This is a genomic window from Pseudomonas sp. GW821-FHT07G06 (assembly GCF_058986625.1).
In genome coordinates this window covers 83,784-139,826 of the sequence record NZ_JBYSVW010000019.1, presented here as the reverse complement: position 1 = coordinate 139,826, position 56,043 = coordinate 83,784, and the positions used below count along the sequence as shown (strand labels likewise).

The window sequence follows — 56,043 nt, the reverse complement described above, 5'->3', positions numbered from 1 at the left end:
CGCCCACAGAGACGCTGGCAATGGCTTGAAGGTCGGGCGCCAGGTCGAGCAGTTCGGCATCCAGCTTCAGGCTGGCCCCGAGCAAACCGTGTGCGCGGGGCAGGGCATTGCGCAGTTTGGCCAGGCCCTCGGCATCAAGGTTTTCGATCAGCGTCACTTCAGCCTGCTCGTGCAAGCGAGCCATCAATAGCGGCGAGAGTTTCTTGTACAGGACGACCTGCTTTTTCATCTTCGGGATCTCAACTTCAATTCAGGAATGTGCCGTGGCGGCGCGCGTTACCGTGGCCGAGGGCCGCTCCCGGTCGCTGGCGCCGGGCTTGAGGAAAATCGTCAGTACCACCGAGAACATCAACGCGCCGCTCATCAACAGGTACGACGCACCCGGGGAGCCGGTGGAGCTGTTCAGGTAACCGACCAGATAGGACCCGCCAAACGAGCCGAGGGCGCCCATGCTGTTGATCAGCGCCATGGCGCCGCCCGCGACGTTGGCCGGGAGGATCTCCGGGATGATCGCGAAGAAGGGGCCGTACGGCGCGTACATGCAGGCGCCGGCAATCACCAGCAGGGTGTAGGACCACCAGAAGTGTTCGGCGCCCAAGGCGTAGGAGCCGTAGAAGGCGATCGAGGCAATCAGCAGTGGCGGCCAGACGAAACGTTTGCGTTTTTGCAGCTTGTCCGAACCCCAGGACACCAGCAGCATGCCGATCACCGCCGCCAGGTACGGCAGCGCCGACAGCCAGCCGGCCTGGACCATGTCCATCTGCGCGCCGGCCTTGAGGATCGACGGCAGCCACAGCACGAAGCCGTACACGCCAATGCTCCAGCAGAAGAACTGCAGGGCCAGGATGATCACTTTGGGAGAACGGAAGGCTTCGGCGTAGTTCTTCACGGCCTTGATGCCGACCTGTTCGGCGGCCAGTGCGCTTTCCAGATCCAGCTTTTCCTGATCGTTGAGCCACTTGGCCTGAGACGGACGATCATCGGCCAGGCGCCACCAGATGAATGCCCACAACACTGCGGGCAAACCTTCGATGATGAACATCCAGCGCCAGCTGTAGTGCTGCACCAGATAGCCCGAGACCACCGACATCCAAAGCATGGTCACCGGGTTGCCGAGGATCAGGAAGGTGTTGGCCCGCGAGCGTTCGGCGCGGGTGAACCAGTGGCACAGGTAGATCAGCATCGCCGGCATCACGGCCGCTTCGACCACGCCGAGCATGAAGCGAATGACGATCAGCCAGTAGGCATTGGAGACAATCCCGGTCAGGGTCGCCAGGCTGCCCCAGAGAATCAGGCTGACGAAAATCAGCTTCTTCACGCTGTGTTTCTGCGCGTAGATCGCGCCGGGTACCTGGAAGAAAAAGTAGCCGAGGAAGAACAGCGCGCCGAGCATCGACGACAGGCCTGGCGTGATCATCAGGTCCGCCGCCATGCCGGACGCGGCGGCGAACCCATAGTTGGCGCGATCCAGATACGCCAGGCTGTAGGTGATGAACACGATGGGCATGATGTACCACCAGCGGCGGGTGGCGAGCGTTGCGGTTTTCATGAGTGGTGCTCCTGAGCTTGTTGTTTTTGTCGCAGCAGGTAACGGTTGGATCTTCAGTGCCTGTACTGGCCTCATCGCGAGCAAGCTCGCTCCCACATTGGATCTACGTTCGACATAAATCCCCTGTGGGAGCGAGCTTGCTCGCGATGGCGGCCTCGAATTCGCTGAGCATTTCGGATCGGGTAGGCAACCCCTCCATATCCCCCCGGCTCTGTACCGCACGGCTGCCAATCCAGTTGGCGCGTTTCACGGCCTCGGCAAAGCTGTGGTTTTCCAGCAGCGCGCTGATCATGCCGACGGCAAAACCATCACCGGCGCCCACCGTATCGACCACCGTCGCCACCGGCACGCCAGCGACGAAACCTTGATCAAGATGGGTGCGGTAGTAAGCGCCGTGGGGCCCAAGCTTGATCGCCACGGCTTCGACGCCCTGGTCGAGGTAGAAGGCGGCAATGTCGGCCGGGTCTTCGAAACCGCTCAGCAAGCGACCTTCGCTCAACCCCGGCAGCACCCAATGGGCGAGGGAGGCGAGGCGGTTGATCTCGGTGATCATTTGTCGTTCGCTGGCCCACAGGCTCGGGCGCAGGTTCGGGTCGAAGGACACGCTGCGCCCGGCCTCGCGCATGCGCGTCATCAACTCGAACGACATCTGCCGCGCCGACTCCGACAGCGCCGGGGGAATGCCGGTGGCGTGCAGGTGTCGGGCCTTGAGCAACTCGGGCACGATCGAGAGCGGCGACAGGTGACTGGCCGCCGAACCACGGCGGAAGTACTCGACCAGCGGATCGCTGCCATCGTCGGTGCGGGACTTGAGTTGAAAACCGGTCGGGTGGGCGGTGTCGATGTCGACGTGGCGGCAATCCAGGCCTTGTTTTTCCAGAGTGTCGACCACGAACCGGCCCAACGAGTCGGCACCGACCCGGCTCAGCCATGCCACGTTGAAGCCAAGCCGGGACAAACCGATCGCCACATTGCTGTCAGCCCCGGCGATGTGTTTGTGGAAAGCGCCAACGCTGGCCAGATCACCCGCCTGCTCGGCGACGAACATCGCCATGGTCTCGCCGAAGGACAGAATATCGATCTCAGACATGAGCACTCTCCCGATGCGACTGGCCGAGGCGGGCGAGGGCCGCCACGTGTTCGCGGGTCAGTTGCACCAGGTCATCGCCTTGCAGCGGATATTCCGCGGCCCGCATCACACCTTGGGCCATGTGCCGCAGCAACTGTTCCCACTGTTGCAAGTCGCTGGCGGTTGGCGGGATGGCGACCAGCTTGTCGTCGGCGCGACGCGTAACCGCTTTGCAGTGCACATAGCCGACGTGGCGTCCGAGAAGGCGCGCGGCGCTGGCGGCGGACTGGTCCTGCCAGTGCCAGTTGCCGATGTCGAAGGTCATTTTGATCGGCAAGTGGTGTTGCTCGACCTCAGTGAAAAAACGCTGGAAGGGTTCGATACGGCCACCGTGCAGGGTCTGGTCGTTTTCCACCAGCAACTGCACGGGGCTGGCATCCAGCAGCCGGGCCAGGGCGTGCAGGTCGCTGTTGTCGGTGAAATAGCCCAGCGACACTTTCAGCCATTTGGCACCGAACGCCTCGGCGCGTTGCAGAGCGGTGATCAGTTCTGGATTGGGCCTGGATTGTCCGGCCAACCAGAGTTCCATTGGCGACGAATACACGCTTTCCAGGCCTCCTGCCTGAGTGGCATTGGCCAGTTGAGTGGGGTCCTCAACGGTCAGCAACTCCTCGCGCCACTCGATGCGCGTGGCGCCGGCGGCGGCCAGTACTTCGATAAAACTGCCTTGGCCGCGCTGGCGCACCAGGTCGGCGCCGTAGCTGGAAAGGCTGATGGAAACGGCGGGTTTGTGCATTGTTTTTATACCTCTGAAACCGGTTTCATTTTTGTTCAAAAAAAATGGCGGTACTGCTTGGGGCCCCTTCGCGAGCAGGCTCGCTCCCACAATGGGCCTGTATTCGCAAATCGACTGTGGGAGCGAGCCTGCTCGCGAAGAGGTCGGAACATTCACCGAGAATTTCCAAGAGTCGACCCCCTGACAATCAACCGCGCCGAAAAATCCAGCGTCCGCACCGCCCCGTCATCCCCCCGCAGACGCTTGAGCAAACACTCGAACGCACTGGCGCCAATCTCGGTAGTCGGCTGGGCCAGCGCGGTTATCCCGCTACCCACCAACGGATACCAATCCAGGTCATCCAGAGCAATCAGGCCCACATCCTCGAACAGATTGCACTCGAGTTCACGCAACGCATGGGTGCAGGCCAGCGCCGCAATCCCGTTCGCGCAAAACAGCGCTTTCGGGCCGGGGCCAGGCGTGTCGAGGAAGGATTTCAGCTGTGCAGTCAGTTCGCCGCCGGTTTCGATGAGGCTGCCATGGAGGGCCGGGCGCAGGGCAATTTGTGCCTTGAAACTGGCGACCCGTTCGATCCGTGAACTGGTGCCATCGAAGGGTTCGGTCACCATCAACACATCGCGGTAACCGCGTTCTTCAAGGTGGACGATGGCCATCTCGACGGCGGCCGGGTTATTTAGCCCGACCATGTCGCTTTCCAGGTCCTCCACCTTGCGGTCCACCAGCACCAGAGGCATTTCCCGGTGCAGTTCGTGCAATTCGTCACGGTGATGACCGAGGGTGTTCACGATCAGGCCTTCGATGTTGTACGAGCGCAGCAGGGCCAGGTGCTGGCGTTCTTGCTCGTCGTCGCGGTCGGTGTTGCACACCACCAGGCTATAGCCGTGCTGACGGCAAGCAGTTTCCACCCCGTGCATCACGGCAATTGAATACGGGTTGCGGATATCGGCCACCAGCATGCCGATCAGGCGGGTGCGCCCGCGCTTGAGGCCGCGGGCCATCTGGTTCGGACGATAGCCCAGTTCCGCAATCGCCTGCTCGATGCGCTGGGCAATGGCATCGGAGAGCAGGGCGCGGTCTTCGCCGATGAACCGCGAAACGCTGGCCTTGGAGACCTTGGCGTGTTCGGCCACGTCGAGCATGGTCACGCGGCTGCGTTGGGCGGCGGAGAAATCGTTCACGGTCTGAAACCTTCTTATTGGAGTTATAAGGCCAAGCGCTTCGTGAGACAGCACTGAAACCGGTTTCAGAAGACACCAAAAGCCAATTCGCCGTCAAGCCCGGATTGTCGATTGTCGAACAAACACCGACGGCTGGTGTTCAGGCCAGCACGCTCAGCCACGCTGAACCCAGCAGTACCAGCCCCATGCAGCGATTGAAACGCTGCATGGCCCGGGGCGATCGCAACCAGCGACTCGAGCCGGCACCGAGCAGCGCCCAGACACCCAGGCAGGGCAAGGAAACCAGGAAAAACACCCCTGAAAGATTGATCACATGGACGAGCCGATCTTCGCCCGCTCCAGCGAAGACACTGACCACCGCCAGCGCCATCATCCAGGTTTTCGGGTTGATCCATTGCAGGCTGGCGGCGCCCATCCATCCCAGTCGATCCTCGGTTTTCATGCTGATGGCTTCGGCCGGGGCGCGGAAAATCTGCCAGGCCAGATAACTCAGCCACGCCACTCCGACCCATTGCATGAGGCTTTGCAAAGCGGGCCAGGCCGTCAGTGAAGAGCCAACGCCCGTGCCCACCAGCAACACCAGCGTCGCGGCACTGGCGCAGGCGCCGAAGATGATCGGCAGGGCGGCGCCCAAGCCGTATCGGGCACTGTTGCTGAGCACCAGAATGTTGGTCGGGCCGGGTGTGATCGACGCCACGAAGGCAAAGAGCAGGAAGGGCAGTAACGTCGGGAAAGAAGAGAGCATTGCGGGCGAACTCCGGTAAAGATCAGTGAAACCGATCTTCACAATCCCCGGCGTTACTTGTCTGGAAGATTTGAGCAGCGCTTGCGATACAGCGCCGGTGTCAGGCCGTAGGCGCGCACGAACCAGCGGCCCAGATGGCTCTGGTCGGCAAAGCCCAGCGCCATCGCCACCGCCGCCGGTTGTTCGCCACGGGCCAGCATTCGCCGGGCGGTTGCCAGGCGCAATTGCACCAGATACGCGTGGGGCGCCATGCCGTAAGCGGCCTTGAACGCACGGGTCAGACGGAAGCGGTCGACGCCTGTGACGGCCGCCAGTTGATCGAGGCCGATGTCGTATTGCGCGTTGGCATGCAGGTAGTCCCGGGCCTTCTGCGCCACGCGCGGCAGACGCGGGTCCTGGCCATCGTGGGCGCGCCAATGCAAGTGGCTGGTCAGGCGCTCGAGCAACGCGTCGAGGGCGGTCTGGCGGACGATCTTCAGCTCACCGCGATGCAGGGTTTCAAACGCCAGGCTGGTGGCCTGGGCCAGGCGCGCATCGCAGGCCAAGGTGGCGGCGAAACTCAGTTGGCTGTTGTCGGGGGCATGATCGAACACAGCGCCGAGTTCGCGCTGCAACCACTGCGGATCGAGGTACAGCATGCGGTAGGTAAAACCGTCGGCGGTCGGTGCGTCACCGTCATGGATGTCACCGGGCTCTAGCAAAAACACCTTGCCCGGCGTGCTCTGGTGCCTGGCCCGTCGGCAATTGAATTGCTGCACCCCTTGCTCGGTCACGCCCACCAGATAGCTGTCATGCCAGTGCGGGTCGTAGGCGTGACCTTCGAAATGCGCGCGCAGGGTCTCGATGCCGGTGTCGGCGTCCTGAGCCAGGTCGATCCAGTTGTGAGCGTTCATGTTGCACCTGCGGGGCGGACTGCCGAGCCATTAAACGCCTGCTGGCAGGGCGATGACTAGAACGTTTGTGCAGGCATCAGTTGAACAGGCCCGCCGCAATATTGATCGAGAACCCAAGGATGGCGGTGTTGAACAGAAAACCGATCAACGACTGCGCCAGCACGATCTTGCGCAAATCGCGGGTCGCCACGCCGACATCCGAGGTCTGCACCGCCACGCCGACGGTGAACGAGAAGTACAGGAAGTCCCAGTAATTGGGCGTCGTCAGGCCTTCAGCAAAGCGCAGCGCCGGCTCTTTGCCTTCCCAGGTGTAAAACAGGCGCGCGTAGTGCACGCTGAAAATCACCCCGATCAGCAGCCAGGAACCGATCACCGTCAGCGCGGTGAAGCCGTAGTGCAGGAGTCTGCGCGTGGTTTCCAGGTCTTTGCTGCCGGCCAGTTCGAAGGTGATGGTCGCCAGGCTGGCCAAAGCCGCGATGCACACCACCAACAGCACCAGCCCGGCGTTTTCGTCTTCGATTTCGGCGATGCGTTTTACGTCGGTCGCTTTTGAACGCACGGTGAGCCAGAGCATCAGCAGCAGGTAGATCCAGACGCCGGAATTCCAGCCGATGAGTATTTTGCTGATGACCGAATCGGCCGGAATCAAGATGCCCGCCGCGATACCGAGCATCGTGGCGGCGGACAGGCGAGGGTGGCTGTGAGTGAGGTAGGACATGAAGGCTCGATGGGTTGGGGCTTTGCAACCACCTTAGCTCAGGTGAGCACAATCTTGAAAACACTCCGCTCCCCTGTGGGAGCGAGCTTGCTCGCGAAGAGGCCATCACATCCAACATCTCTGTTGAATGACACTCCGCCTTCGCGAGCAGGCTCGCTCCCACAGTTGATGAGTATTGGGTCAGATATTCTTGTGGCGTTTGCGCACCAGCTTCATCACCACCACAAAAAATACCGGCACGAACACCACGGCCAGCGTCGCCGTGATCATCCCGCCGATCACCCCGGTGCCGATGGCCTGCTGGCTCGCCGAACTGGCGCCTGTGGCAATCGCCAGGGGCACCACGCCGAGGATGAACGCCAGCGAAGTCATGACAATCGGCCGCAACCGCAGGCGTGCCGCTGTCAGGGTGGCGTCGATCAGGTCGTGGCCTTCGTCGTACAGACTCTTGGCGAACTCGATGATCAGGATCGCGTTCTTCGCCGACAGGCCGATGATGGTGATCAACCCGACCTTGAAGAACACGTCGTTGGGCATGCCGCGCAAGGTCACGGCCAGCACCGCGCCGAGCACGCCCAGCGGCACCACCAGCAGTACCGAGGTCGGGATCGACCAGCTCTCGTACAACGCCGCCAGGCACAGGAACACGATCAACAGCGACAGCCCGAGCAGGATCGGCGCCTGGCTGCCGGACAGGCGTTCCTGCAACGACAACCCGGTCCATTCCTGGCCCAGGCCCGCCGGGCCTTGCGCCACCAACCGCTCGATCTCGGCCATGGCCTCGCCGGTGCTGTGGCCCGGTGTCGGTTCACCGGAAATGCTGATCGCCGGGTAGCCGTTGTAGCGGGTCAACTGCGCCGGGCCCTGGGTCCATTTGGCCTGTACGAAGGCCGACAAGGGCACCATTTTTCCGTGGGTGTTGCGCACGTGAATCTTCAGCAGGTCTTCCACCTGGCTGCGCTGGTCGCCCTCGGCCTGCACCACGACGCGCTGCATCCGCCCCTGGTTGGGGAAGTCGTTGATGTACGCCGAGCCCACGGCCGTGGACAGCACGTTGCCGACGTCGGCAAAGGACACCCCCAGCGCGTTGGCCTGCTTGCGGTCGACCACCAGTTGCACCTGCGGCGCCTCGGCCAGGGCGCTTTCGCGCACGTTCATCAGGATCGGGCTTTTTTCGGCGGCCGCGAGCAAGTCAGTGCGCGCTTGCATCAGCTTCTCATGGCCGAGACCACCGCGGTCCTGCAGGCGGAACTCGAATCCGCTGGACGTACCCAGGCCATCCACGGGCGGCGGCAGCACGGCAAAGGTCACTGCGTCCTTGATCTGGCTGAGGGCGACGTTGGCCCGGTCGGCAATCGAGCTGGCCGAATCGTCGCTGCCGCGCTCGGACCAGTCTTCGAGCGTGCTGAACGCCAGCGCCGCATTCTGCCCGCTGCCGGAGAAGCTGAATCCGAGAATCACCACGCTGTCGCGAATGCCCGGCTCGCCGGCGTTGTGCGCTTCCACCTGCTCGGCCACCTGCACCGTGCGGTTCTTGCTCGCGCCCGGTGGCAACTGGATGTCGGTGATGGTGTAACCCTGGTCTTCCACCGGCAGGAACGAGGAGGGCAGGCGACTGAAGGCCAGGCCCAGACCGATCAGCAGCACGCCGTAGATCAGCAGGTAGCGCCCGGTGCGTTTCAACGCGTAGGCGACCCAGCCTTGATAGCGCTCGGTCAGTTGCTCGAAGCGGCGGTTGAACCAGCCAAAGAATCCGCTCCTTTCGTGGTGCTCGCCTTTGGCAATCGGCTTGAGCAGCGTCGCGCACAGGGCCGGGGTCAAGGTCAGGGCGAGGAAGGCCGAGAACAGGATCGAGGTGGCCATCGACAACGAGAACTGCTGGTAAATCACCCCGACCGAGCCCTGCATGAACGCCATCGGAATGAACACTGCAACCAGCACCAGTGTGATACCGATGATGGCCCCGGTGATCTGTTGCATGGCCTTGCGCGTGGCTTCCTTGGGCGACAGGCCCTCGGTGGCCATGATGCGCTCGACGTTCTCCACCACCACGATGGCGTCGTCCACCAGAATGCCGATGGCCAGCACCATGCCGAACATGGTCAGCACGTTGATCGAAAACCCCAGCGCCAGCATCGTCGCAAAGGTGCCCATCAACGCCACCGGCACCACCAGTGTCGGAATCAGCGTGTAGCGGATGTTCTGCAGGAACAGGAACATCACCGCAAACACCAGCAGCATGGCTTCGCCCAGGGTGTACACCACCTTGGTGATCGAGACCTTGACGAAGGGGGAGGTGTCGTACGGGATCGAGTACTCGACGTTTGCCGGGAAGTAGCGCTTGAGTTCATCCATCTTCGCCCGCACCAGGGTCGCGGTGTTCAGGGCATTGGCGCCAGGCGACAACTGCACGGCGACGGCGGTTGACGGCTTGCCGTTCAGGCGCGTGGAAAACTGGTATTCCTGGCTACCGATCTCGACCCGCGCCACATCGCTGACGCGCACGGTCGAACCGTCCGGGTTGGCCTTGAGGACGATGTCGGCAAACTCTTCGGGGGTCGACAACTGACCCTTGACCAGGATGGTCGCGGTGATTTCCTGGGTGGTGCGGGTCGGCAGATCGCCGATGCTGCCGGCCGACACCTGGGCGTTTTGCGCGACGATGGCGGCGTTGACGTCCGCTGGCGTCAGGTTGAAGGCGAGCAGTTTCTGCGGGTCGATCCAGATCCGCATCGCCCGCTCGGCGCCGTACAGCTGCGCCTTGCCGACGCCATCCAGGCGCTTGATCTCGTTCATCACGTTGCGCGCCAGGTAATCGCTGAGCGCCACGTCGTCGAGCTTGCCGTCGCTGGACGTCAGGGTGATCAACAGCAGGAAACCGGAGGAGACTTTTTCCACCTGCAAACCTTGCTGGATCACCGCTTGCGGCAGGCGTGACTCCACGGCCTTGAGGCGGTTCTGCACATCCACCTGGGCCAGTTCCGGGTTGGTGCCCGGTTGGAAAGTGGCCTTGATGGTCGCGCTGCCGAGGCTGCTCTGGGATTCGAAATACAACAGATGATCGGCGCCGTTGAGTTCTTCCTCGATCAGGCTGACCACGCTTTCGTCCACGGTTTGCGCCGAAGCGCCCGGGTACACGGCATAGATTTCGATCTGCGGCGGCGCGACGTCGGGGTACTGCGCCACCGGCAACTGCGGAATGGCCAGGGCACCGGCCAGCAGGATGAACAACGCGACCACCCAGGCGAACACCGGGCGGTCGATAAAGAACTGCGGCATAAAAAAGCGTCCTGCTTACTGACCAGTCACCTGGGCAAGTGGAAGAGGGGAGTCGTCGATCTGCACTTTCTCGCCGGGGCGGGCGTGCTGCAGGCCCTCGATGACGATGCGGTCGCCCGCTTTCAGGCCGCCGGTGACGATCCAGCGATCGTTCTGCACGGCGCCCAGTTCGACCGGTTGCTGGCCGACGCGCTGTTCGGCGTCGAGCAGCAGGACCTGGGCGATGCCGGCGCTGTCGCGCTGGATGGCCCGTTGCGGCACGCTGATGCCCTGGCGGTTGACCGCTTGTTCCAGGCGCACGCGCACGAAACTGCCGGGCAGCAGGTCGAGGTCGGGGTTGGGGAACTCGCTGCGCAGGATGATCTGGCCGGTGCCCGGGTCGACGGTGATGTCGCTGAACAGCATTTTTCCCGGCAGCGGGTAGAGGCTGCCGTCATCCTGAATCAGCGTGGCCTTGGCCTGGTCCTGGCCGACTTGTTGCAACTGGCCGGAACGGAAGGCGCGGCGCAGTTCGTTGAGCTCACGGGTGGACTGGGTCAGGTCGGCATGAATCGGATTGAGTTGCTGGATCAGCGCCAGCGGCGTGGTTTCGTTCTGCCCGACCAGCGCGCCTTCGGTGACCAGCGCACGCCCGATGCGCCCGGAAATCGGCGCGGTGACGGTGGCGTAGCCGAGGTTGAGTTTCGCCCGCTCCACCGCAGCCTTGCTGGCCGCAACGTCGGCGGCGGTCTGCCGTGCGTTGGCCCGGGCGTTGTCGTAGTCCTGACCGCTGATGGCCTTGTCGTCGATCAACTGGGCATAGCGCTGTTCCTGCAACCGGGCCTGGAACGCGTTGGCCTCGGCCTTGCGCAGCGCTGCTTCGGCGCTGTCCAGGTCGGCCTTGAGCGGCGCCGGGTCGATGCGGAACAGGACATCGCCCTGTTTCACGTCACTGCCTTCACGGAAGGTCCGCTGCAGGACCACGCCGGCCACGCGGGCACGCACCTCGGCCATGCGCGGTGCGGCAATCCGTCCGCTCAGTTCGCTGCTGATGGTCAGCGGTTGCGCTTCGATGGTTTCGATGCGAACCGTGGCCAGCGGCGCCTGTTCCTCGGCGTTCGAGGCCTTCTCGCACGCGCCCAGTGTCAACGCCAGAGCAATCAGACTGAGCCTGGCAAGCAGATTCTTCGACATGTAATACCCCAATAATGACTCCCGGCATCCTACTGGGCGCAGGCGAGGGTAGCGGTGAAGCTTTGTTGGTGCTGTGTGAAATTGTGTAAGGGTTTTACTCAGAGACGAGTGAGGGCGTATATCCTTCAGTCCTTGAATTTTATTGCGTCTGACAGGCCGCCTTCGCGAGCAGGCTCGCTCCCACAGTTGAAATGCGGTCCCCTGTGGGAGCGAGCCTGCTCGCGAAGAGGCCAATGCAGACGCCACGGCTCTTTCTGGAAACACCCCATGCCCAACATCCTCCTGGTCGAAGACGACACCGCCCTCGCCGAACTGATTGCCAGCTACCTGGAACGCAACGGTTATTCCGTCAGCGTGATCGGTCGCGGTGATCATGTGCGCGAACGTGCGCGGCTCAACCCGCCGGACCTGGTGATCCTCGACCTGATGCTGCCCGGCCTCGACGGCTTGCAAGTCTGTCGCCTGCTGCGCGCCGATTCGGCGACCTTGCCGATCCTGATGCTCACCGCCCGCGACGACAGCCACGACCAGGTGCTGGGCCTGGAAATGGGGGCCGACGACTACGTGACCAAACCTTGCGAGCCGCGGGTGCTGCTGGCGCGGGTGCGGACCCTGTTGCGTCGCAGCAGCCTCAGCGAGCCGCAGACCGCCAACGACCGCATTCTGATGGGCAACCTGTGCATCGACCTGTCCGAACGCACCGTGACCTGGCGCGAGCAATTGGTGGACTTGTCCAGCGGTGAGTACAACCTGCTGGTGGTGCTGGCCCGGCATGCCGGGGAGGTGCTTAGCCGCGACCAGATCCTGCAACGCCTGCGCGGCATCGAATTCAACGGCACCGACCGTTCGGTGGACGTGGCGATTTCCAAGTTGCGGCGCAAGTTCGACGACCACGCCGGCGAGGCGCGCAAGATCAAGACCGTGTGGGGCAAGGGCTATCTGTTCAGCCGTTCCGAGTGGGAATGCTGAGCCGATGTTCAGAATCCTCTTTCGTTTGTACCTGGTGACCATCGTCTCGTTCAGCGCGGCGATTTATCTGGTGCCGGACCTGGTGGTCAAGGTGTTCCACGAGCGCTTTGTCACCTACAACCTCGATTACTCCCGTGGCCTGCAAACGCTGATCGTCAAACAGTTTCACGCGGCCCCGGCCGAACAGTGGCCGGCCCTTGCGGCTGAAATGGACAAGGACTTCGAGCCACTGCACATCGTGCTCAGCGGTAACGACGACAGCAGCCTGACGCCTGAAGAGCAGCAGCGCTTGCAGCGGGGCGAGAACGTTGTGCGCGTGGGTAACTGGGGCTGGCGCACGCTGGCGGTTGCGCCGCTGAACGAGCGCACCGTGGTGCAAATGGTGGTGCCGCCGGACCCGCTGGACGTCAACCTGTTGTACTGGAGCATCAACGTACTGATCGGCGCGACCATGCTCGCGTGCCTGTTGCTGTGGCTGCGCCCGCACTGGCGTGACCTGGAGCGTCTCAAGGGCGCGGCCGAGCGCTTTGGCAAGGGCCACCTGGGCGAGCGCACGCAAATTTCCCCGAGCTCCAACATCGGCAGCCTGGCCAGCGTGTTCGACACCATGGCCGGCGACATCGAGAACCTGCTCAACCAGCAGCGCGACTTGCTCAATGCGGTGTCCCATGAGTTGCGCACGCCGCTGACGCGCCTGGATTTCGGCCTGGCGCTGGCGCTCTCCGACGACTTGCCGGCGGCCAGCCGCGAGCGCCTGCAAAGCCTGGTGGCGCACATCCGGGAACTCGATGAGCTTGTGCTTGAGTTGCTGTCCTACAGTCGCCTGCAAAACCCGGCGCGGCTACCGGAGCGGGTCGAAGTGTCGCTGGATGAGTTCATCGACAGCATCCTTGGCAGTGTCGACGAGGAGCTGGAGTCCCCGGAGATCGTCATCGACGTGCTGCTGCACGGCCAGCTCGAACGCTTCAGCCTCGACCCGCGCCTGACCGCCCGCGCCTTGCAAAACCTGCTGCGCAATGCCATGCGCTACTGCGAAAAGCGTATCCAGATCGGTGTGCAGGTCTGTGACGGCGGCTGTGAAATCTGGGTCGACGATGACGGTATCGGCATTCCGGATGACGAGCGCGAGCGGATTTTCGAACCCTTCTACCGTCTCGACCGCAGTCGAGACCGCGCAACGGGTGGTTTCGGACTGGGATTGGCCATCAGCCGCCGCGCCCTGGAAGCCCAAGGTGGCACGCTGACAGTGCAAGCCTCGCCGCTGGGCGGGGCGCGGTTTCGCTTGTGGTTGCAGACTTCGGCCTGACGCGCGGCCGGGATAACGCGGCTCAGGCACTCAGCCGACCACGTAAGACCTTGGCCATCTCTTCCAGATCCGTCATTGGCTGGCGCCCGATCAACATCCAGGCGTGTTCCATGTCCGCCCAATACACGATGTTCAGCTCGCGCCGCTGTTCCCGGGCGAAATGGCGGCTGCCGCTGTTGGAGCGGGTCACGCACAGCGCCATGGGGCCGTGCGCCGGATCGAGGTAGGTGATCTGGGCGATGGGGGCGCCGTCGTACTCGAGGATTTGCGCCCGCTTGAACTCGGCGCGGGGCAGGCTCAGTTTTGCCGGCGCGAGGTCGAGCCCCAGGCGCGCATCGATGGTCCGCAGTTGGGCCCGCTGAGAGGCTTCATCAGCGGGCAGGTGATCCAGGGTTTCCGGCACGTAGAGCGCCATGTAATCGGCCACCAGACCGCGCCAGCTGTGAGTCTGCTGACTCGCTCGCCAGCCGAGGAACAAACGGTCCGCCAGCACGCCACCAGCCAGCAGCCCGGCTGCGGCGGCCAGGAACCAGCGTCGGCTGAGCCCGGGGCGGGCGGGTGAAGGCAGCGTGGCGAGCATGGCTTGCAGGCGATCCACCGGTGCCTGCCGGGCCAGTTCATCGTAGGCGTCCTTGAACGGCAGGCTGCTGCGATCCAGCCATTGCAGGCGCAGGCCGAGCATCGGGTCGGCGCTGATGGCCGCGTCGATGCGCGAGCGCTGTTCGGCATCGAGTTGGTTGTCGAGATAAGCCACCAGTTGTTCGTCCGAGGGTTTCGCGTTCATCAATGTTCTCCTCGGCAAGGGTGGGGTACCGTGTGCAACGGTGGATATTCGGCCAGTTTCGCCCGGGCGGCGGCCAGGCGACTCATGACCGTGCCGATGGGCACTTGCAGCACGTCGGCGACTTCGCGGTAGGACAACCCTTCGACGTAGGCGAGAAATACCGTTTCACGCTGGGCCTCGGGCAATGCATCGACGCGGCGGATGACCTGTGCCGCCAACACGTGGGTCTGGGCCACGGACTCTCCATCGAACGACAAGACCTGGTCGGCATCCACCTGGCCCTGACCTTGCCGCACCCGCTGGGCACGGACTTCATTGAGCCAGATCGAATGCAGGATGCTCATCAGCCAGCGGTCCATGCGCGTCCCCGGCTCATATTGCCCGGCTCGCTCCAGCGCCCGCACGCAGGTGGCCTGCACCAGGTCATCGGCGATATGCCGTTGCCGGGACAACAGCAGGCCGTAGCGCCATAAACGCGCCAGATGCTGGTTCAGTTCCGTTCGTATTGCCTGATCGCTGGCGATGGCGACCTCCGTCCGCTCGGGTTGTCAGGTTTTCGATGATCCGTTGATGGCTTCGGCCAGGTCCTGGTACTCCTCGCACTGGGTATTGCCGCAGATGGATTTGATCTGCTGCAGTTGCTCCTGCGCAAGGTCCAGCCGGCCCTTGACCACATAGGCCTCGCCCAGGTATTCGCGGACTTGCGCGTATTGCGGGTCGAGTTTTACCGATTGCAGGTAATAACCGATGCCTTCGTCGGTGCGTCCCAGTTTACGCGTGGCGTAGCCGCGATAGTTCAGCGCTTTTGCGGTATTTGGCTGTTTCAGCGTGTCGAGCAGGGCCAGGGCCTCTTCATAACGTCCGTCCTTGGCCAGTTGATAGGCATAGTTGGTGCGGTCTTCGTCAGGCACCAGGTTGCTGGTCTGCTTGACGCACCGCTGCGATCGGGTATCGAGCACCTGTCCTTTCGGGCAGTTGGGTCTGGCGGGCGGCTCGTCATCGCCGCCACCGCCGTTGGCCAGGGCGAGGGAACCGGACAACGCAACGGTCAGCAACAACGGACTCATCAGAACTGCAAAACGACTATTCATGGGCTTTGCTCCACAGGTTCATGGGTTTCAGATCAGGTCGCGCCCGGCCAGGCGCAGTGCAAGGTTGATGTGATGAGAACACCGCAGCATGAACAATTATTCGTTGTGGGAGCGAGCCTGCTCGCGAAGGCGGAGTCTCAGGCAGCATTAATGTTGATTGACCAACCGCTTTCGCGAGCAGGCTCGCTCCCACATGGGGTTTTCGTTCAACCCAGCAGACGAATCGGAGCCCCTGCCGCCCAGGCCTGGATGTCCTCGATCATTTGCGAGAAAAACAGCCGGTAGTTCTGTTGGCTCACGTACCCGACATGGGGCGTGGCCAATACATTGTCCAGGGTCCGGAACGGATGGTGGACGGGCAGCGGCTCCTGCTCGAAGACGTCCAGGGCCGCACCGGCCAGGCGTTGCTTCTGCAACGCCTTGATCAGCGCCGCCTCATCGACAATCGGTCCGCGGGCGGTGTTTACCAGCAGTGCCGTGGGCTTCATCCAGCCCAGGGCTTGTGCGTCCACCAGGCCCCGACTGCGGTCGCTGAGCACCAGGTGCACCGACAGCACGTCGGCCTGTTCGAACAATTCCTGCTTGCTGACACGGGTCACACCGGCTTGCGCCGCACGTTCGGCGGTGAGGTTTTCGCTCCAGGCGATGACGCGCATGCCGAACACCTGGCCGAATTGCGCGACGCGCTGGCCGATGCTGCCAAGGCCGAGGATCGCCAACGTCTTGCCGTGCAGGTCGCCGCCCAGGCCTTGTTGCCACTGGCCGGCACGCAAGGCATTGGCTTCGGCCACCAGGTTGCGGGTGGCGGCCATGATCAGCGCCCAGGTCAGCTCCGGCGCGGCGTGTTTGTAGCTGTCGGTGCCGCTGACCTGGATGCCCAGCGCGGCGGCAGCTTTCAGGTCCAGGGCGGCGTTGCGCATGCCGCCGGTCACCAGCAGTTTGAGCCTGGGCAGGCGGCGCAGCAGCTCTTCGTCGAAGCGCGTGCGCTCGCGCATGACGCAGATCACCTCGAACCCGGCCAGGCGCTCGGCCAGCGTCTGGTTGTCGGCGGGGTAGTCATGGAGAAAACTCACCTGGCCGACGCTGTCCAGCGCCGACCAGTCCACCACGTCCCGCGCCACATCCTGCCAATCATCAAGCACTGCAATCTGCACAGGCATCAGCCTTTCCTCTTCAACGCACGGGGTTGGTCTTGTTCAGCCAGGCGAGCAGGGCCTGGTGAAATTGTGCCGGTTCTTCCATCTGTGGCGCGTGGCCCATGCCAGGGAATTCGACCAGCGTGGACCGGGGAATCAACTTCGCCACGTGTTTGCCGAGGACGTCGTAGTGCCCGATCTTCGCCTTGACCTCGGGCGGGGCGATGTCACTGCCGATGGCGGTGGTATCGGAGGTCCCGATCAACAGCAGGGTCGGCATCTTCAGGTTCTGGAATTCGTAGTACACCGGTTGAGTGAAGATCATGTCGTAGATCAGCGCCGAGTTCCACGCGACTTGCGTATGCCCCGGGCCTTTGTTCAGGCCGGCGAGCATATCGACCCAGCGCTCGAATTCCGGCTTCCAGCGGCCGCCGTAGTAGGTGCTGCGTTCATAGTTGCGGATACCGTCGGCGCTGAGCTTGAGTTCGCGTTCATACCATTGGTCTACCGTGCGATAGGGCACGCCGAGGGCTTTCCAGTCTTCCAGGCCGATGGGGTTGACCAGTGCCAGTTGCTCGACCTGTTCGGGGTATTGCAAGGCATAGCGAGTGGCGAGCATGCCGCCGGTGGAGTGTCCCAGCAGGGTGGCTTTCTGAATGCCCAACGCCTTGAGCAATTGCTGGGTGTTCGTCGCCAGTTGCTGGAACGTGTACTGATAGTGCGCCGGTTTGCTGGAGCTGCAGAAGCCGATCTGATCCGGGGCGATGACCCGATAGCCGGCGTCGCTGAGGGCTTTGATCGAGCTGTCCCAGGTGGCGCCGCAGAAATTCTTGCCATGCATCAGCACCACGCTGCGGCCATTGGCCTTGCCGTGGGCGGCGACGTCCATATAGCCCATTTGCAGGGACTGGCCCTGGGATTCAAAGGCGAAGTGCTTGAGCGTGTAGGGATAGTCGAAACCTTGCAGCTCAGGGCCGTATTCAGGTGCTTCGGCGTGGGCGATAGCGGGCAGGGCGGCGGTCAACAACAGGCCGGGCAACCAGCGGGGGAAGGGGCGCGACATGGGAGAGCTCCAAAGAAAATCCGCCGATGCTGGATCGGCTCGATTAGGGCGGCATTAAACACAGGCAATTGCCGCCTTCGATGGTTCAACCCATCCAGCCCAGCGTCGCCACGGCCAACGCGCCGTAACGGGCGCCTTTGGCCAGGGTGACGATCAGCAGGAAGCGCCCCAATGGCTCGCGCATGACGCCGGCGACCAGTGTCAGCGGATCACCGATCACCGGTAGCCAACTGAGCAGCAATGACCAGTGGCCGTAGCGCTGGTAATGCAGCCGGGCTTTTTCCAGGTGCCCGGGGCTTACCGGAAACCAGCGCCGGTCGCGGAACCGTTCGATCCCGCGCCCCAGCCACCAGTTGAGCAGCGACCCCAGCACGTTGCCGAGCGTCGCCACCGCCAGCAGTGCCCAGAGCCAGTAGCGATCGCTGAGCAGCAGGCCCACCAGCACGGCTTCGGATTGCAACGGCAGCAGCGTGGCGGCACCGAATGCCGCAAAAAACAGCCCGAGGTACGCGCCTGGCATCAATGGGCGGGGTAGTCCGCGACCACCAGGTCAGTGCCGTCCTTTTTCAGGCCGATGACCTGATAGGCATCGCTCATGCCGTCCATTTCCATGCCGGGCGAGCCCATGGGCATGCCGGGCGCCGCGACGCCCAACAGATCGTCGCGCTTGCTCAAGGCCAGGACCTGGTCGGCCGGGACGTGACCTTCGACGAACTTGCCGTTGATCAGCGCGGTGTGGCACGACGCCAGGCGTGGCGGCACGCCGTGCTGTTGCTTGAACTCGCTCATGTTGGCTTCGACGTGGTCTTCGACCTTGAAACCATTGGCTTCAAGATGGCTGATCCATTTTTTGCAGCAACCACAATTGGCGTCGCGATGAACCTCGATCGGAATGAGGTCGGCGGCCTGGGCCAGGGAGGACATGAACAGGGCGCTCAGGGCGATCAGACGCAGAGGGTTTCGCATGGGATTCGTCTCGGCTAACGGGCAAAAAAACGCATTCTGACCCTTTTTTCCGGTCAGGCATTCAAGGAGTGTTTCGAAGTACTACAAAGATCGGCTGCTCGATAATGGTAGATCAGTGCTGTCAGGCAGATGAGGGGGACATTACAAAGTCGTCAGGTTGAAATGCTGCAGGCGCGTGGTTGCTCGCGATGGAGGTCAACGATGATGCGGGGAGCCTGACACCCCGCGGTGCTCTCAGGTTTTTCGCGAGCAGGCTCGCTCCTACAGGGCCCGCCGCGCTCGACCTCGTTGTTTGGTGGTGCAGGCGTTCCCCCTGTAGGAGCTGCCGAAGGCTGCGATCTTTTGATCTTGATCTTCAGCAATCTCCAGATCGCAAAAGCAAGATCAAAGGATCGCAGCCTTCGGCAGCTCCTACAGATATTTCGTTATCTCAGCGGTCGAGCAGTTTCATCACTTCCTCCGGATAACGCAGGCCTGCAGTGGCATTCGCCGCAAAGACCGACTCCAGCGCCTGCAGTTCATCGGCGTTCAGTCTCACCTGCAGAGCGGCCACGTTTTCTTCCAGGTATTTGCGTTGCTTGGTGCCCGGAATCGGAATCAGGTAGTCACCCTGGGCCAGCACCCACGCCAGCGCCAGTTGGCCCGCCGTCACGCCTTTCTCTGCCGCGAGCGCCTGGACTTGCTGCACCAGCAGCAGGTTTTTCGCAAAATTTTCGCCCTGGAAACGCGGGCTGAAACGCCGATAATCGTCTGCCGCGAAATCATCCGGGCTTTTCAATGCGCCGGTCAGAAAGCCTCGGCCCAGCGGGCTGTAAGGCACAAAGGCGACGCCCAGGCGCCGGCAGGCCGCCAGGCAACCGTTTTCTTCCTGATCACGGCTCCACAACGAGTACTCACTCTGCAACGCACTGATCGGATGAACCTTGTGCGCCCGCTCCAGGGTCGCCACCGAGGCCTCGCTCAACCCCAGGTATCGGACTTTGCCGGCACTGACCAGTTCGGCCATGGCACCGACGGTTTCTTCGATGGCCACCTGCGGGTCGATACGGTGCTGGTAATACAGGTCTAGGGTGTCCACGCCCAGGCGTTTCAAGCTGCCGTCGATGGACTGGCGAATGTATTCCGGCCGACCGTTGACGCCCCGGGCACCGGGGTTCGCCGGGTCGCGGACGATACCGAACTTGCTGGCCAGGAACACCTGGTCGCGCTTGCCGGCGATGGCCTTGCCGATCAGCTCTTCATTGCTGTGCGGGCCGTACATATCGGCGGTATCGAGCAGGTTGACACCCAGTTCCAGCGCGCGATGCAGGGTCGCCGTGGCTTCGCGGGTATCCGTGCCGGTGGTGTAGAAGTCGGTCATGCCCATGCAGCCAAGGCCGATGGCCGACACCTGCGGACCGTTTTTTCCCAATTGACGTGTGTGCATGAAATCAGCTCCCTGTGAGGTGAGTGGCCATTGTTCGCCTCGACAGAAACAAGATAAACCGGCTAAAACGGCTATCACTATTCGTAAAATCTAAATAATCCGTCGGTGGAACCAGCAATGGACCGTTTCAACGCCATGCGCGTCTTTACCCGAATCGTCGAGCTGGGTGGCTTTGCCAAGGCCGCCGACAGCCTGCAACTGCCCCGGGCCTCGGTGACCATTGTGATCAAGCAACTGGAGGCGCATCTGGGGGTGCAACTGCTGCAACGCACCACACGGCAGATCAGCCTGACGCTCGACGGTGCGGCCTATTACCCGCGTTGCGTGCGCTTGCTGGCGGATCTGGATGAGACCGAAGCGGTGTTCAGTGCCGCACGCCACAATCCCAAGGGGCTGTTGCGCGTGGACATGCCGGCGGGCGTGGGGCGTCTGGTGGTGATTCCGGCGCTGCCGCAGTTCACCGCCCGCTATCCGTTGATCGAACTGGAAATCGGCTTGAATGACCGGCCGGTCGACCTGATTCGCGAAGGGGTCGATTGTGTGTTGCGCGGAGGCTCGCCGCTGGACGATTCGCTGGTGGCGCGGCCGCTGGTGATGATGGATCAGGTGACCTGTGCCAGCCCCGACTATCTGCAGCGGCACGGAACGCCCCAGGCCCTGGATGACCTGCGCGGGCATCAGGTGGTCGAGTACTTCTCCAGCAGCAGCGGCAAACGCTATGGGCTGGAGTTTGTCGTGGATGGCCAGGTGCAATTGGTCGACCTGCCCAAGCAGGTGGCGGTCAACAGTGCCGATGGTTATCTGGCGGCGTGCGAGGCCGGTTATGGACTGGTGCAGACGCCGTACTATCACGTGGCCCGGCAACTGCAGGAGGGGCGTTTGTGTGAGGTGCTGAGGGAAGTGCCGCCACCGGGCATGCCGATGACGGCGCTTTATCCGCCGCACCGCCAGTTATCCCGGCGGGTGCGCGTGTTTGTCGACTGGCTGGTGGAACTCTGTGCCCAGCCTGGCAATGACTTTTACAGGAAGGATTCAGGGCGTTGAACAGCGGTTAACGATGTGGGTAGTAACCCGGTGCGCCATGGTCGTAGTAGTGATCGTGATGCCAGCCCCCATGGGGGAAAACAACGCAACCGCTCAGGGTCAGGATGGCCAGCAGGGGAATCAGCAATGTGATTCGACGCAACATTTGAAAGTCCTCATGGTTATCGCCGCAATGAAGCTAAAACTCTTCATCGGCTGTAACATGTGACCCCGCTTGTGGCCGCTTATCCCGGAAACAGGGTAAGTGCCTGGCAAGCGTCTTGATACAAACCGGATACATTTTCAGATTCAGGAACCTGCAATGACACAGTCGCAACGTTTGAAATACTCGATTCTGATCTCCCTGGTGGTGCTGGGGATCATGTTTGGCCTTTCCTGGTTGCAGAACACCGGCGTCATCAGCGAAAAAATGTTCCAGTACATCGCCATTGGCGTGGCGGTGATTGTGGTAGTCATCAATGGCGTGATGCGCCGCAAGGTCAAGCCCTGATCATTCGCTCACTGGTTGCGCAGGATGGCGGCAGCCTGTGGATGCAGGCTGTAGCTTTTATCGGGGTTTAGGACAATCACGCCTTCACTGCACAAGCGCTTGAGCACTTCGCGCACGCTGAGAAAGGACAGGGGAATGTCCAGGTCCAGCAATTGGCTGTGCACGCCACGCACGCCAAGACTGCGGTCGTTTTCGGCGGCCGTCAGCAGGGCATCGATGACTTTCAGGCGGATCAGGCTGGTCCGCAGGCCATAGCTCTTGAGCAGGATCCGGATCCGCTCGTTACCGTGGCGATCGGTACGCGGCTCGAATACGCCGACTCCCATGGAAGTACCCTTTGGCGCGTTGCTACCGTCCGTTGGCAGTTGCGAGTTGTACATTGCAAAACTCCTTTTCAGAGCCTGATCAGGAAAAATTGGGCGCTCTTATAAGACTAGACGTATGAGCTGCCCAAATCATGAAGGCTCGAATGTAGAAATTTTGTCGACGTCGTGTGATCAGCCTGTCAGTTCGCACGCCAATGTGCGGCAAAACCCTAAATTATTGATCTGAGCTTCGTCCCTACAGGGAGGCACTGCGCGCGTGGGTGCGCGCAACAGCGGCCATCGTTTTTTCGATCAGGAGCGAGCGTGATTATTTCCAGCCAGTTAACCAGGTTGAGCCTGGCGGGTGTGACTCTGGGGTTGAGCGTGGGGCTGAGCCTTGCGGCGAGCGCAAGCGATACGTCTGCGCCAACCAGCGCGGACATCCGCCGGACCAGTTTCGGCGTGCCGCACATCCGCGCCGACAACGAGCGCGGGCTGGGCTACGGCATCGGCTATGCCTACGCCCAGGACAACCTGTGCCTGCTGGCGAACGAGATCACGACGGTGAACGGCGAGCGTTCGCGCTATTTCGGACCGGATCAGTTCACCGTCGAGGCGCGTGAGAACCTGGTCAGCGATCTGTTCTTCACCTGGCTCAACACCCCGCAAGCCGTCGCCGGTTTCTGGCAGGCCCAGACTCCGCCGGTGCGTGAGTTGATTGAAGGCTATGTGGCAGGGTTCAACCGTTCCCTGAGCGAACGTCGCGCCCAAGGTCTGCCGCAACAGTGCCAGGGCGATTGGGTGCGGGACATCACAGCAATGGATCTGGTCAAGCTGACCCGGCGCCTGTTGGTCGAAGGGGGTGTCGGCCAGTTCGCCGAAGCCCTGGCCGGTGCCACGCCGCCCCAAGCCGTGGCCAGGGCGTCGAACGCCCAGGCAGCGTTCCAGGTGGCCGCCAGGCGCATGCAACGGTTTGCCCTGGACCGCGGCAGCAACGCGGTCGCGATCGGCAGCGAACGTTCCTTTAACGGACGCGGCATGTTGCTGGCCAATCCGCACTTCCCGTGGGTGGGCGGCATGCGTTTTTATCAGATGCACCTGACCATTCCCGGCAAACTGGACGTGATGGGCGCGGCGTTGCCCGGCCTGCCGCTGATCAACATCGGTTTCAATCAACATCTGGCCTGGACCCACACCGTGGATTCGTCCAGGCATTTCACGCTGTATCGCCTGCAACTCGATCCCAAGGATTCGACCCGTTACCTGCTCGACGGCCAGTCCTTGCCGATGGACAAGCAGACCGTGACCGTCAACGTCAGGCAGGCGGACGGGCAGGTCCAGGCGATTTCCCGCGTGGTCTACAGCTCGAAGTTCGGTCCGGTGGTGCAATGGCCAGGAAAACTGGATTGGGATCATCAGTACGCCTTCAGCCTGCGCGACGCCAACCTGGATAACGATCGCGTCCTGCAGCAGTGGTACGCGATGAACCGCGCCGAAAACCTCAAGGATTTCCAGGCCTCGGTGCACAGGATCCAGGGCATTCCGTGGGTCAACACCCTGGCGGCGGACGATCAGGGGCAGACGCTGTACATGAACCTCTCGGTGGTGCCCAACGTCAGCGTCGACAAGCTGGCGCAATGCAGCGATCCGCGGATCGGCCTGCAGATGATCATTCTTGACGGTTCCAACAGTGCCTGTGCCTGGGACATCGACCCGCAGGCGCCACAACAGGGTATCTATGCGGCGGACAAGTTGCCGCAGCTGCTGCGCAAGGATTTTGTCCAGCATTCCAACGATTCGGCGTGGATGGCCAATCCGGCGCAACCGCTGACCGGCTATTCGCCGCTGATCAGCCAGGATGGCCAGCCATTGGGGCTACGCTCGCGCTTTGCCCTGGACCGTTTGAGCACGCTGACCGGGGCCGGCAAGGTCGCGGTGGCGGACTTGCAGCACATGGTCATGGATGATCAGGTCTATCAGGCGGCTCAAGTGATGCCGGACCTGCTGCAATTCTGTGGGGCGGATCTCGGTGCCGATGCCAAAACCCTCGCGCCACTGTGCGCCAGCCTCAAGGCCTGGGACCGCAAGGCCAACCTGGGCAGCGGTCTGGGCTTTGTGCACTTCCAGAATGTCATGGAGGCATTGGAGCCGGTACCGGACGTATGGCGCGTGGCGTTCGATCCGCAGGACCCGCAGCATACCCCGAGTGGACTCGCCGTCGATCACCCGCCAGTGGCCAAGGCGCTACGCACAGCGATGCTGACTTCGGCTGAGCTGGTCAAGGCGTCAGGCCTCAAACCGGACACTCGCTGGGGCGACATCCAGGTGGTCAGCAGTGGCGGGCAACAGACGCCGATCCATGGCGGGCCGGGTACGCTGGGGGTCTACAACGCGATCCAGAGCGTGCCGCGCAGCGACGGCAAGCGCGAGGTGGTCAGTGGCACAAGTTACCTGCAAGTGGTGACCTTCGACGAAAACGGACCACAAGCCAAGGGGCTGCTGGCGTTCTCGTTGTCGAGTGACCCTGCTTCGAAATTTTCACGGGATCAGACGCAGGCCTTTTCGCAGAAGCAATGGAGCGTGCTGCCGTTCACCGAGCAGCAGATCACGTCCGATCCGCAGTATCAGGTACAGACGATCCGCCAGGAGGATGCCAAGGTCGCCGCGCATTGAGGTAGTGGGTTTTTCTGAAACGCTGAAGGCCGCTCCCCGCAAGGGTGGCGGCCTTTTCAGCTTTTCGGGGTCTTTTGCGGGATCGCGTTGACCACCAGATTGCCGTTGTCATTGCGGGTCAGGTAGACCGGAAGGACCCGCGGCAGGGACTTCACCAGGCCGTTGATCTCTTTGATGTTGTAGATGCCACCGATATGGATCGAACCGGTGCTGTTGTCGGCGACCATCAACGGTTTGTCCAGGTAGCGATTGATCAATGGCAGTGCATCGTTCAGTGCCAGATCGTCGAGCACCAGCTTGCCCTGGCGCCAGGCCAGCGAACTGTCATTGTCATAGGTCTGGCTGATGCGGGGAGTGAAGTCGCCGCGGCGATAACTGGCCTGCATCGCCGGGTCGAGGCGCAAACCGTCTCCGGTCAGGTTGTCATTGCTGCTGACCAGTACCGAACCCTCGATCAGATTGACCTTGACCTGGTCTTCATACATCCAGACGTTGAATTGGGTGCCGGTCACGCGAATCCGGCCTTCGGCGGCCTTGACCACAAACGGGTGACGGGTGTCATGGCTGACCCTGAAGAACGCTTCGCCTTTTTCCAGCGTGACCTGCCGCTGATCCTTGTAGTTGCTGTACGTCAGCTCGCTGCCCAGGTTCAGTTCCACCTGGCTGCCATCTTTCAGGGTGACCGTACGAACATTGTCCGTGGTTTCGAAATGCTGGTACGCATTCGGTACCCAACCCAGGTGCCAGCCGCCATAACCGGCCAAAGGCAGTGCCAGGGCACAGACTGCCGCGGCAATGGCCAGGCGGCGCCACGGGGCTTCGGGTTGGGGGCGAACCAGCGGCTGGACGGGCGCGGGGCGGGGCAGGTCGCCGGCGACATCCCATATTTCCAGCATCGCTTCGTACTCGAAGGCATGGAGCGGATGCGCATTACGCCATTGTTCGAACGCGTGGCGCTCCTGCTCTGTGCAGTCATTGGCGTGCAGACGCATGCACCAATGCGCAGCGGCATCGGTGATAGCGTCGTAGTCGGCTTCCGAGAGCGTGTGTTCGGTCATTGGCTCATCCTGATTTCGTGCATTCTAACCTTGGGGGCTGTCTGCGAGAACATCAGTCATGGCATTTAACTATCAATGTGTAACTTTTTTTCAACGCTTTGCCTCTGGATAGCTTGTTGTCGGCTTGCAGTATCCATAGGGCGCGTGAAAAAAAGATCAAAAAAATCATCACAATGCCATCGCGGCCGATGTGCTGCGCAGATCCGGGGATCTGCGCTTTGTGATGTCAGGATCAGGTTCCGGAGGCTTATGTGACGGGCACCGGGTCCAGTTGCCGGCCCATTTCGCAGATCAGGAACGCGAGCGAATCGGCATTGTGCAAAATGACGTCTGTCCTGAAGTTCGCATTTTGCCCGTCCAGGAATGCATCCCTTGCCCTCTCCATGGTCCTGCTGCCCGTTAACCTCAGAATGGCCTTTCCGATGTGGTAGGCCTCCGGGATCGAATCCAGGCTGATCCACGATTGCAGGCTGCTGTTCCAACGTGCGAACAGTTCCTCCTTCGGCGTGTCCAGCGACAAGGCTTCTCGCTGGAAGTCCAGTTGGGTCTGTTTCATGGCGGCACCGTAGGCCGTGATCGGTGCTACCAGATCGCTGAAGGGGCGCCGGGCTTCAAGGGATGCAATGTCCACGGCTGCGGAAAACAGGTGAGCGAACTCGTGAATCAGCGTGGCGGCCTGGCTGTGGCCGTCGACGTTGAAGGGCTCAGACAGACAGGATTTGTACCAGTCGAGCTGTTGATCGAAGAACCTTTCGGTGAAATGCACGTGGCGCTTGAGATCCTTGTCCAGGACAAACGCGATGAGGTTGTCCTGCGGGTCCCGGTTTGAACCCACGATAAAACGATGGGAGTTCATCCAGTCTTCATCGGGGTCGACCAGCGCGTTGCAGATGGGGAGGATGGCGTCCTTGATCTTGTCGAGCAGCGCTGCGTTGACCTGGCCGACACCAAAGAAGCCTTTGAGGAAGGTGTCCAGCCGGGTGCCGGGGACGAATCTGCGCAGTTGCGCCATGTTGTGCAAACTGTTGAACGCGTAATAGCGCGCCATGTCGATGGCCTGCACGATCATTCGGGCTTTCTCGGGATGTCTGGCGCGAATGTCTTCCATCCCCCGGGCCTCGATGTTCAGCACGTCCCTGGCGACATGGGCATGGGCCAACTGATTGTGCATTTTCGACATGGCCTTGCCAAAGTGCACCGTGTGGATGTCCGGGTCGATCACCAGTCGCTTGTCTGGCGCAGTCAGCAGTACGGGGCCTTGTTCCTGGTTCTTGATCATTCGCCAGGCCGGCCCGGTCTTGTCTACGCCGTACACCTTGCCGGCGATGGGGGCGTAGGTTTTTTTGCTCGTCGCATCGAGGTAGGTGCCGTCAGCGTTGTTTTTCGTCAGGTTCTTGAGTTCGACCGTGGTTTCGAAAGGTTGCAGCCGTGTGCGAAGCGGTGCCGTCGAGTCGATCTCGGACCACTTTGCTGCGATGGCTGGTGTGGCAACCGGTGCGGCAAGGGTTTCCTGGGTTGCCTGGGCCGTGTCGGTCCATCCATCGAGCGACAGCCTGCCCAATGAGATGAGTTGCGCCGCTCCGGATATAAAGTCCTCCAGCGCAACTTTCCAGTGATGATCCTGCAGGGCTTCTGCGGAGTTGAGGGCGTCCTTGTAGGCGTTCCAGAGAAACTGCACATAAGCGAGTTTGCCCGGCAACAGGCCGAGGATGCGCTGGATGCCGGCGCCGAACAGGTGTTTGACCGCTTCCCAGTCCGTTTGGCTTGCGGCGTGTGACTGGCTGCCAAGCATCTGCGACAGCAGTCGGGTGTTGTCGTGGTACAGCTGGGTGAGCAAATTGCCGTCGATGGGGCTGGACCCGAGGGTGATCTCACTCAATTGCCCAACGGTCGAGCTGAACAGGTTGCGGAAGGCGGACTGCTCGCTGTCCGGCAGGCGTCGTAGCAACATGTCCTGCAAGGGCCCCGGGGTGTTCAGCGCCGAGACAAGGCTGGCCTCAGTGTCGAACTCGATAAAAGGCGAGCCGCCAGGGTGGTAAGGGGCATAGAGGATCTGCGGCCCGGCCTTTGCGTTGCCGGGGCTCACCAGGTACAGGCCCAACGCTTTGACGGCGGCGGCGCCGGTGGTCTTGATCAGCTCCAGTGGCCGGGCAATCGCGTGTGCTCCCTGCACGGCTGCCCGGGCGGTGGCGTCCGGCATGTCGAGCACCTGTCGCAGCAAATCGAACGCGCTGCCGGACAGCCTTTGCAACAGCTTCAGTTGGTGGGCGTGTTGCAGCAGTTGCCAGGGCAGTTGTTTGACGAAGCGCTGCATCCGGCTTTCGGCGTCGGCCGTTGCACCGGACAACGTCTGCGTTACCTGTGCGGCGTAGCTTTGCACAACGTTCAATGACTGCAGCAGTTGACGGACCGCCGTCTGGTCCAGCCCCTCGGGCAGCGCCTGGGTGGTTGTCGAGGAAACCTGGAATCCGGAGCCTTGCGCGACATTGACATGGTTCAGGGCGAGCTCGGTAAGGCTCCGTGCGGGACCGGTCAGGTTGAGGTCGGGGATGATTTGAATATCGTCGGGGTCCAGCGCAATAGCAGGGAAGCGGTTGCCGAGCAACGTCGTCAGCCGTCCATGCACATACGACCTGAGGGGGGTGATCCCGTGCAAGTAGTCTTTGTCCTCCTCGACGCTGTTGCGGTATTGCTCCAGCAGTTCAACGTGCAGCCGCTGGTCTTCAAACGGGGCCATTCCAAGCCATGTGGGCAGTGACTGTTGCAGGGTGATCGCCCGGGCGATCGAGGTGGCTCTGCGCAAATGGGTGTTGATCCCGGTCGTGGTCAGCGCTTTCAGGGCCTTTTTCCGCTTCGTGCCGTTCAGGTCCAGGCTGCGCGCGTGTTCGCAGCGAGCCAGAAAGTGATCGATGGATGAGCGTGCGACCTGCTCCAGTACTGACCCTTCAATCAGCCGCAGCGCGCCCAGCGAGTAGCGTTGGTGGAAGACGCGTTGGTTCGGAGTGAGGTTTTCCAGTAGCGCCATGCGTTGTTGCGGGTCGAGCAGGCGCTGGTTCAGTTCCTGCCTGGCACGGCTGATGTTGTCAAACACCTCCAGCCCCTCGGCGGGCGTCCACAGGATCGTCCGTCCGGAATGCGACGGGTCGAGTCCACCGCGCTCGGTCAGGAGCAGGCAATGGGCGAGCGGCAGGACATCCCGCAGACCGGAGCACTCAAGGGTCAGTGAATAGGCGTCGGGCCGGAACCCCTTCAAGGAGCGACGGTTATGTCTATCGGCCTGATCCGGGTTGAACACCGTATCGACGATGGCCCGGTCCGCCTCCGCCCATGTCGCGCCGAGTGTGCGCAGGCTTGCCTCGCCGCGGATGCCGACGGAAAGCGCATGGGCCAGGCGCGGCTGCAGGTTTTCCAGGTAGACCCGCTGCAACGCCAGTGAAGCGATCGGTTGTGCGGCGACGTCGGCGTTGATCAGCGTTTCGATGTCGCTGAAGCTCTTGACGAACGCTGCCGCCGTATCGGCCAGCACCATGGACGGATGCTGGTCGCCGGACAACACCGGCCGCGTGCTCCAGCGTCCATCGGACGCCAGCGTCAACAGCCGCTCGTTGATCATCGAACGGATATCCAGTGCCTTGTCGAACAGGGCGCGGATGTCCACGGCGCCGTCACTGTGGCGGAACACCTGCAGGCTGTATTCCGTGTTCTGCAGTTGCTTGGTGACGATGGCGTCGAAGAGCTTGCTGAAGATCGCACCGGAGATCGCTTCCCCGGTCACATTCGGCCGGTCAAAACCAATGAATCGCTGGCGTTCGTCCAGGCTCAGCAGGCCATAGAGTTCGTCCTCGTGACCGGCCGCGCCGAACTTGCTCCGCACGGTATCGCGCAAGTCCCGATAGTCCTTGAGCACCTGCAAACCTTCGGTGGGCGTGTAGAGAAACGCATGACTGGCGCTGACCATCAGTGAGCCGGCCAGTTCGACGTAATTGGCCTGGTACTCCCACAGGCGCACGGTTTCGACCGTCATCGAGGTGTTCGTCCGGCTGGCCGTCGAGATCAACGCGTGCAGGTCCTGGCTTTGCTCCGGGGTGATGATCCCGGCTTCGCGCTTGAGCAGCAGTTGCACGCGCGCCTGATCGGCGATGGCCCGGCCGAAGAGTGCGCGACGCGAGGCGCCATTGGCGCTCGCCGCGTCCCAATAGTGTTCGAGCTGCCCGATCAGCAGGCTGACCAGTTTGCGCGAGACTGTCGTGACCGCCGTTTCCCAGTGCTCCTGGTCAGCGTTGGCCGGGGGCTTTTTCGGGTGGGAAAATTCATGGGTCTGCCCGGAGGGCCAACGCTGATGGCGATAGTGCAGAAGCACGGCGTCGCTCAGCGACAGGGAATTGACCCAAGGTCGCGTCGGACGACTTGCGTCCGCTGCCAGATAGAAATTCACCCGGGTCTGGCTCTGATCCACGCCGGGAAAAGACGCCGTCAGTTGTTCAGCCAGCAATGCGTCGAGCAGCGATGTCAGGGACGGGAGCGCCTTGAGTTCATCGAGCAGGGCCTGGTCGTTGAGTTGCTGATGGTGGGCGAGGGTGGTGCGTTGGTCCTCGAAGACGTCACCTTCAATGGTTTGAAACTCCAGCCCGATATGGTCGGCAGCCACCACGGCCTTGCGATGTGACAGCGCCATGAAGGCCAGCAGTTCATCGTCTTCGTTGACGGCTCTGAGTCGTGCCGCCAGATGTTCGGTCAGGGCCGAGCGGCTGGTGAACTTCTGTATACCGGCATACGGGGTGTAGAGAATCACGCCGTTGTCATCCGGCGTCGCGGTCAGCAAAAAACTGCCGGCCAGCGCCACGGGTTCCTGGCCAGGGATTTTCAGCAGGATTTTTTTTGCCAGCATGGGCGGCGTCTGCTCATCGCGCAGGGCCTGGCTGGCCAGTTCGATATGGCGGAACCATTCGAAATCCTTTTGCGCCAGCCCGTGGGTTTGGCCCAGTTCTCGCCAGAGGCCGGGCATCGTCAGTGCTTCGGGGAAAAACAGCGGAGTCACGGGTGTAGACATCGTCGAGTCTCGTTCAAGGTGCCACTCAAGGGCGCCTGTGGGTTGAGCATCGAGACTAAAAGCCGGTGCGTTGACGCAGGTGGTAAATAGATAACGCACGGGACCTGGGCATTGGTGACACGGATATACCGCGTCGCCCCTGAGCGAAAGGTTGACAGGTCACTCGCCGCGCGTTGTTAATCGGCGGGTCTTTGTACGCTGTTGTTCCCTCCAATAATCATTCTGGAGCTTCAGATGTCTGCGCCACACGATCACGCCTCTACTGCGGTCTCGTCACACCTGTCACTCGAAGCGCTGAGCGCTTTGCTGGAGAAGATTTTTCTGCGTCATGGCACCTCGGCCGAGGTTGCCAGGGTGCTGGCGCAAAACTGCGCCGGCGCCGAGCGCGATGGCGCCCACAGTCACGGGGTGTTCCGGATCCCGGGTTATGTTTCGACGCTGCAAAGCGGCTGGGTCAATGGACAGGCCGTTCCGGTGGTCGAAGATGTGGCTTCGGGATTTGTGCGGGTCGATGCCGATAACGGTTTTGCGCAACCGGCCCTGGCGGCGGCACGCGAATTACTGGTGCAGAAGGCCCGAAGTGCGGGTATTGCGGTACTGGCGATCCGTAATTCGCACCATTTCGCCGCCTTGTGGCCGGATGTCGAACCCTTCGCGTATGAGGGGCTGGTAGCGTTGAGCGTGGTCAACAGCATGACCTGCGTGGTGCCCCACGGCGCCGATCGACCTCTGTTCGGTACCAATCCGATTGCCTTCGCCGCGCCACGGGCTGAGGGCGAACCGATTGTCTTTGACCTCGCCACCAGCGCCATTGCCCATGGCGACGTGCAAATTGCCGCACGCCAGGGCGAACGCTTGCCGCAAGGAATGGGCGTGGACAGCCTCGGCCAGCCGACTACCGACCCGAAAGCGATTCTTGAGGGCGGTGCGTTGCTGCCTTTTGGCGGACACAAGGGCTCGGCGTTGTCGATGATGGTCGAGTTGCTTGCGGCGGCGCTGACCGGCGGCAATTTTTCCTTCGAGTTCGACTGGAAGAACCACCCAGGCGCCAAGACGCCCTGGACGGGCCAATTGCTGATCGTGATTGATCCGGCCAAGGCAGCGGGGCAAAGTTTTGCCGAACGCAGCCAGGAACTGGTGCGGCAAATGCACGGTGTCGGCCTGAAGCGTTTGCCGGGTGACCGGCGTCATCATCAGCGCGCCAGGTCGCTGGCCAATGGCATTGAACTGGATGCCCGGACGCTGGCGGACCTGCGGGAGCTGGCGGGGGAGTGATCCGGGGTATTGGCAAATAATGTCCAATTAACGCAACCCCTGTAGGAGCGAGCTTGCTCGCGATGGACTTGAGGGCACCGCGGGGAATCAGATTTCCCGCGTAATCGTTAACGACCATCGCGGGCAAGCCCGCTCCCACAGGGTTCAGTGTTTGCCAGTGCTCAGCGACGCCCCAGCAGCAACCCCACCACCAGGCCGAACCCGGCGGAAATCGCCACGGTTTGCCATGGATGCCCGCCGATATAGGTTTCAGTGGCCTCGACCGCGGGCAGGGTGCGGTTGCGCACGCTGGTTACCGAATCCCTGGCCTGCTGAAGTTTCAGGGCGATTTGTCCGCGAAGGGTATCCGCTTCTTCCCCGACCAGTGAGGCGCTGCTTTTCAGCAGTTTTTCCGACTCTTCGATCAACGATTGAAGTTCGCTGAACGCTTGATCCTTGATTTGATCTTCGGCAGCTTGCGCGGCGGTTTTGCGGGCCATTGAAGTACTCCTTGCGGGTAAGTGGGCAGTGAACAATGGAGTCTGCGGCCGTCGGAAAAGTTGCAGCTATTTTGCCCGGGAAGGTCATCTTGCTGAAAAACCGGCGCAGGACATTTCGCCCTACAGTGTAAGATGTCGCCAATTTTACGCAGCAGGAAATTCCCATGAGCTTCAATCTGGCCGACAAACCCCTCGCCGAGCGCGCTGCGCTTGAAGACGAGAAATCCCGTCTGTTCGAACTCTGGCAAAACAACCTGGGCAAAGCCAAGGGCGAGGCCGCACGGTTGTTTGGTGAACGGGCCAAGCGCAAAGGCAAGTGGGCCGAATGGGTGCGCGCCGAACTGGACGGCATGTCGCCCCCGGAATACGCCAACATGGTGCGCAGCGAAGTCAATCGCCTGATGGCGGCCAACAAATAACATCGGTTGTCAGGCGAAACTCGCGACAATCGCCTCGCGCACTTTCAAAACGACCGGGTCAAGCTGGGTGCTGGTGCGCCAGCCCAGTTCGATCGGGTAGCGCGGCAAGTCCAGAGGGCAGGGCAGCAGTGCCAGGCCGCTGAGCGTCGCGATGCTTCGGGCGGCATGGGCCGGAATGGTCGCCACGGCCTGGCTGCCCTTGAGCAAATGCGGCAGCGCGGCAAAATGCGTGGTCGAGGCGCACACCCGCCGACTCAGGCCCAGCGCCGCCAATCCTTCGTCGGTAATCCCGATAAAACCGCCGGACGACACCAGAATGTGCTCGCGGGACACAAACGCCTCAAGACTGATGCTCTGCTGGCCCTCGACCAGGCTCGACGGGTCCGCCAGGCACAGATAATCACCCTCTCCCAGCACCTGACGGCTGAGCAGCCGCTCGGCAAACCCGCCCGCGGTGATCGCCAGGTCAATGCTGCGTTCCATCAACGCCTGGGCAACGATCTGGCTATGGGTCTGGCGGAAAATCAGGCGCAACTTCGGCGCGCTCCGGGCGATTTCCTCGATCAGTCGGCGACCGTAGGCAATTTCGAAATCGTCCGACATTCCCACGGTGACCGAGCGACCTTCGTACTGCTGCGCAGCCGGATCGACCATCGCCAGGCTCTGCCGGCATTTGTTCAGGGCCTCGCTGACCACCGGCTTGAGCTGATTGGCCTTGAGCGAGGGCGCCAGGCCGCGTCCGGTGCGCACGAACAGTTGATCGCCATACACCTCGCGTAACCGGCGCAAGGCCGCGCTGACGGCCGACTGCGTCACGCCCAGGCGCAAGGCGGCACGGCTGGCGCTGGATTCTTCGTGCAGCGCTTCGAAGACTTTGAGCAGGTTGAGGTCGATGTTGGTGATATTCATCTGGTTCATATCATTCAGCAGTGAATCGGTCTTTATTGATGATCACGTGGCGCCGGAGAATGAGCAACCCCTGATGCGAATGGAGATTTCGTGATGCCCAAATCAATCGTTGCGGCCTTGCAGATTGGCGCCTTGCCCGGTGGCAAGGCCGACACCCTGGAACAGATCCTGTCCTATGAAACCGCGATCATCGAATCCGGCGCCGCGCTGGTGGTGATGCCGGAAGCGCTGCTGGGTGGTTATCCCAAAGGCGAGGGCTTTGGTACGCAGCTTGGTTTTCGGCTGGCGCAAGGTCGCGAAGCCTTTGCCCGCTATTTTGCCAACGCCATCGACGTGCCAGGCGCGGAAACCGAGGCGCTGGCGGCGCTGTCCGCACGCACCGGGGCGAATCTGGTGATCGGCGTCATCGAACGCGCCGGCAGCACCTTGTACTGCACGGCCTTGTACTTTGATCCGCAGGCCGGGCTGCTGGCCAAACACCGCAAGTTGATGCCCACCGGCACCGAACGGCTGATCTGGGGCAAGGGCGATGGTTCGACGCTGCCGGTGATCGACAGCCAGGTCGGGCGCATCGGTGCGGCGGTGTGCTGGGAAAACATGATGCCGCTGCTGCGCACGGCGATGTACGCCAAAGGCGTGGAGGTGTGGTGCGCGCCGACCGTGGACGAACGGGAAATGTGGCAGGTCAGCATGCGCCATATCGCCCATGAGGGGCGTTGTTTCGTGGTCAGCGCCTGTCAGGTCCAGGCATCGCCCCAGGCCCTGGGACTGGATATCGCCAACTGGCCGGCGGATCGGCCGTTGATCGCCGGCGGCAGCGTGATCGTAGGGCCCATGGGCGACATCCTCGCCGGGCCGTTGCGAGATGGCGCCGGTCTGCTGACCGCGCAGATCGATACTGACGACCTCGTGCGCGCCCGCTACGACTATGACGTGGTCGGTCACTACGCTCGCCCGGATGTGTTCGAGCTGACCGTGGACGAGCGCGCTAAACCGGGGGTGCGCTTCACGTCCTGATGCCTGAGGGCTTTGGCCAAACCAGTCAGGCAACTTGATAACTTTGACCATTGCCCGCCACCCCGAGCAGAGCGAGTATTTCCCTGTTGATTACGGTTCCCCCAACCTAATAAGAAACACAGAGGGATTCTGGCAATGCGCGATTACCTGTCTGCTACAGATCAGTTCAACTATCAGCACACCGTCGACGCCGCACTCGCAGGCGACCTGACGGCCCTCAATGCCTGTGTCGAATGCTGTGACCGGCATGCCTTGCCGGGGCGCATCGCGCTTTTCTTGGAGGGGCGCGACGGCGCCAGTGCGACCTACACCTTCACTGATTTGCAGGACAAGGCCGCGCGTTTCGCCAATTACCTGCTGGCCCAGGGCGTGAAGAAGGGCGACAAGGTCGCAGGCCTGCTGCCACGCAACATCGAATTGCTGATCACCGTGTTTGCCGCCTGGCGCATTGGCGCGGTGTATCAACCGCTGTTCACTGCGTTCGGTCCCAAAGCCATCGAGCACCGCCTGAGCTGCTCTGGCGCCAAAGTAGTGGTGACCGATGGGGTGAACCGGCCGAAACTCGCCGAAGTCGCCGACTGCCCGACCATCGTTACCGTCACTGGCCCCAAAGGGCAGGGCCTGGTGCGTGGCGATTGCAGTTTCTGGGCCGAGCTGTCCAACTATTCCGCCGACTGCGAACCCGTGCTGCTGACCGGGGAAGATCCGTTCCTGCTGATGTTCACCTCGGGCACCACCGGCCCGTCGAAAGCGCTGTCGGTGCCGCTCAAGGCCATCGTTGCGTTCAAGAGCTACATCCGCGACGCGGTGGATCTGCGTCCTGAAGACGCCTTCTGGAACGTCGCCGATCCGGGTTGGGCCTACGGCATTTACTACGGTGTCACCGGGCCCATGTCGATGGGGCATCCGATCACCTTTTACGATGGCCCGTTCACCCTCGAAAGCACCTGCCGGGTGATCAACAAGTACGGGATCACCAACCTCACCGGTTCACCGACGGCCTACCGTTTGCTGATTGCCGGCGGTGATGAGTTCGCCAGATCGATCAAGGGCAAGCTGCGGATCGTCAGCAGCGCCGGCGAGCCGCTGAACCCGGAAGTGATCCGTTGGTTCGCCGACAACCTCGGCGTGGTCATCCACGACCACTACGGCCAGACCGAGCTGGGCATGGTGCTGTGCAACCACCATGGCCTTGAACACCCGATCCACATGGGCGCCGCTGGCTTTACTTCGCCGGGCCACCGCATTGTGGTCCTCGATGACGAATACAAGGAACTGGGTGTTGGCCAGCCCGGCATCCTGGCCATCGACCGCAGCCAGTCGCCGATGTGCTGGTTCGCCGGCTACGAAGGCGGGCCGACCAAGGCCTTTGTCGGTGACTACTACCTGAGTGGCGACACCGTCGAGTGGAACCCGGACGGCAGCATCAGCTTCGTCGGTCGCAGCGATGACGTGATCACCACCTCCGGCTACCGGGTCGGTCCGTTCGACGTGGAAAGTGCGCTGATCGAACACCCGGCCGTGGTGGAGGCCGCCGTGGTCGGTAAACCCGATCCGGAGCGTACCGAACTGGTCAAGGCGTTCGTCGTGCTCAGCCCGCAATACCGCGCAGAACCTGCGTTGGCCGAAGAGCTGCGGCAGCACGTGCGCAAGCGCCTGGCGGCGCACTCGTACCCCCGTGAAATCGAATTTGTCAGCGAGTTGCCGAAAACCCCAAGCGGCAAATTGCAGCGCTTTATCTTGCGCAACCAGGAAATCGCCAAGGCTCAAGAGGCTGCGGCGAAAAACCTTCCAGCTTGAATCCAGGGAAACAATGATGCAGATCGAGAACAAGATTTTTATCGTCACCGGTGGTGCTTCCGGCCTCGGTGCAGCCACCGCCGAGGTGCTGGTCGCCGCAGGCGCGAAAGTGATGCTGGTGGACATGAACGCCGAGGCCGTTGCAGCCCAGGCCCAGCGCCTTGGCGCGCACAGCGTGGTGGCGGACATCAGCAACGAAGCGGCGGCCGAAGCGGCCGTGCAGGCGACGGTCGAAGCCTTTGGCGGCCTCAATGGCCTGGTCAATTGCGCCGGCATCGTGCGTGGCGAGAAGATTCTCGGCAAGAACGGTCCGCACTTGCTGTCCAGTTTCAGCCAGGTGATCAACGTCAACCTGATCGGCAGCTTCAACATGCTGCGCCTTGCGGCAGCGGCGATTGCGCAAACCGAAGCGGATGCCGATGGCGAGCGCGGCGTGATCATCAACACCGCGTCTGCCGCGGCATACGACGGTCAGATCGGTCAGGCGGCGTACTCGGCGTCCAAAGGGGCCATCGTCAGCCTGACGTTGCCGGCGGCCCGTGAACTGGCGCGCTTCGGCATCCGTGTGATGACCATCGCCCCGGGCATTTTCGAGACGCCGATGATGGCCGGCATGACCCAGGAAGTTCGCGACTCCCTGGCCGCTGGCGTGCCATTCCCGCCGCGTTTGGGTAAACCGGGCGAGTATGCCGGGCTGGTGAAGCATATTATTGAAAACAGCATGCTCAACGGCGAGGTGATCCGTCTCGACGGTGCCTTGCGCATGGCCGCCAAATAAGGAGGAATTGTCATGACACTGTCCAACGATCCGATTGTAATCGTCAGCGCCGTCCGCACCCCCATGGGCGGATTCCAGGGCGAACTGAAAAGCCTGACCGCGCCGCAACTGGGTGCGGCCGCGATCAAAGCCGCCGTTGAACGTGCCGGCGTTTCCAGTGGCAGCATCGACGAAGTGCTGTTTGGCTGCGTACTGCCGGCCGGCCTTGGCCAGGCCCCTGCGCGCCAGGCGGCACTGGGTGCCGGGCTGGATAAATCGACCCGCTGCACCACCCTGAACAAGATGTGCGGTTCGGGCATGGAAGCGGCGATCCTGGCCCACGACATGCTGGTGGCCGGCAGTGCCGACGTGGTGGTCGCCGGTGGTATGGAAAGCATGTCCAACGCGCCTTACTTGCTGGACCGCGCCCGTGCCGGCTACCGCATGGGCCATGGCCGGGTGCAGGACTCGATGTTCCTGGACGGCCTCGAAGACGCCTACGACAGGGGCCGCCTGATGGGCACCTTCGCCGAAGACTGCGCCGAAACCAACAGCTTCAGCCGTGAGGCCCAGGACGCGTTCGCCATTGCCTCGACCACCCGCGCACAGCAGGCGATCAAGGACGGCAGCTTCAAGGCCGAAATCGTGCCGCTGACCGTGACGGTCGGCAAAGAGCAGGTGGTGATCAGCAACGACGAGCAGCCGCCAAAAGCCAAACTGGACAAGATCGCTTCGTTGAAACCGGCGTTCCGCGAAGGCGGCACGGTGACGGCGGCCAACTCCAGTTCGATCTCCGACGGTGCGGCGGCATTGGTGCTGATGCGCCAGTCCCAGGCACAGAAACAAGGCCTGAAGCCGCTGGCGGTGATCCATGGCCACGCCGCGTTCGCCGATACACCGGGCCTGTTCCCGGTGGCGCCGATTGGCGCGATCAAGAAACTGATGAAGAAAACCGGCTGGTCGCTCAATGACGTCGATCTGGTGGAAGTCAACGAAGCCTTCGCCGTGGTCGGCATGGCCGCGATGACTCACCTGGAAATCCCCCACGAGAAACTCAACGTGCACGGCGGCGCTTGTGCGTTGGGCCACCCGATCGGGGCGTCCGGTGCGCGGATTCTCGTGACCTTGCTGTCGGCCCTGCGCCAGAAAGGCCTGAAACGCGGCGTCGCGGCGATCTGCATCGGTGGCGGTGAAGCGACGGCCATGGCCGTGGAATGCCTGTACTGAGGCAATGCTTTCCAATGTGGGAGCGAGCCTGCTCGCGAATGCGGTTTGTCATCTGACGATGATCTCGACTGACTCGGCCTCTTCGCGAGCAGGCTCGCTCCCACAGGTTCTTGCATTCGGCACGATTTTTTTAAGGATTCACCATGATCCCCAATGACGACCAACAACAAATCCGCGACATGGCCCGGGATTTTGCCCAGGAACGGCTCAAGCCCTTCGCTGCTGAATGGGACCGCGAACACCGCTTCCCCAAGGAAGCCATCGGCGAGATGGCCGGGTTGGGCTTCTTCGGCATGCTGGTGCCGGAGCAGTGGGGCGGATGCGACACCGGTTACCTGGCCTACGCCATGGCGCTCGAAGAAATCGCCGCCGGCGATGGCGCCTGTTCGACCATCATGAGCGTGCACAACTCCGTGGGGTGTGTGCCGATTCTCCACTACGGCAACGACGAGCAGAAGGAGCGCTTCCTCAAGCCGTTGGCCAGCGGCGCGATCCTCGGCGCTTTCGCCCTGACCGAGCCCCAGGCGGGTTCCGACGCCAGCGGCCTGAAAACCCGTGCGCGTCTGGAAGGCGACCACTACGTGCTCAACGGCTGCAAGCAGTTCATCACCTCCGGGCAGAATGCCGGGGTGGTGATCGTGTTTGCGGTGACCGATCCGAACGCCGGCAAGCGTGGCATCAGCGCGTTTATCGTACCGACCGATTCGCCGGGCTATAAAGTCGCGCGGGTCGAGGACAAGCTCGGCCAGCACGCCTCCGACACCTGTCAGATCCTCTTCGAGGACGTGAAGGTGCCGGTGGCCAACCGTTTGGGCGAGGAGGGCGAAGGCTACAGGATCGCCCTGGCTAATCTGGAAGGCGGCCGCGTCGGCATCGCCTCGCAATCGGTGGGCATGGCCCGCGCCGCGTTTGAAGCGGCCCGCGACTACGCCCGTGAGCGCGAAAGCTTCGGCAAGCCGATCATCGAGCATCAGGCCGTGGCGTTCCGCCTGGCGGACATGGCCACCCAGATCGCCGTGGCGCGGCAAATGGTGCACTACGCTGCCGCCCTGCGCGACAGTGGCAAGCCGGCCCTGGTCGAGGCGTCGATGGCCAAGCTGTTCGCCTCGGAAATGGCCGAGAAGGTATGCTCCTCGGCGCTGCAAACCCTCGGCGGATATGGTTACCTCAACGACTTCCCGCTGGAGCGGATCTACCGCGACGTGCGGGTGTGCCAGATCTATGAAGGCACCAGTGACATTCAGCGCATGGTCATCTCGCGCAACCTATAAAAAACAGCCCCCCGTAGGAGCTGCCGCAGGCTGCGATCTTTTGATCTGGCTTTTTGACGACAAGATCAAAAGATCGCAGCCTGCGGCAGCTCCTACAAGGGATCTGGCCTTATGTGAAACAGGAGTTGTTTATGAGCTACGAAACGATTTTGCTGGAAACCCACGGCCGTGTTGGCCTGATCACCCTCAACCGTCCTCAGGCGTTGAACGCGTTGAACGCGCAGATCGTCAGCGAACTGAACCAGGCCCTCGATGGTTTCGAGGCGGATGCGAACATCGGCTGTATCGTCCTGACCGGTTCGAAAAAGGCGTTTGCCGCGGGTGCCGACATCAAGGAAATGGCCGAGCTGACCTATCCGCAGATCTACATCGACGACCTGTTCAGCGACAGCGACCGCGTCGCCAACCGCCGCAAGCCGATCATCGCGGCGGTCAACGGTTTTGCCCTGGGTGGCGGCTGTGAGCTGGCGTTGATGTGCGATTTCATCCTGGCCGGCGACAACGCCAGATTCGGCCAGCCGGAAATCAACCTCGGCGTGTTGCCGGGCATGGGCGGCACCCAGCGCCTGACCCGCGCCGTGGGCAAGGCCAAGGCCATGGAAATGTGCCTGAGCGGGCGTTTGATCGATGCCGTGGAAGCGGAGCGTTGCGGCATCGTGGCGCGGATCGTGCCAAGCGATGAGCTGCTGGATGAAGCGCTGAAAGTCGCGGCGTTGATCGCCAGGAAGTCGCTGCCGATTGCGATGATGGTCAAGGAAAGCGTCAACCGTGCCTTTGAAGTGAGCCTGGCCGAAGGCGTGCGCTTTGAGCGTCGGGTGTTCCATGCGGCGTTTGCGACGCAGGATCAGAAGGAAGGCATGGCGGCGTTCATTGCCAAGCGTGAGGCGGAGTTCGTCGGTAAGTAATGCGGCGTCTTCGCTGACGCCTTCGCGAGCAGGCTCGCTCCCACATTGGATCTCGGTATACATGAGGTCCCTTGTGGGAGCGAGCCTGCTCGCGAAAAGCCCAAGGGCGCCGAGTTGATTCAGGCGCCCCGCGTCATCGTTGACCACCATCGCGAGCGAGCTCGCTCCTACAGGGCTTCAAACCAGATAGTTCTTCAGTTCACGGGCAATCACCATCCGCTGAATCTCGCTCGAACCTTCGTAGATCTGCGTGATCCGCGCATCCCGGTAGTACTTCTCCACCGGATAATCTTCCAGATACCCGTACCCGCCATGAATCTGAATCGCGGACGAACAGACCTTTTCCGCCATTTCCGACGCAAACAGCTTGGCCTGTGACGCCTCCGACAGGCAGGGCTTGCCGGCCGTGCGCAGGCGCGCAGCGTGCAGGATCATCAACCGTGCGGCGTTCAGTTGCATGTGCATGTCGGCCAGCAGGTTGGCGATGCTCTGGTGTTCGTTGATCGTCTTGCCAAACTGCACCCGGTCACGGGAATAGGCCAGCGCCGCTTCGAACGCCGCGCGGGCGATGCCCAGCGCCTGGGCGGCGATGCCGATACGACCGCCTTCGAGGTTGGACAGGGCGATGGCCAGGCCCTTGCCGCGTTCACCCAGCAGATTGGCTTCGGGGATGGTGCAGTTGTTCAGGGTGACGGCGCAGGTGTCGGACGCGCGGATACCCATTTTGTGTTCAGTGCGGTCAACGATAAAACCGGCGGTATCGGTCGGTACCAGGAACGCCGAGATGCCACGCTTGCCCAGGTCCGGATCGGTCACGGCAAATACAATCGCCAGCTTGGCCCGCTTGCCGTTGCTGACGAATTGCTTGGCGCCGTTGATCACCCATTGGCCGTCGCGCAGTTCGGCGCGGGTGCGCAGGTTGTGCGCTTCGGAACCGGCCTGGGGTTCGGTCAGGCAGAAGCAGCCGATGACCTTTCCGCTGGCCAGGTCCGCCAGCCAGGTCTGTTTCTGTTCTTCGCTGCCGTAGTTGAGCACCGGCCCGCAGCCCACGGAGTTGTGGATGCTCATGAAGGCGCCGGTCGCGCCGTCGCCGGCGGAAATCTCTTCTACCGCCAGCGCATAGGCCACGTAGTCGACATAGGTGCCGCCCCATTCCTCGGGGACCACCATGCCCAGCAGGCCCAACTCACCCATCTTCGCCACCAGACCGTCATCGATCCAGCCGGCCTTTTCCCAGGCCTGGGCATGGGGCGCGATTTCGCCACGGGCAAAATCCCGGGCCATGTCGCGGATCATCACTTGCTCTTCGCTCAATTCGATATCGTGCATGGCTCAGCCCTCGTTCCGGTCAAACCCGCTGAAGAAGCTCGCCACGTGTTCGGCGTCCAGCGCCTGGAGGGTGGGCGGGTTCCAGCGTGGTGTCTTGTCTTTGTCGATCAGCAAGGCGCGCACGCCTTCGATCAGGTCACCGCGCTCGAACCACTGGCGGTCCAGGTGCAGCTCAAGGGCGAAACATTGTTCAAGGGGCAGCTCGCGTCCGCGACGGAGCATTTCCAGGGTCACGGCCATGGCCAGCGGTGAGCGGGTTTCCAGCAGGTCGGCGGTGGTGAGGGCCCACTCATGGCTGTCGGCGACCGTTACCTGGCGTAGTTGCTCTACGATACTCGGCACGTCGGGTTGGGCGAAGAAGTGGTCGATGGCCGGACGCAACACACTCAACGGCGCGTCGGGCAGTTGCTGCACGGCGAGTGTTGCCAGCAGGCCCTGCAGGTCCTTGAGCGGCGTGTCATGCCATTCGAGCTGGTCGAGTTTTTCGTCCAGCGTGCCCAGCCTGGCGCTTTCGAGGTACCAGTCGGCCAGGCCGCAATACAGCGCATCGGCGGCGCGAATCTGCACGCCGCTGACGCCCAGGTAAATTCCCAGCTCACCGGGAATGCGCGGCAGGAAGTAACTGCCGCCGACGTCCGGGAAATAGCCGATGCCGACTTCCGGCATGGCCAGGCGGCTTTTCTCGGTGACCACGCGCAGGTCTGCGCCTTGCACCAGGCCCATGCCGCCGCCGAGGACAAAACCGTCCATCAGCGCCAGCACCGGTTTGCGGTAATGGTGGATCGCGAGGTCGAGGGCGTATTCCTCGACGAAGAAATCTTCGTGCAGGGTGTCGCCACTTTTGAAGCTGTCATGCAGCGAACGAATGTCGCCGCCGGCGCAGAAGGCTTTTTCGCCGGCACCGCGCAGGACCACCGCATGCACTTGCGGGTCGTGTGCCCAGGCGTCGAGCTGGCGGTGCAGGTTGCGCACCATGTCCAGGGTCAGGGCATTGAGGCCGGCGGGGCGGTTGAGGGTCAGGTGACCGATGTGGTTGCGAACCTCGGCCAGCACTTCGTTTTGCATGGCATCCATGGACAGCGTCCCCTTCGATGTAACCTGAGCAGTCATCACTAACTCCCTGCTTTTATTGTTCTTTATCGAGATGCTCGCGCGCGAGCGATGGCGGATCGTATCAGTGCAAATTTGCCGTGTACAAGTCGGATAAGTGCAGGTTATCTGTGCATTTTTGCATGTGGATGTCCGGCATTGTTACAGCGTAGACCACGGCGGATTCAGGCAAACGCCGCGAGCAGATCCTCTTCGAAGGCCTTCTGCGCATCACCGGCCACCTGCGCCCGGTGCCGGGCCAGGTGAAACGCGACATCGAAACTCATGTCGCTGCGCCGCACCGACCGCAGCAATCCCTTGTCTTCCCAGGTGCGGGCGAAGTGGCTGGGCAGATAACCGACATGCTTGCCGGACAGGATGAAGGCGAGGGTGCCTTCGACCTGCTCCGAGCGGGCCGAACACCGCTCGCCCTGAAAGGGCTCGTCACTGCGCAGGAAACGGTAGGGGTGACCGACCCGGTCGCTGGCCTGCAGGTCCTGATCGTCCGGGTTTGCGTTGGTGAACAGCGGATGGCCGGGGGCGCAATACAGGTGCTGGGTTTCAATGAACAGTTCGCGGTAGTCAAACGCGCTTTGCACCTGCGAGAAGTAGCCGATGGCCAGGTCCAGCCGCTGTTGCAGCAGCAAGCGCTCCATCTCGCCGGGCATGGCGCTGATCAGCTCGATGCGCACCGACTCGTCCCGTTCACGAAAGCGCCGGATCGCCTCGGCCACCCGCTGCAGCACCGATTGATCCAGCGCCTCGGACAGGCCCAGACGCACTTCGCCGATCAAACGCCCGGCGACGCCGTTGGATTGATGGCGGAAGGCTTCGATGGACTCGAACAAGCCCCGGGTGGCGCTGAGGAGTTGTTCGCCCTTGGGCGTGATCCTGAACCCGCCTTTACCGCGACTGCACAGCCGATAACCGAGGCGGGTTTCCAGCCTGGCCATTTGCTGGCTGATGCTCGACTGGCTCAACCCCAGTTGGCCCTGGGCGGCGCTGAAACCGCCGCACTCCACCACGCTGACAAACAGACGCAACAGGTGCAGGTCCAGATCATGCAGTTGGCCGAGCATCAAACATTACTCCGTCATAAAGTCAGGTTAATTAACTTGATATTTTACCAATGTATCCGACGACGCATCCTGCAACCACTTCCTCTGGTCAGGTGTTCGTCATGGCTCCCATGTTCAAGCTGTGTTTACCCGCGCTGTTCCTTGCCATGGCCGCGGTGGCCCAGGCCGAGGACAAGGTGGTCAATCTGTACAGTTGGGCCGGTTACGTCGCCCCCGAAACCCTGCAACGGTTCGAGCAGGAAACCGGCATCCATGTGCGCTACGACACCTTTGACTCTTCGGAAGTGCTGGAGACCAAATTGCTCACCGGCGGCAGCGGTTATGACGTGGTGGTGCCGTCCTCCAGCGTGCTGGCCCGGGGCCTTGCCGCCGGGGCGTTGAAACCGATTCCCCACGAAGGCCTCAAGGGTTACGCCAACCTCGATCCGGATTTGCTGGAAAAGCTCGCCGTCGTCGATCCCGGCAACCGCTATGGCGTGCCTTACACCTGGGGCACCCTGGGTTTGGGCATGAATGTCGAGGCGCTCAAGCAGCGCTTGCCGGACGTACCGCTCAACAGCCTGGACCTGCTGTTCAAACCCGAGTACGCGAGCAAGCTGAAGGATTGCGGCATCGCCATTCTCGATTCGCCCCAGGAGGTGATCGGACTCGCTCTGCATTACCTGGGTAAAGATCCCTACAGCACCGACAAGAACGATCTGTCAGCCGCCGTGGCGTTGTTGCATCAGCTGCAGCCGAACGTGCTGTACGTCGCCACTGGGCGGCAGATCAGCGACCTGGCCAATGGCAGCGTGTGCCTGGCGTTGACCTACAACGGTGACGCGAGCATGGCTGCCGACCAGGCGCGCAAAGCCAACAAACCCTATGAAATTGCCTACCGGATTCCCCGGGAGGGCACCCTCGTCTGGCAGGACAACCTGGCGATTCCAAAGGACGCGCCGCACCCCGAAGCCGCCCGTGCCTTTATCGAGTTCATGTTGCGCCCCGAGTCCGTGGCGGCACTGACCAACACCCTGTTCTTCGCCACGGCGAACCAGGCCGCCACGCCGCTGGTGGATGAAGCGGTGCGCACCGACCCGGACATCTACCCGTTGGCCGATGTGCGCGAGCGGCTGTACGCCGACCGCAGCATGAACCTCAAGGACCTGCGTCAGCGCACCCGCCTGTGGACCACCTTCCGTAGTCGCCAATAAGAAAAAGGAGCCTTCAATGGACGTCCCGATGCAAAACGATCAAGCCCTTACCCGTGACAGCCTTTACGGCACGGCCGCCGAAAGCACCTACGCCGGTATCACCAGTTTCATGCGTCGCCGCTACAGCCGTGACTTGCGCGGGGTCGACGTGGCGGTCAGCGGTGTGCCGTTCGACACCGCCACCAGCAACCGCCCCGGCGCACGCTTCGGACCACGGGGCATTCGCGCCGCCTCCGCCGGGATCGCCTGGGAACGGCACTGGCCGTGGGCCTTCGATCCGTTCGATCATCTGGCAGTAATCGATTTCGGCGATTGCAAATTCGATTACGGTTCGCCGCAATCGACGCCGGAATGCATCGAGGCCCACGCCGAGCACATCCTCAACGCCGGCACGGCGATGCTGACCTTTGGCGGCGACCACTTCATTACCTATCCGCTGCTCAAGGCCCATGCCCGCAAGCACGGGGCATTGTCGCTGATCCACTTCGATGCTCACAGCGACACCTGGCCGGACGAAGAGGGCAAGCGCATCGACCACGGCACCATGTTCTGGCACGCGGCCAGGGAAGGGCTGGTGGATCCGTCGCGCTCGGTGCAAATCGGCTTGCGCACCACCAATGACGATCACCAGGGCTTTCAGGTACTGGACGCGCGGCAAGTGCATCGCCGTGGCTGCGAAGCGATTGTCGAGGCGATTCGCGAGCGGGTCGGCGATAACCCGGTGTACCTGACCTTCGACATCGACTGCCTCGATCCGGCGTTCGCTCCGGGTACAGGAACGCCGGTGTGCGGCGGCCTGAGCACGGTGCAGGCGCTGGAGATCCTCGGCGGCCTGCGCGGGATCAATCTGGTGGGCATGGACGTGGTGGAAGTGGCGCCGGCCTATGACAGTGCGGAGATCACCTCGCTGGCGGCGGCGACGCTGGCGATGGAGATGCTGTGTCTGTATGCGGCCAGGCATAAGGTCGATCGGTAAAACACAATCCCTCTGTGGGAGCGAGCCTGCTCGCGAAAGCGGTGTGTCAGTGGGTGCAGCGGTAGACTGACACTCCCCATTCGCGAGCAGGCTCGCTCCCACAGTCTGGATTTGTGTCAGGCGACGGGAATGATTGGCAGGTCGAGGACCCTGCCACCACTGAACCGCGCGAACGAACCGGCAATGGATTCGTGCGGCACGCCTTTGGCCACGTCACTGACACCGTCCAGCCGTGCCAGCTGATCAGCGCTCAACTGCACATTCAGCGCGCCCAGCGTGGCGTCCAGTTGCTCACGAGTACGAGAGCCGAGGATTGGAATCAGCGCCGTGGTCGAGCGCCTGGCCTTTTCCCGCAACCAGGCAATGGCCACGTGGGTCGGGCTGGCGTCGAGTTCTGCGGCGACGTCGATCAAGGTGTCGAGCAGGGCGGTTTCGCGGGCGCTTTTTTCAGCATGAATCAGCACGCCGAGCTTGTTTGCGCGATTGTCACCTTCACTGTTGCGATACTTGCCGGTCAGGAAGCCACCACCCAGCGGCGACCACAGCGTCGCGGCCAGGCCAAGGGCTTCGGCCATCGGCAGTTGTTCGCGCTCGGCGCTGCGTTCGGCGAGGCTGTATTCGACCTGGATCGCAGCGATCGGCGCAAAACCTCGGACTTCGGCCAGCAGGTCGGCACGGGCGATACGCCACGCGGGGAAGTTCGACAGCCCGGCATAGTGAATCTTGCCGGCACTGACCAGGTCGTCGAAGCCGCGCAGGATCTCTTCCATGGGGGTGACGCCGTCGCTCATGTGGGCCCAGAACAGGTCGATGTGATCGGTCTTCAGTCGTTTAAGGCTCTCTTCGACGGCGCGCACCATGTTCTTGCGGCTGTTGCCGGTGTGGGAAATACCGGCCGCCGGTGTAGTCCCCAGAGTGTATTTGGTGGCGATGACCAGGCTATCCCGTTCCGCCTGGATGAATTCGCTGAGCATGGCTTCGGACTGTCCGCCCTGATAGCCATTGGCGGTGTCGATGAAGTTGCCGCCGGCTTCAAGGTAGCCATCAAAAATGCGCCTGGCTTCGTCACGCTCGGCACCATGGCCCCAGCCGGTACCGAAATTGCCGGCGCCCAGGGCCAGTTCGGACACTCGCAAGCCGGTTTTACGACCGAAAACTTTGTAATGCATGGGATAACTCCAGAGGGATGACGGCAGGATTTATAAATGATGCGTGACATGTATTAAATATTATGCCGATCATTTAAATCGTCAAGGTGCATTTCTTTCCTGCACAAAACCGCCGATCGCCGGTCACGGCATCAATGCGCAATGGCATACTGCCGCCCATGACTATCGAATCCCCCTTAAGCGCCTGGCAGCACGCGATCGAGCAAAAGGGCTTCGTCCAGGACGAAGCCCAGGAGCATGCCGTATGGGCGTTGCAAAAATGCCACGAAGCGCTGCATGAAGGCCGCTCACCCGTTTCCGGCGTATACCTGTGGGGGCCGGTGGGGCGGGGTAAGACCTGGTTGATGGACCAGTTCTACCAAAGCCTGCGAGTACCGGCGCGGCGCCAGCACTTTCACCACTTCATGGGCTGGGTGCACCAGCGTTCGTTTCAACTGACCGGCACCGCCGACCCGCTCAAGGCGTTGGCCCGTGAGTTGTCCGAAGCAGTGCGCGTGCTGTGTTTCGACGAGTTGTTCGTCAATGACATCGGCGACGCGATCATTCTCGGGCGCCTGTTCCAGGTGATGTTCGAGCAGGGCGTAGTGGTGGTCTGCACCTCCAACCTGCCGCCGGACCAGTTGTACGCCGACGGCTTCAATCGTGACCGTTTCATGCCCGCCATCGCCGCGATCAAGCAACACATGCAGGTGATTGCGGTGGATGGCGGGGAAGACCATCGCCTGCATCCGGGGGCCGCTTCACAGCGCTATTGGGTGGCGGACCCAGGCAAGCCCGGTGCGCTGGGAGAGGTGTTCCAGACGTTGAGCGACGGCCAGTCGGCATCGTGCGAGCCGGTCCCGGTCGGTTACCGCTCGCTGGAAGTGGTCAAGGCCAGCCCGACCGTGCTCTGGACCCGCTACGCCGCGCTGTGCGAGCAACCCTTCGCAGCCATGGATTTCATCGCCCTGTGCGATACCTACGGCGCTATTCTGTTGGGGGACGTACCCAACCTCAGCGCGCAAAAACGTGCCGGGCGCATTGCCCGCGGTACCGAGGACGGTGTCGAGCGGGTGGAAGCGGGGGACCGCGAGCTGCCGCAATTGTCGGTGCATGACGACGGCGTAAGGCGTTTCATCGCGCTGGTGGACGAGTGCTACGACCGCAAGGTGCCGCTGTACCTTGAGGCGCAAGTGCCGATGGCAGCACTTTATACCGAGGGTTATCTGGAATTCCCGTTCCGCCGTACCCTCAGTCGATTGCAGGAAATGCAGTTGCAACGGTTTACCGAAGTCTGATCGGGAGCAGCACACATGAATCAGCCCCTGTCGCACCACCTGCTGACCATGGCTTATCAGAATGCCTGGGCCAACCACCGACTGGCCAAGGCCTGGAGGCAGTTGAGCGCGCAGGAGTTGATCGCCGCACGGGTCAGCTTTTTCCCCAGCATCCGCGCGACCCTCAACCACATCCTCACCTGCGACTGGTTTTATGTGGATGCGCTGGAGCGCGAAATGCGCGGAGACGATCCGCATCCCGATTGCCGGGTGTTTTTCAAGGAAGACGAACCCTGCCTCATCGCGTCGGACCTGGTTCGTGAACAGGCCCATGTCGACCGTCGATTGATCGCTTACTGCGAGCAGCTGCGCGACGCCAGCCTCGGCAAAATCGTGACCATCGCCCGCGACACGCCGCAACACGACAGCCGTCTGCGCCTGCTGTCCCATCTGTTCGAACACCAGATCCATCATCGCGGCCAGGTTCACGCCATGCTCAGCGGCACCTCGGTCAAGCCGCCGCAACTCGACGAGTTTTTCTGCGCCGGCGAGTCGCACTTGCGGGCCGAGGATTTTGCCGAGCTGGGGTGGACGGAAGCATTGATCTGGGGCGTTTGAACGCCAAAGAATTGCGCGGTGGTGATTGTCGATACCCGGGTGCTCGCGCTATGGTCCGCCGGCACTTCAGCGTGAAATACATGCTGGGGGCTACTTCATGTGTGATCGAGGATGGAAATGGACTCCGCAGAAATTCTTGTGCTTCAGGCCAGCTACACCAATCCGGTGCATGCCGAGGCTATTTGTCTGGTGTTGAACCACTACGCCGAGGACCCGATGGGGGGCGGCCAGCCGTTGCCGGCCCATGTACTGGAGCAACTCCCGGCAGAGCTTGCCAGGCGCCCCCACGCTTTCAGTGTGCTGGCCTTTGTCGGGGGCGAACCGGCCGGGTTGGTCAATTGCTTCGAGGGGTTCTCGACCTTTGCCTGCCGGCCGCTGGTCAATGTGCACGACGTGTCGGTGGTAAAAAAATTTCGCGGCCTGGGCCTGAGCCAGAAGATGCTGCAAAAGGTCGAGGACATTGCCCGTCAGCGTGGCTGCTGCAAGCTCACCCTGGAAGTGCTGGAAGGCAATGCCGTGGCGCAGGGAGCTTATGAAAAGGCCGGTTTCGCCGCCGGCATGTTCGACCCGGCCCATGGACGCATGCTGTTCTGGACCAAGAGCCTCTAACTCGACAGAACGTTTTTTTGGGTTTTTCACTTTCCCCGTGGGCGCGGTCCCCTGTAGGAGCTGGCGCAGCCTGCGATCTTTTGATCTTCAAACGTCAAAAGATCGCAGCCTTCGGCAGCTCCTACGGGATTGGTGTAGGCCCTTTGATCACGGGTGTACGCGGTCAATGTAGGAGCTGGCGCAGCCTGCGATCTTTTGATTTTTAAACGTCAAAAGATCGCAGCCTTCGGCAGCTCCTACAGGATTGGCGTACGCCTTTTGATCACGGGTGTACGCGGTCGATGTAGGAGCTGGCGCAGCCTGCGATCTTTTGATTTTTAAACGTCAAAAGATCGCAGCCTTCGGCAGCTCCTACGGGATTGGCCTACGCCCTTTGATCACGGGTGTACGCGGTCGATGTAGGAGCTGGCGCAGCCTGCGATGGTCGTTAACGATGACGCGGGTGAGCGGGATGAACGCGGCGCACTTGGGGCCATCGCCAGCAGGTTGGCTCCTACAGTGTCAGTGTCCCGGGTATGCGTGAGACCCCAAAAAAAGGGCGTCCATCAGGACGCCCAAACGGTCTTCTGCGACTGTAGAGCCGCAATCAAAGGATCATTTCGGTCTGTAGGTTTCTGTCATTTGCGCGGTTTGATCGTCAGGCACCCGTAGTTCGGTGCTTTGGATCGGATGGCCGAGGGCTGCTTGCTGGGCCAGTCGCAGACTTTCGTAGTAATAGCGCATGCGTTCGGCTCCACCTTCGGCGAATGCGCTGGTCGAACCCAGCGCCATCAGGCCGGCGAGGATCACGGCGGTGCGTTTCATGGTATGCCTCCCACTCAAGATGTCGGATGCCTTTCGTCCATGAATCAATGAAGCAGTGTCGAAATGGCATTATCCGCCGATTCGCTTAAATGGGAATTAACTTCATCGCTTGCCTTCCCATGAAAAAGGGGCCGGAACCGGCCCCTGAAAGGATTACTGCTGAACGACCGCGGGTGACGTTTTCGGCTTCATCAGGCTGAAGTCGATCAGCGCGCGCTGCTCACGCTCATAGGGGTTGCCGATCATCAATGGCCGGGCCTTGAAACTGTCGCTGACCACACTCTTGCTGCGGTCGAGTTCGTCGAAGCTCAGGCCTGCCAGATCGGCCCAGGTGTGGATCAGGTGAGAGCTGCTGTAAGGACGCGACAGATCGCCGGCGAGGGTCCAGTCATGGCCTGCCCGCCATTTCGGCGAAGCCCAGGCCATGAACGGAATGGTGTACATCGGCGCCGTCGGCTTATTCTCGTTGCGCCCCAGGGTACTGTGACCCGCGGAATCGAACACGTCTTCGCCATGGTCGGAGAGGTACAGCAGGAAGCCGTTCGGATCGGTTCTGGCGTAGTCCTTGATCAGGCTGGACACCACGAAGTCGTTGTACAGCACGGCATTGTCATAGCTGTTGTATGTCGGCACCTGATCGTCACGTACGCCAGCCGGAACGCCATTGCGGTCCTGGAACCTGTCGAAGGTCGACGGGTAGCGGTACTGGTAGCTCATGTGCGTGCCGAGCAGATGCACGACGATGAGTTTGCGCGGTGCCTCGTCGGCCAGGGCCTTGTTGAACGGCTCTATCACGTCGCCGTCGTACTGCGCGGCGTTCTGGTTGCGGTTGTTGTTCAGGTACACCTGTTCGTCGGCCTGTTCGGAGAAGGTCGTGAGCATGGTGTTGCGCTTGGTCATGGTCTGCTGGTTGGTGATCCAGAAGGTTTTGTAACCGGCCTGTTTCATCATGCTGACCAGCGATGGCGTCGACAGGTACAGGTCCGGGTTTTCTTCGTCGGCGAAGGTCAGGACCTGTTGCAGCGCTTCAATGGTGTAGGGGCGCGGGGTGATGACGTTGTCGAAAACGTCCAGTTGATCCTTGAGCTTGTCCAGTTCCGGCGTGGTTTGCCGTGGGTAACCGTACAGGCTCATGCGCTGACGGTTGGTGGACTCGCCGATCACCAGCACCAGGGTCGCAGGCGTGTTGGCCGTGGCGTCCTTGAGGTTGTGCAGCGGTGCAATCCTGCTGGCGCTGTTGAGCATGTCCTGCATGCCGGCCAGGGTTTCCAGGTAACGGTGATAGGCCACGGCCATCTGCCATGGCACCGCCGGTTCGATGCGGGTTTCGAACTTGTCGAAGCCTTCGGCAAAACTGCCGGTGCGCGCGGTTTGCTTGATCAGCGGATAACCGACCACTGCCACGACAATGGCCACCGCTGCAGTGATCGCCTTGCCACGGGGCAGGTACACCGGGCGCAGGCGAGTCCACAGGAAATAGGCGAATGCTGTGTGGGCCAGGAACGCCGGGATCATCCACCAGGCAAAGTACTGGGTCATGTACTCGCCGGCTTCAGCCACGTTCGACTCGAACATGATGAAGATGACGCTCTGGGAAAACTCCTGCTGGTAAATGAAGAAGTAGCCCAGGCTCGCCATGGAGCACGCCCACAGCACGACGCCGATCACGGCAGCCATGACACGGGTCTGTTTGGGGAACAGCAGCATCGGTGCCAGCCAGATGGCGCTCATGACGAAGGCCTGGCGGAACCCGGTAAACCCGGAGGTGCCCGTCAGCTGGATCAACAGTTGGGTAATGCCGGAAAAGTACCAGAAGAATACAAACAGCCAGACGAATCCGGCCCAATCAAAACCTGCCGCAGTCGTTTTGCTGCGTTCGAACAAAGACATTCAGCGCTCCAGCCGAGAATTCACTACCACCGCCGGGACTTGGAAATCGCGGACGACGAACGAGGGCCGCGCGGAACCGGGCGGCCTGGAACTTGTAATTATCGTGAGACAATTGTGAAAATTTCGTGAGTTGCCGGAGGCGGCAGAGCGTGAGCCGGTGCGGAAGCAGTGCAGACTGCTCCCGCTTGAGACGGGGGAATCAGGCGAGTGGGGCGCGTTGCACCGCAACCAGGGGTTGCGTCTGACCCGTTTGCAGCAGCAGTCGCAACTGCGCCAGCTCCTGTTTCAATTGATCGCGTTCGTCCTTCAACTGACGCAATTCATCGCGACGGATAGTGACGTAAAGGGTTTGTGCTGGCAGTGCGGTATGTACTGTGCCCATTGCTCACCTCGCAAATGGCGTGTCTCAACTGTAGAGCCGCGTCGAAATCAACGGCTGATCTACTATCGGCGCCAATTTTGATTTCTTTTGCTCCGGAAGGGAACTTTTTTATTTTTCATTGTCGTTGTGTCTTCGGCTTGATTCCCGACGTTATCCATCAGGATCGGGCACAATGCCCGGAAACTTCACGCCAACGCTCTGGACTAACCTCATGAGTCGCGTTGGGCTATAACCTTTGACACACATTTTATTTGTAGTAGGGAGCATCAGCACATGCAACTCGGGATTATTGGACTGGGCCGCATGGGCGGCAATATTGCGCGGCGCCTGATGCTCAACGGGCACACCACCGTTGTTTACGACCGCAATACCGCCTTTGTCGAAGCCCTGTCCGCTGAGGGTTCCACCGGCGTCACGGATCTGCCTGCGCTGGTCGCTGGCCTGGCCACGCCGCGCGCGGTGTGGGTCATGCTGCCGGCAGGCGCGCCGACCGAAGAGACCATCGACACCCTGAGCACCTTGCTCGAAGCCGGCGACACCATCATCGACGGCGGCAACACCTTCTATAAGGACGATATCCGCCGCGCCAAAACCCTGGCGGAAAAAGGCCTGCATTACATCGACGTCGGTACATCCGGCGGCGTCTGGGGCCTGGAGCGTGGCTACTGCATGATGATCGGCGGCGATGCCGCGACCGTGACGCGTCTCGACCCGCTGTTCGCAACCCTGGCCCCGGGCATGGGTGACATCCCGCGTACCAAGGACCGCAAGTCCGACGACGATCGTGCCGAGCGTGGCTACATTCACGCCGGTCCCGCCGGTGCCGGGCATTTCGTGAAGATGATCCACAACGGCATCGAATACGGAATGATGCAGGCCTTCGCCGAAGGCTTCGACATCCTGCAAACCAAAAACAGCGAGAGCCTGCCAGCCGACCAGCGTTTCGACCTGAACGTCGCCGACATCGCCGAAGTCTGGCGTCGTGGCAGCGTGGTGTCCTCGTGGTTGCTCGACCTGACGGCCGAAGCCCTGGCCAGTGATCCGAAGCTCGACGGTTTCTCCGGGTCGGTGGCCGACAGCGGTGAAGGTCGCTGGACCATCGAAGCGGCGATGGAGCAAGCGGTGCCGGTGCCGGTGCTGTCGAACTCGCTGTTTTCCCGCTACCGCTCGCGCGGCCAGGGCACCTTTGGCGACAAGGTTCTCTCGGCCCAGCGCTTCGGCTTCGGCGGCCACGTGGAGACCTCGAAAAAATGACCCATGTGATCCGCAGGAAATCCAAGGCTGAGCCTGCACCCGCGACGACGCTGTTTCTTTTTGGCGCCCATGGTGACCTGGTCAAGCGTCTGTTGGTGCCGGCGCTGTATAACCTCAAGCGCAACGGGCTGCTCGGGGATGGACTGCGGATCATCGGCGTTGACCACAACGCCATCAGCGATGAAGGTTTTGCGCAAAAGCTCGAAGACTTCATTCGAAACGAGATGGCTGGCAAGGGTGATCACACCCTTGATCCAGTGGTCTGGTCCAGACTTGCCAAAGGCATCAGCTACGTCCAGGGCGATTTCCTGGACGACAGCACTTATCAAGCGCTGGCGGCGAAAATCGCCGACAGCGGAACCGGCAATGCGGTGTTCTACCTGGCCACCGCGCCGCGTTTCTTCAGTGAGGTGGCGCGCCGACTCGGTGCCGCCGGGTTGCTGGAAGAAACCCCCGAGGCCTTCAGAAGGGTGGTGATCGAAAAGCCCTTCGGCTCCGACCTGCAAACGGCCGAGGCCTTGAATGCCTGCCTGCTCAAGGTGATGACGGAAAAGCAGATCTACCGGATCGATCACTACCTGGGCAAAGAGACCGTGCAGAACATTCTGGTCAGCCGGTTCTCCAACAGCCTGTTCGAAGCGTTCTGGAACAATCACTACATCGACCACGTGCAGATCACCGCCGCTGAAACCGTCGGCGTGGAAACCCGTGGCAGTTTTTATGAGCACACGGGTGCGCTACGGGACATGGTGCCCAATCACCTGTTCCAGTTGCTGGCGATGGTGGCGATGGAACCTCCCGCCGCGTTTGGCGCCGATGCGGTGCGTGGCGAGAAAGCCAAGGTCGTCGGCGCGATCAGGCCCTGGACGGTCGAGGAGGCCCGCGCCAACTCGGTGCGCGGCCAATACGCCGCGGGTGAAATCGACGGCAAGGCGCTGCCGGGCTATCGCCAGGAAGACAAGGTCGCACCCGACAGCAATACCGAAACCTATGTGGCCCTCAAGGTCATGATCGATAACTGGCGCTGGGTCGGGGTGCCGTTCTACCTGCGCACCGGCAAGCGCATGAGCGTGCGTGACACCGAGATCGTCATCTGTTTCAAGCCGGCGCCCTATGCGCAGTTTCGCGATACCGAGGTCGATGAGTTGCAGCCGACTTATTTGCGCATTCAGATCCAGCCGAACGAAGGCATGTGGTTCGACCTGTTGGCCAAGCGTCCCGGTCAGGCCCTGAAAATGGACAACATCGAGCTGGGGTTTGCCTACAAGGATTTCTTCGAGATGCAGCCGTCCACGGGCTACGAAACCCTGATCTACGATTGCCTGACCGGCGATCAGACGTTGTTTCAGCGCGCCGACAACATCGAGAACGGCTGGCGCGCCGTGCAGCCGTTCCTCGATGCCTGGCAGCAGGACGCCAGCGTGCAGAGCTATGCCGCCGGGGAAAACGGCCCGAAGGCCGGCGAAGAATTGCTCACCCGTGACGGTCGCGTCTGGCACCGCCTCGGATAATGTGGGAGCGAGCTTGCTCGCGATAGCGGTCTGTCAGGCACTTGGATGTGAATGTGCCGCCGCC

Annotated in this window: 51 protein-coding genes (1 of these 51 cut by a window edge); 20 read left to right on the top strand and 31 right to left on the bottom strand. The window is 61.8% G+C overall.

Annotation, left to right across the window (positions count from 1 at the left end; all coding sequences use genetic code 11):
• The 10 genes from AC3WJW_RS25990 to AC3WJW_RS25945 all read right to left on the bottom strand — a co-directional run.
• A protein-coding gene (locus AC3WJW_RS25990; protein WP_493727965.1) for a 2-hydroxyacid dehydrogenase crosses the window boundary here: on the bottom strand, nucleotides 1-229 show its 5' end (the start). The gene continues 749 nt to the left of window position 1, outside the view; the window shows 229 of its 978 coding nt (coding positions 1-229); its start codon is at nucleotides 227-229; the stop codon falls past the left edge of the window.
• Between the two features lie 21 nt (nucleotides 230-250).
• Nucleotides 251-1,549, bottom strand: coding sequence for an MFS transporter (locus AC3WJW_RS25985; protein ID WP_493727964.1), 1,299 nt, complete (start codon nucleotides 1,547-1,549; stop codon nucleotides 251-253).
• A gap of 103 nt (nucleotides 1,550-1,652) precedes the next feature.
• Nucleotides 1,653-2,639, bottom strand: a complete 987-nt coding sequence (locus tag AC3WJW_RS25980; RefSeq protein WP_493727963.1) for a sugar kinase — start codon at nucleotides 2,637-2,639, stop codon at nucleotides 1,653-1,655.
• Nucleotides 2,632-3,414 carry a sugar phosphate isomerase/epimerase family protein gene (locus AC3WJW_RS25975; RefSeq protein ID WP_493727962.1) on the bottom strand — a complete coding sequence of 261 codons (783 nt, stop codon included), beginning with the start codon at nucleotides 3,412-3,414 and terminating at the stop codon, nucleotides 2,632-2,634. Before AC3WJW_RS25975 ends, AC3WJW_RS25980 begins: the two co-directional genes overlap by 8 nt.
• Before the next feature lie 152 nt (nucleotides 3,415-3,566).
• On the bottom strand, nucleotides 3,567-4,592 hold the full coding sequence (locus AC3WJW_RS25970) for a LacI family DNA-binding transcriptional regulator (protein WP_493727961.1): 1,026 nt from the start codon (nucleotides 4,590-4,592) through the stop codon (nucleotides 3,567-3,569).
• A gap of 139 nt (nucleotides 4,593-4,731) precedes the next feature.
• Entirely contained in the window at nucleotides 4,732-5,337 is a 606-nt protein-coding gene (locus AC3WJW_RS25965; RefSeq protein ID WP_493727960.1) for a LysE family translocator, read from the bottom strand.
• A 53-nt stretch (nucleotides 5,338-5,390) separates the two neighbouring features.
• Entirely contained in the window at nucleotides 5,391-6,230 is an 840-nt protein-coding gene (locus AC3WJW_RS25960; RefSeq protein WP_493727959.1) for an AraC family ligand binding domain-containing protein, read from the bottom strand.
• A 76-nt stretch (nucleotides 6,231-6,306) separates the two neighbouring features.
• Nucleotides 6,307-6,948, bottom strand: a complete 642-nt coding sequence (locus tag AC3WJW_RS25955) for a DUF1345 domain-containing protein (protein ID WP_493727958.1) — start codon at nucleotides 6,946-6,948, stop codon at nucleotides 6,307-6,309.
• 180 nt (nucleotides 6,949-7,128) lie between these two features.
• Complete coding sequence (locus tag AC3WJW_RS25950; protein ID WP_493727957.1) at nucleotides 7,129-10,227, bottom strand: multidrug efflux RND transporter permease subunit; 3,099 nt, start codon at nucleotides 10,225-10,227, stop codon at nucleotides 7,129-7,131.
• A 15-nt stretch (nucleotides 10,228-10,242) separates the two neighbouring features.
• Complete coding sequence (locus AC3WJW_RS25945; RefSeq protein WP_493727956.1) at nucleotides 10,243-11,400, bottom strand: efflux RND transporter periplasmic adaptor subunit; 1,158 nt, start codon at nucleotides 11,398-11,400, stop codon at nucleotides 10,243-10,245.
• A gap of 267 nt (nucleotides 11,401-11,667) precedes the next feature.
• On the opposite strand from AC3WJW_RS25945, the gene AC3WJW_RS25940 reads away from it, so the two are divergent.
• Both AC3WJW_RS25940 and AC3WJW_RS25935 read left to right on the top strand, forming a co-directional pair.
• Nucleotides 11,668-12,369: a response regulator gene (locus AC3WJW_RS25940; RefSeq protein WP_007970971.1), complete on the top strand. Its 702-nt coding sequence runs from the start codon at nucleotides 11,668-11,670 to the stop codon at nucleotides 12,367-12,369.
• Nucleotides 12,370-12,373: 4 nt separating this feature from the next.
• Nucleotides 12,374-13,675, top strand: a complete 1,302-nt coding sequence (locus tag AC3WJW_RS25935) for an ATP-binding protein (protein ID WP_493727955.1) — start codon at nucleotides 12,374-12,376, stop codon at nucleotides 13,673-13,675.
• 22 nt (nucleotides 13,676-13,697) lie between these two features.
• Here the strand turns inward: AC3WJW_RS25935 and AC3WJW_RS25930 are convergent, their stop codons facing one another.
• The 8 genes from AC3WJW_RS25930 to AC3WJW_RS25895 all read right to left on the bottom strand — a co-directional run bounded on the left by AC3WJW_RS25930 (nucleotide 13,698) and on the right by AC3WJW_RS25895 (nucleotide 20,141).
• Nucleotides 13,698-14,459: an anti-sigma factor family protein gene (locus AC3WJW_RS25930; protein WP_493727954.1), complete on the bottom strand. Its 762-nt coding sequence runs from the start codon at nucleotides 14,457-14,459 to the stop codon at nucleotides 13,698-13,700.
• Complete coding sequence (locus AC3WJW_RS25925; protein ID WP_493727971.1) at nucleotides 14,459-14,941, bottom strand: RNA polymerase sigma factor; 483 nt, start codon at nucleotides 14,939-14,941, stop codon at nucleotides 14,459-14,461. The genes AC3WJW_RS25930 and AC3WJW_RS25925 overlap by 1 nt, the downstream gene beginning before the upstream one ends.
• 66 nt (nucleotides 14,942-15,007) lie before the next feature.
• Nucleotides 15,008-15,550 (bottom strand): tetratricopeptide repeat protein, encoded by a 543-nt coding sequence (locus AC3WJW_RS25920; protein ID WP_493727953.1) that lies wholly within the window; start codon nucleotides 15,548-15,550, stop codon nucleotides 15,008-15,010.
• Between the two features lie 206 nt (nucleotides 15,551-15,756).
• Complete coding sequence (locus AC3WJW_RS25915; protein WP_493727952.1) at nucleotides 15,757-16,710, bottom strand: D-2-hydroxyacid dehydrogenase family protein; 954 nt, start codon at nucleotides 16,708-16,710, stop codon at nucleotides 15,757-15,759.
• A 13-nt stretch (nucleotides 16,711-16,723) separates the two neighbouring features.
• A complete protein-coding gene (locus AC3WJW_RS25910; RefSeq protein ID WP_493727951.1) occupies nucleotides 16,724-17,749 on the bottom strand; it encodes an alpha/beta fold hydrolase in 1,026 nt (341 codons plus the stop codon).
• A gap of 85 nt (nucleotides 17,750-17,834) precedes the next feature.
• Nucleotides 17,835-18,269 (bottom strand): YqaA family protein, encoded by a 435-nt coding sequence (locus AC3WJW_RS25905; protein WP_493727950.1) that lies wholly within the window; start codon nucleotides 18,267-18,269, stop codon nucleotides 17,835-17,837.
• Entirely contained in the window at nucleotides 18,269-18,715 is a 447-nt protein-coding gene (locus AC3WJW_RS25900) for a DUF411 domain-containing protein (RefSeq protein WP_085727060.1), read from the bottom strand. The genes AC3WJW_RS25905 and AC3WJW_RS25900 overlap by 1 nt, the downstream gene beginning before the upstream one ends.
• Nucleotides 18,716-19,145: 430 nt before the next feature.
• Nucleotides 19,146-20,141 carry an aldo/keto reductase gene (locus AC3WJW_RS25895; protein ID WP_493727949.1) on the bottom strand — a complete coding sequence of 332 codons (996 nt, stop codon included), beginning with the start codon at nucleotides 20,139-20,141 and terminating at the stop codon, nucleotides 19,146-19,148.
• A 117-nt stretch (nucleotides 20,142-20,258) separates the two neighbouring features.
• On the opposite strand from AC3WJW_RS25895, the gene AC3WJW_RS25890 reads away from it, so the two are divergent.
• On the top strand, nucleotides 20,259-21,185 hold the full coding sequence (locus AC3WJW_RS25890; RefSeq protein WP_493727948.1) for a LysR family transcriptional regulator: 927 nt from the start codon (nucleotides 20,259-20,261) through the stop codon (nucleotides 21,183-21,185).
• 7 nt (nucleotides 21,186-21,192) lie between these two features.
• On the opposite strand, the gene AC3WJW_RS25885 is transcribed toward AC3WJW_RS25890, so the two are convergent.
• Nucleotides 21,193-21,330: a hypothetical protein gene (locus AC3WJW_RS25885; protein WP_493727947.1), complete on the bottom strand. Its 138-nt coding sequence runs from the start codon at nucleotides 21,328-21,330 to the stop codon at nucleotides 21,193-21,195.
• Between the two features lie 156 nt (nucleotides 21,331-21,486).
• On the opposite strand from AC3WJW_RS25885, the gene AC3WJW_RS25880 reads away from it, so the two are divergent.
• Complete coding sequence (locus tag AC3WJW_RS25880; protein WP_007970993.1) at nucleotides 21,487-21,675, top strand: hypothetical protein; 189 nt, start codon at nucleotides 21,487-21,489, stop codon at nucleotides 21,673-21,675.
• A gap of 8 nt (nucleotides 21,676-21,683) precedes the next feature.
• Here AC3WJW_RS25880 and AC3WJW_RS25875 read toward each other — a convergent pair whose 3' ends face one another.
• A complete protein-coding gene (locus AC3WJW_RS25875; protein WP_493727946.1) occupies nucleotides 21,684-22,055 on the bottom strand; it encodes a fe2+ zn2+ uptake regulation protein in 372 nt (123 codons plus the stop codon).
• A gap of 249 nt (nucleotides 22,056-22,304) precedes the next feature.
• Between AC3WJW_RS25875 and pvdQ the strand changes: the two genes are divergently transcribed.
• Nucleotides 22,305-24,653 (top strand): bifunctional acylase PvdQ, encoded by a 2,349-nt coding sequence (gene pvdQ / locus AC3WJW_RS25870; RefSeq protein ID WP_493727945.1) that lies wholly within the window; start codon nucleotides 22,305-22,307, stop codon nucleotides 24,651-24,653.
• Between the two features lie 56 nt (nucleotides 24,654-24,709).
• Here pvdQ and AC3WJW_RS25865 read toward each other — a convergent pair whose 3' ends face one another.
• Complete coding sequence (locus AC3WJW_RS25865) at nucleotides 24,710-25,711, bottom strand: FecR family protein (RefSeq protein WP_493727944.1); 1,002 nt, start codon at nucleotides 25,709-25,711, stop codon at nucleotides 24,710-24,712.
• Between the two features lie 247 nt (nucleotides 25,712-25,958).
• Nucleotides 25,959-30,761 (bottom strand): hypothetical protein, encoded by a 4,803-nt coding sequence (locus AC3WJW_RS25860; RefSeq protein WP_493727943.1) that lies wholly within the window; start codon nucleotides 30,759-30,761, stop codon nucleotides 25,959-25,961.
• Nucleotides 30,762-30,995: 234 nt separating this feature from the next.
• On the opposite strand from AC3WJW_RS25860, the gene AC3WJW_RS25855 reads away from it, so the two are divergent.
• On the top strand, nucleotides 30,996-32,036 hold the full coding sequence (locus AC3WJW_RS25855) for an Ldh family oxidoreductase (protein ID WP_493727942.1): 1,041 nt from the start codon (nucleotides 30,996-30,998) through the stop codon (nucleotides 32,034-32,036).
• 161 nt (nucleotides 32,037-32,197) lie between these two features.
• Here AC3WJW_RS25855 and AC3WJW_RS25850 read toward each other — a convergent pair whose 3' ends face one another.
• Entirely contained in the window at nucleotides 32,198-32,515 is a 318-nt protein-coding gene (locus AC3WJW_RS25850; protein ID WP_015094973.1) for an ElaB/YgaM/YqjD family protein, read from the bottom strand.
• Between the two features lie 164 nt (nucleotides 32,516-32,679).
• Here AC3WJW_RS25850 and AC3WJW_RS25845 point away from each other — a divergent pair, with 164 nt between their 5' ends.
• A complete protein-coding gene (locus tag AC3WJW_RS25845) occupies nucleotides 32,680-32,934 on the top strand; it encodes a hypothetical protein (RefSeq protein ID WP_007970091.1) in 255 nt (84 codons plus the stop codon).
• Between the two features lie 9 nt (nucleotides 32,935-32,943).
• Here AC3WJW_RS25845 and AC3WJW_RS25840 read toward each other — a convergent pair whose 3' ends face one another.
• Nucleotides 32,944-33,852: a LysR family transcriptional regulator gene (locus AC3WJW_RS25840; protein WP_493727941.1), complete on the bottom strand. Its 909-nt coding sequence runs from the start codon at nucleotides 33,850-33,852 to the stop codon at nucleotides 32,944-32,946.
• An 84-nt stretch (nucleotides 33,853-33,936) separates the two neighbouring features.
• Here AC3WJW_RS25840 and AC3WJW_RS25835 point away from each other — a divergent pair, with 84 nt between their 5' ends.
• From AC3WJW_RS25835 to AC3WJW_RS25810, 6 genes are all read left to right on the top strand, one after another.
• On the top strand, nucleotides 33,937-34,860 hold the full coding sequence (locus AC3WJW_RS25835) for a carbon-nitrogen hydrolase family protein (protein WP_493727940.1): 924 nt from the start codon (nucleotides 33,937-33,939) through the stop codon (nucleotides 34,858-34,860).
• 135 nt (nucleotides 34,861-34,995) lie between these two features.
• Nucleotides 34,996-36,660, top strand: coding sequence for an AMP-binding protein (locus tag AC3WJW_RS25830; RefSeq protein ID WP_493727939.1), 1,665 nt, complete (start codon nucleotides 34,996-34,998; stop codon nucleotides 36,658-36,660).
• Between the two features lie 16 nt (nucleotides 36,661-36,676).
• Nucleotides 36,677-37,438 (top strand): SDR family NAD(P)-dependent oxidoreductase, encoded by a 762-nt coding sequence (locus AC3WJW_RS25825; RefSeq protein ID WP_033047337.1) that lies wholly within the window; start codon nucleotides 36,677-36,679, stop codon nucleotides 37,436-37,438.
• Between the two features lie 12 nt (nucleotides 37,439-37,450).
• On the top strand, nucleotides 37,451-38,644 hold the full coding sequence (locus tag AC3WJW_RS25820; protein ID WP_493727938.1) for an acetyl-CoA C-acyltransferase: 1,194 nt from the start codon (nucleotides 37,451-37,453) through the stop codon (nucleotides 38,642-38,644).
• A gap of 143 nt (nucleotides 38,645-38,787) precedes the next feature.
• Nucleotides 38,788-39,915 (top strand): acyl-CoA dehydrogenase, encoded by a 1,128-nt coding sequence (locus tag AC3WJW_RS25815; protein ID WP_493727937.1) that lies wholly within the window; start codon nucleotides 38,788-38,790, stop codon nucleotides 39,913-39,915.
• Between the two features lie 131 nt (nucleotides 39,916-40,046).
• Entirely contained in the window at nucleotides 40,047-40,820 is a 774-nt protein-coding gene (locus AC3WJW_RS25810) for an enoyl-CoA hydratase (RefSeq protein WP_493727936.1), read from the top strand.
• A 177-nt stretch (nucleotides 40,821-40,997) separates the two neighbouring features.
• On the opposite strand, the gene AC3WJW_RS25805 is transcribed toward AC3WJW_RS25810, so the two are convergent.
• From AC3WJW_RS25805 to AC3WJW_RS25795, 3 genes are all read right to left on the bottom strand, one after another.
• Entirely contained in the window at nucleotides 40,998-42,149 is a 1,152-nt protein-coding gene (locus AC3WJW_RS25805; RefSeq protein WP_007970104.1) for an acyl-CoA dehydrogenase family protein, read from the bottom strand.
• Nucleotides 42,150-42,152: 3 nt separating this feature from the next.
• Nucleotides 42,153-43,259 carry an enoyl-CoA hydratase/isomerase family protein gene (locus AC3WJW_RS25800; protein WP_493727935.1) on the bottom strand — a complete coding sequence of 369 codons (1,107 nt, stop codon included), beginning with the start codon at nucleotides 43,257-43,259 and terminating at the stop codon, nucleotides 42,153-42,155.
• A gap of 164 nt (nucleotides 43,260-43,423) precedes the next feature.
• Nucleotides 43,424-44,317: a LysR family transcriptional regulator gene (locus tag AC3WJW_RS25795; protein ID WP_493727934.1), complete on the bottom strand. Its 894-nt coding sequence runs from the start codon at nucleotides 44,315-44,317 to the stop codon at nucleotides 43,424-43,426.
• 101 nt (nucleotides 44,318-44,418) lie between these two features.
• On the opposite strand from AC3WJW_RS25795, the gene AC3WJW_RS25790 reads away from it, so the two are divergent.
• Entirely contained in the window at nucleotides 44,419-45,510 is a 1,092-nt protein-coding gene (locus tag AC3WJW_RS25790; RefSeq protein WP_493727933.1) for a polyamine ABC transporter substrate-binding protein, read from the top strand.
• A 16-nt stretch (nucleotides 45,511-45,526) separates the two neighbouring features.
• Complete coding sequence (gene speB, locus AC3WJW_RS25785) at nucleotides 45,527-46,486, top strand: agmatinase (protein ID WP_493727932.1); 960 nt, start codon at nucleotides 45,527-45,529, stop codon at nucleotides 46,484-46,486.
• A gap of 116 nt (nucleotides 46,487-46,602) precedes the next feature.
• Here speB and AC3WJW_RS25780 read toward each other — a convergent pair whose 3' ends face one another.
• A complete protein-coding gene (locus AC3WJW_RS25780) occupies nucleotides 46,603-47,655 on the bottom strand; it encodes an aldo/keto reductase (protein WP_493727931.1) in 1,053 nt (350 codons plus the stop codon).
• 158 nt (nucleotides 47,656-47,813) lie between these two features.
• On the opposite strand from AC3WJW_RS25780, the gene zapE reads away from it, so the two are divergent.
• The 3 genes from zapE to AC3WJW_RS25765 all read left to right on the top strand — a co-directional run bounded on the left by zapE (nucleotide 47,814) and on the right by AC3WJW_RS25765 (nucleotide 50,138).
• Nucleotides 47,814-48,932: a cell division protein ZapE gene (zapE, locus tag AC3WJW_RS25775; RefSeq protein WP_493727930.1), complete on the top strand. Its 1,119-nt coding sequence runs from the start codon at nucleotides 47,814-47,816 to the stop codon at nucleotides 48,930-48,932.
• 15 nt (nucleotides 48,933-48,947) lie between these two features.
• Nucleotides 48,948-49,529, top strand: coding sequence for a DinB family protein (locus AC3WJW_RS25770; RefSeq protein WP_493727929.1), 582 nt, complete (start codon nucleotides 48,948-48,950; stop codon nucleotides 49,527-49,529).
• A 117-nt stretch (nucleotides 49,530-49,646) separates the two neighbouring features.
• The gene (locus AC3WJW_RS25765) at nucleotides 49,647-50,138 is read left to right on the top strand and encodes a GNAT family N-acetyltransferase (protein WP_493727928.1); all 492 of its coding nucleotides are present in this window, start codon (nucleotides 49,647-49,649) and stop codon (nucleotides 50,136-50,138) included.
• Between the two features lie 594 nt (nucleotides 50,139-50,732).
• Here AC3WJW_RS25765 and AC3WJW_RS25760 read toward each other — a convergent pair.
• The 3 genes from AC3WJW_RS25760 to AC3WJW_RS25750 all read right to left on the bottom strand — a co-directional run bounded on the left by AC3WJW_RS25760 (nucleotide 50,733) and on the right by AC3WJW_RS25750 (nucleotide 53,214).
• Nucleotides 50,733-50,942 carry a hypothetical protein gene (locus tag AC3WJW_RS25760; protein WP_429387525.1) on the bottom strand — a complete coding sequence of 70 codons (210 nt, stop codon included), beginning with the start codon at nucleotides 50,940-50,942 and terminating at the stop codon, nucleotides 50,733-50,735.
• Between the two features lie 153 nt (nucleotides 50,943-51,095).
• Nucleotides 51,096-52,832, bottom strand: coding sequence for a phosphoethanolamine transferase CptA (locus AC3WJW_RS25755; protein WP_493727927.1), 1,737 nt, complete (start codon nucleotides 52,830-52,832; stop codon nucleotides 51,096-51,098).
• 199 nt (nucleotides 52,833-53,031) lie between these two features.
• On the bottom strand, nucleotides 53,032-53,214 hold the full coding sequence (locus tag AC3WJW_RS25750; protein WP_095966680.1) for a DUF6026 family protein: 183 nt from the start codon (nucleotides 53,212-53,214) through the stop codon (nucleotides 53,032-53,034).
• A gap of 249 nt (nucleotides 53,215-53,463) precedes the next feature.
• Between AC3WJW_RS25750 and gnd the strand changes: the two genes are divergently transcribed.
• Nucleotides 53,464-54,468 carry a phosphogluconate dehydrogenase (NAD(+)-dependent, decarboxylating) gene (gene gnd / locus AC3WJW_RS25745; RefSeq protein WP_493727970.1) on the top strand — a complete coding sequence of 335 codons (1,005 nt, stop codon included), beginning with the start codon at nucleotides 53,464-53,466 and terminating at the stop codon, nucleotides 54,466-54,468.
• Entirely contained in the window at nucleotides 54,465-55,979 is a 1,515-nt protein-coding gene (zwf, locus tag AC3WJW_RS25740; RefSeq protein WP_102700760.1) for a glucose-6-phosphate dehydrogenase, read from the top strand. The genes gnd and zwf overlap by 4 nt, the downstream gene beginning before the upstream one ends.
• Nucleotides 55,980-56,043 lie beyond the last annotated feature (64 nt).

Bases quoted from the DNA above. Each gene is read 5' to 3' on its own strand.
- AC3WJW_RS25905 (WP_493727950.1), bottom strand. From the start codon at position 18,269: ATGCCAGGCGCGTACCTCGGGCTGTTTTTTGCGGCATTCGGTGCCGCC.
- AC3WJW_RS25835 (WP_493727940.1), top strand. From the start codon at position 33,937: ATGCCCAAATCAATCGTTGCGGCCTTGCAGATTGGCGCCTTGCCCGGT.
- zapE (WP_493727930.1), top strand. From the start codon at position 47,814: ATGACTATCGAATCCCCCTTAAGCGCCTGGCAGCACGCGATCGAGCAA.
- AC3WJW_RS25805 (WP_007970104.1), bottom strand. From the start codon at position 42,149: ATGCACGATATCGAATTGAGCGAAGAGCAAGTGATGATCCGCGACATG.
- AC3WJW_RS25910 (WP_493727951.1), bottom strand. From the start codon at position 17,749: ATGTCGCGCCCCTTCCCCCGCTGGTTGCCCGGCCTGTTGTTGACCGCC.
- AC3WJW_RS25875 (WP_493727946.1), bottom strand. From the start codon at position 22,055: ATGTACAACTCGCAACTGCCAACGGACGGTAGCAACGCGCCAAAGGGT.
- AC3WJW_RS25795 (WP_493727934.1), bottom strand. From the start codon at position 44,317: ATGCTCGGCCAACTGCATGATCTGGACCTGCACCTGTTGCGTCTGTTT.
- AC3WJW_RS25965 (WP_493727960.1), bottom strand. From the start codon at position 5,337: ATGCTCTCTTCTTTCCCGACGTTACTGCCCTTCCTGCTCTTTGCCTTC.
- AC3WJW_RS25895 (WP_493727949.1), bottom strand. From the start codon at position 20,141: ATGCACACACGTCAATTGGGAAAAAACGGTCCGCAGGTGTCGGCCATC.
- AC3WJW_RS25980 (WP_493727963.1), bottom strand. From the start codon at position 2,639: ATGTCTGAGATCGATATTCTGTCCTTCGGCGAGACCATGGCGATGTTC.
- zwf (WP_102700760.1), top strand. From the start codon at position 54,465: ATGACCCATGTGATCCGCAGGAAATCCAAGGCTGAGCCTGCACCCGCG.
- AC3WJW_RS25900 (WP_085727060.1), bottom strand. From the start codon at position 18,715: ATGCGAAACCCTCTGCGTCTGATCGCCCTGAGCGCCCTGTTCATGTCC.
- AC3WJW_RS25840 (WP_493727941.1), bottom strand. From the start codon at position 33,852: ATGAACCAGATGAATATCACCAACATCGACCTCAACCTGCTCAAAGTC.
- AC3WJW_RS25935 (WP_493727955.1), top strand. From the start codon at position 12,374: ATGTTCAGAATCCTCTTTCGTTTGTACCTGGTGACCATCGTCTCGTTC.
- AC3WJW_RS25855 (WP_493727942.1), top strand. From the start codon at position 30,996: ATGTCTGCGCCACACGATCACGCCTCTACTGCGGTCTCGTCACACCTG.
- AC3WJW_RS25760 (WP_429387525.1), bottom strand. From the start codon at position 50,942: ATGAAACGCACCGCCGTGATCCTCGCCGGCCTGATGGCGCTGGGTTCG.
- AC3WJW_RS25850 (WP_015094973.1), bottom strand. From the start codon at position 32,515: ATGGCCCGCAAAACCGCCGCGCAAGCTGCCGAAGATCAAATCAAGGAT.
- AC3WJW_RS25765 (WP_493727928.1), top strand. From the start codon at position 49,647: ATGGACTCCGCAGAAATTCTTGTGCTTCAGGCCAGCTACACCAATCCG.
- AC3WJW_RS25920 (WP_493727953.1), bottom strand. From the start codon at position 15,550: ATGAATAGTCGTTTTGCAGTTCTGATGAGTCCGTTGTTGCTGACCGTT.
- AC3WJW_RS25880 (WP_007970993.1), top strand. From the start codon at position 21,487: ATGACACAGTCGCAACGTTTGAAATACTCGATTCTGATCTCCCTGGTG.
- AC3WJW_RS25810 (WP_493727936.1), top strand. From the start codon at position 40,047: ATGAGCTACGAAACGATTTTGCTGGAAACCCACGGCCGTGTTGGCCTG.
- AC3WJW_RS25885 (WP_493727947.1), bottom strand. From the start codon at position 21,330: ATGTTGCGTCGAATCACATTGCTGATTCCCCTGCTGGCCATCCTGACC.
- AC3WJW_RS25960 (WP_493727959.1), bottom strand. From the start codon at position 6,230: ATGAACGCTCACAACTGGATCGACCTGGCTCAGGACGCCGACACCGGC.
- AC3WJW_RS25915 (WP_493727952.1), bottom strand. From the start codon at position 16,710: ATGCCTGTGCAGATTGCAGTGCTTGATGATTGGCAGGATGTGGCGCGG.
- AC3WJW_RS25815 (WP_493727937.1), top strand. From the start codon at position 38,788: ATGATCCCCAATGACGACCAACAACAAATCCGCGACATGGCCCGGGAT.
- AC3WJW_RS25975 (WP_493727962.1), bottom strand. From the start codon at position 3,414: ATGCACAAACCCGCCGTTTCCATCAGCCTTTCCAGCTACGGCGCCGAC.
- AC3WJW_RS25820 (WP_493727938.1), top strand. From the start codon at position 37,451: ATGACACTGTCCAACGATCCGATTGTAATCGTCAGCGCCGTCCGCACC.
- AC3WJW_RS25955 (WP_493727958.1), bottom strand. From the start codon at position 6,948: ATGTCCTACCTCACTCACAGCCACCCTCGCCTGTCCGCCGCCACGATG.
- AC3WJW_RS25825 (WP_033047337.1), top strand. From the start codon at position 36,677: ATGCAGATCGAGAACAAGATTTTTATCGTCACCGGTGGTGCTTCCGGC.
- AC3WJW_RS25890 (WP_493727948.1), top strand. From the start codon at position 20,259: ATGGACCGTTTCAACGCCATGCGCGTCTTTACCCGAATCGTCGAGCTG.
- AC3WJW_RS25945 (WP_493727956.1), bottom strand. From the start codon at position 11,400: ATGTCGAAGAATCTGCTTGCCAGGCTCAGTCTGATTGCTCTGGCGTTG.
- AC3WJW_RS25950 (WP_493727957.1), bottom strand. From the start codon at position 10,227: ATGCCGCAGTTCTTTATCGACCGCCCGGTGTTCGCCTGGGTGGTCGCG.
- AC3WJW_RS25750 (WP_095966680.1), bottom strand. From the start codon at position 53,214: ATGGGCACAGTACATACCGCACTGCCAGCACAAACCCTTTACGTCACT.
- AC3WJW_RS25930 (WP_493727954.1), bottom strand. From the start codon at position 14,459: ATGAACGCGAAACCCTCGGACGAACAACTGGTGGCTTATCTCGACAAC.
- AC3WJW_RS25780 (WP_493727931.1), bottom strand. From the start codon at position 47,655: ATGCATTACAAAGTTTTCGGTCGTAAAACCGGCTTGCGAGTGTCCGAA.
- speB (WP_493727932.1), top strand. From the start codon at position 45,527: ATGGACGTCCCGATGCAAAACGATCAAGCCCTTACCCGTGACAGCCTT.
- AC3WJW_RS25770 (WP_493727929.1), top strand. From the start codon at position 48,948: ATGAATCAGCCCCTGTCGCACCACCTGCTGACCATGGCTTATCAGAAT.
- AC3WJW_RS25860 (WP_493727943.1), bottom strand. From the start codon at position 30,761: ATGTCTACACCCGTGACTCCGCTGTTTTTCCCCGAAGCACTGACGATG.
- AC3WJW_RS25940 (WP_007970971.1), top strand. From the start codon at position 11,668: ATGCCCAACATCCTCCTGGTCGAAGACGACACCGCCCTCGCCGAACTG.
- AC3WJW_RS25790 (WP_493727933.1), top strand. From the start codon at position 44,419: ATGGCTCCCATGTTCAAGCTGTGTTTACCCGCGCTGTTCCTTGCCATG.
- AC3WJW_RS25985 (WP_493727964.1), bottom strand. From the start codon at position 1,549: ATGAAAACCGCAACGCTCGCCACCCGCCGCTGGTGGTACATCATGCCC.
- AC3WJW_RS25830 (WP_493727939.1), top strand. From the start codon at position 34,996: ATGCGCGATTACCTGTCTGCTACAGATCAGTTCAACTATCAGCACACC.
- AC3WJW_RS25755 (WP_493727927.1), bottom strand. From the start codon at position 52,832: ATGTCTTTGTTCGAACGCAGCAAAACGACTGCGGCAGGTTTTGATTGG.
- AC3WJW_RS25800 (WP_493727935.1), bottom strand. From the start codon at position 43,259: ATGACTGCTCAGGTTACATCGAAGGGGACGCTGTCCATGGATGCCATG.
- AC3WJW_RS25845 (WP_007970091.1), top strand. From the start codon at position 32,680: ATGAGCTTCAATCTGGCCGACAAACCCCTCGCCGAGCGCGCTGCGCTT.
- AC3WJW_RS25865 (WP_493727944.1), bottom strand. From the start codon at position 25,711: ATGACCGAACACACGCTCTCGGAAGCCGACTACGACGCTATCACCGAT.